General features: G+C 72.0%; 52 protein-coding genes and 1 pseudogene (1 of these 53 cut by a window edge). 21 read left to right on the top strand and 32 right to left on the bottom strand.

Features of this window, described 5'->3' with window-relative positions; all coding sequences use genetic code 11:
- Positions 1–1,112, top strand: the 3' portion of a protein-coding gene (locus ACFXKZ_RS29355; protein WP_380004072.1) for an esterase/lipase family protein. The gene continues 292 nt to the left of window position 1, outside the view; only the last 1,112 of its 1,404 coding nucleotides appear in the window; its start codon lies off the left edge, out of view; it ends in the stop codon at positions 1,110–1,112.
- A 29-nt stretch (positions 1,113–1,141) separates the two neighbouring features.
- On the opposite strand, the gene ACFXKZ_RS29350 is transcribed toward ACFXKZ_RS29355, so the two are convergent.
- Positions 1,142–2,464, bottom strand: a complete 1,323-nt coding sequence (locus ACFXKZ_RS29350; RefSeq protein WP_380004071.1) for an MFS transporter — start codon at positions 2,462–2,464, stop codon at positions 1,142–1,144.
- A 98-nt stretch (positions 2,465–2,562) separates the two neighbouring features.
- Between ACFXKZ_RS29350 and ACFXKZ_RS29345 the strand changes: the two genes are divergently transcribed.
- Complete coding sequence (locus ACFXKZ_RS29345) at positions 2,563–3,540, top strand: DUF5937 family protein (protein ID WP_380004070.1); 978 nt, start codon at positions 2,563–2,565, stop codon at positions 3,538–3,540.
- A gap of 66 nt (positions 3,541–3,606) precedes the next feature.
- Here the strand turns inward: ACFXKZ_RS29345 and ACFXKZ_RS29340 are convergent, their stop codons facing one another.
- Both ACFXKZ_RS29340 and ACFXKZ_RS29335 read right to left on the bottom strand, forming a co-directional pair.
- Positions 3,607–4,491, bottom strand: a complete 885-nt coding sequence (locus ACFXKZ_RS29340; RefSeq protein WP_380004404.1) for a helix-turn-helix transcriptional regulator — start codon at positions 4,489–4,491, stop codon at positions 3,607–3,609.
- A 36-nt stretch (positions 4,492–4,527) separates the two neighbouring features.
- Positions 4,528–5,334 (bottom strand): SDR family oxidoreductase, encoded by an 807-nt coding sequence (locus tag ACFXKZ_RS29335; RefSeq protein WP_380004069.1) that lies wholly within the window; start codon positions 5,332–5,334, stop codon positions 4,528–4,530.
- A gap of 247 nt (positions 5,335–5,581) precedes the next feature.
- On the opposite strand from ACFXKZ_RS29335, the gene ACFXKZ_RS29330 reads away from it, so the two are divergent.
- Positions 5,582–6,616: a WD40/YVTN/BNR-like repeat-containing protein gene (locus tag ACFXKZ_RS29330; RefSeq protein ID WP_380004068.1), complete on the top strand. Its 1,035-nt coding sequence runs from the start codon at positions 5,582–5,584 to the stop codon at positions 6,614–6,616.
- 276 nt (positions 6,617–6,892) lie between these two features.
- Positions 6,893–8,125, top strand: a complete 1,233-nt coding sequence (locus ACFXKZ_RS29325; protein WP_380004067.1) for a hypothetical protein — start codon at positions 6,893–6,895, stop codon at positions 8,123–8,125.
- A gap of 88 nt (positions 8,126–8,213) precedes the next feature.
- On the opposite strand, the gene ACFXKZ_RS29320 is transcribed toward ACFXKZ_RS29325, so the two are convergent.
- Entirely contained in the window at positions 8,214–8,816 is a 603-nt protein-coding gene (locus ACFXKZ_RS29320; RefSeq protein WP_380004065.1) for a TetR/AcrR family transcriptional regulator, read from the bottom strand.
- Positions 8,817–8,922: 106 nt separating this feature from the next.
- Between ACFXKZ_RS29320 and ACFXKZ_RS29315 the strand changes: the two genes are divergently transcribed.
- The gene (locus ACFXKZ_RS29315; protein ID WP_380004064.1) at positions 8,923–9,762 is read left to right on the top strand and encodes an alpha/beta fold hydrolase; all 840 of its coding nucleotides are present in this window, start codon (positions 8,923–8,925) and stop codon (positions 9,760–9,762) included.
- Positions 9,763–9,791: 29 nt separating this feature from the next.
- Here the strand turns inward: ACFXKZ_RS29315 and ACFXKZ_RS29310 are convergent, their stop codons facing one another.
- Positions 9,792–10,343 (bottom strand): carboxymuconolactone decarboxylase family protein, encoded by a 552-nt coding sequence (locus ACFXKZ_RS29310; RefSeq protein ID WP_380004063.1) that lies wholly within the window; start codon positions 10,341–10,343, stop codon positions 9,792–9,794.
- A gap of 169 nt (positions 10,344–10,512) precedes the next feature.
- Here ACFXKZ_RS29310 and ACFXKZ_RS29305 point away from each other — a divergent pair, with 169 nt between their 5' ends.
- Positions 10,513–10,809 carry a winged helix-turn-helix transcriptional regulator gene (locus ACFXKZ_RS29305; protein WP_380004402.1) on the top strand — a complete coding sequence of 99 codons (297 nt, stop codon included), beginning with the start codon at positions 10,513–10,515 and terminating at the stop codon, positions 10,807–10,809.
- Positions 10,810–10,815: 6 nt separating this feature from the next.
- On the opposite strand, the gene ACFXKZ_RS29300 is transcribed toward ACFXKZ_RS29305, so the two are convergent.
- The 3 genes from ACFXKZ_RS29300 to ACFXKZ_RS29290 form a co-directional block, all read right to left on the bottom strand.
- Complete coding sequence (locus tag ACFXKZ_RS29300) at positions 10,816–11,712, bottom strand: hypothetical protein (protein WP_380004061.1); 897 nt, start codon at positions 11,710–11,712, stop codon at positions 10,816–10,818.
- 119 nt (positions 11,713–11,831) lie between these two features.
- On the bottom strand, positions 11,832–12,479 hold the full coding sequence (locus tag ACFXKZ_RS29295; protein WP_380004400.1) for a LuxR C-terminal-related transcriptional regulator: 648 nt from the start codon (positions 12,477–12,479) through the stop codon (positions 11,832–11,834).
- Between the two features lie 62 nt (positions 12,480–12,541).
- Entirely contained in the window at positions 12,542–13,888 is a 1,347-nt protein-coding gene (locus tag ACFXKZ_RS29290) for a sensor domain-containing protein (RefSeq protein WP_380004060.1), read from the bottom strand.
- A gap of 171 nt (positions 13,889–14,059) precedes the next feature.
- Here ACFXKZ_RS29290 and ACFXKZ_RS29285 point away from each other — a divergent pair, with 171 nt between their 5' ends.
- The 3 genes from ACFXKZ_RS29285 to ACFXKZ_RS29275 all read left to right on the top strand — a co-directional run bounded on the left by ACFXKZ_RS29285 (position 14,060) and on the right by ACFXKZ_RS29275 (position 16,375).
- Positions 14,060–14,431, top strand: a complete 372-nt coding sequence (locus ACFXKZ_RS29285) for a hypothetical protein (protein ID WP_380004059.1) — start codon at positions 14,060–14,062, stop codon at positions 14,429–14,431.
- Positions 14,428–16,044, top strand: coding sequence for a tetratricopeptide repeat protein (locus tag ACFXKZ_RS29280; protein WP_380004058.1), 1,617 nt, complete (start codon positions 14,428–14,430; stop codon positions 16,042–16,044). The genes ACFXKZ_RS29285 and ACFXKZ_RS29280 overlap by 4 nt, the downstream gene beginning before the upstream one ends.
- A gap of 106 nt (positions 16,045–16,150) precedes the next feature.
- The gene (locus ACFXKZ_RS29275; RefSeq protein WP_380004057.1) at positions 16,151–16,375 is read left to right on the top strand and encodes a hypothetical protein; all 225 of its coding nucleotides are present in this window, start codon (positions 16,151–16,153) and stop codon (positions 16,373–16,375) included.
- A gap of 7 nt (positions 16,376–16,382) precedes the next feature.
- Here the strand turns inward: ACFXKZ_RS29275 and ACFXKZ_RS29270 are convergent, their stop codons facing one another.
- The 5 genes and pseudogenes from ACFXKZ_RS29270 to ACFXKZ_RS29250 all read right to left on the bottom strand — a co-directional run bounded on the left by ACFXKZ_RS29270 (position 16,383) and on the right by ACFXKZ_RS29250 (position 19,483).
- Positions 16,383–16,982, bottom strand: a complete 600-nt coding sequence (locus ACFXKZ_RS29270) for an ATP-binding protein (RefSeq protein ID WP_380004056.1) — start codon at positions 16,980–16,982, stop codon at positions 16,383–16,385.
- A gap of 123 nt (positions 16,983–17,105) precedes the next feature.
- Positions 17,106–17,765 (bottom strand): hypothetical protein, encoded by a 660-nt coding sequence (locus ACFXKZ_RS29265; protein WP_380004419.1) that lies wholly within the window; start codon positions 17,763–17,765, stop codon positions 17,106–17,108.
- A gap of 430 nt (positions 17,766–18,195) precedes the next feature.
- A pseudogene (locus ACFXKZ_RS29260) lies at positions 18,196–18,273 on the bottom strand (hypothetical protein); the annotation flags it as partial.
- Positions 18,274–18,417: 144 nt separating this feature from the next.
- Entirely contained in the window at positions 18,418–18,912 is a 495-nt protein-coding gene (locus ACFXKZ_RS29255) for a metallophosphoesterase family protein (protein ID WP_380004055.1), read from the bottom strand.
- Positions 18,913–18,967: 55 nt separating this feature from the next.
- Complete coding sequence (locus tag ACFXKZ_RS29250; RefSeq protein WP_380004054.1) at positions 18,968–19,483, bottom strand: winged helix-turn-helix transcriptional regulator; 516 nt, start codon at positions 19,481–19,483, stop codon at positions 18,968–18,970.
- Between the two features lie 158 nt (positions 19,484–19,641).
- Here ACFXKZ_RS29250 and ACFXKZ_RS29245 point away from each other — a divergent pair, with 158 nt between their 5' ends.
- Positions 19,642–21,054 (top strand): MFS transporter, encoded by a 1,413-nt coding sequence (locus ACFXKZ_RS29245; protein ID WP_380004053.1) that lies wholly within the window; start codon positions 19,642–19,644, stop codon positions 21,052–21,054.
- Positions 21,055–21,068: 14 nt separating this feature from the next.
- Positions 21,069–21,668 carry a GNAT family N-acetyltransferase gene (locus ACFXKZ_RS29240; protein WP_380004052.1) on the top strand — a complete coding sequence of 200 codons (600 nt, stop codon included), beginning with the start codon at positions 21,069–21,071 and terminating at the stop codon, positions 21,666–21,668.
- Here ACFXKZ_RS29240 and ACFXKZ_RS29235 read toward each other — a convergent pair.
- The 10 genes from ACFXKZ_RS29235 to ACFXKZ_RS29190 form a co-directional block, all read right to left on the bottom strand.
- On the bottom strand, positions 21,638–21,922 hold the full coding sequence (locus ACFXKZ_RS29235; protein ID WP_380004051.1) for a hypothetical protein: 285 nt from the start codon (positions 21,920–21,922) through the stop codon (positions 21,638–21,640). The two genes, ACFXKZ_RS29240 and ACFXKZ_RS29235, sit on opposite strands and share 31 nt — an antisense overlap.
- A 216-nt stretch (positions 21,923–22,138) precedes the next feature.
- On the bottom strand, positions 22,139–23,197 hold the full coding sequence (locus ACFXKZ_RS29230) for an SIS domain-containing protein (RefSeq protein ID WP_380004050.1): 1,059 nt from the start codon (positions 23,195–23,197) through the stop codon (positions 22,139–22,141).
- A gap of 155 nt (positions 23,198–23,352) precedes the next feature.
- The gene (locus ACFXKZ_RS29225) at positions 23,353–24,306 is read right to left on the bottom strand and encodes an ROK family protein (protein WP_380004049.1); all 954 of its coding nucleotides are present in this window, start codon (positions 24,304–24,306) and stop codon (positions 23,353–23,355) included.
- A complete protein-coding gene (locus ACFXKZ_RS29220; RefSeq protein ID WP_380004048.1) occupies positions 24,303–25,511 on the bottom strand; it encodes an alanine racemase in 1,209 nt (402 codons plus the stop codon). Before ACFXKZ_RS29220 ends, ACFXKZ_RS29225 begins: the two co-directional genes overlap by 4 nt.
- A 59-nt stretch (positions 25,512–25,570) precedes the next feature.
- Positions 25,571–27,106, bottom strand: a complete 1,536-nt coding sequence (locus ACFXKZ_RS29215; RefSeq protein WP_380004047.1) for an APC family permease — start codon at positions 27,104–27,106, stop codon at positions 25,571–25,573.
- Between the two features lie 90 nt (positions 27,107–27,196).
- A complete protein-coding gene (locus ACFXKZ_RS29210) occupies positions 27,197–28,420 on the bottom strand; it encodes an ROK family transcriptional regulator (RefSeq protein ID WP_380004398.1) in 1,224 nt (407 codons plus the stop codon).
- A gap of 155 nt (positions 28,421–28,575) precedes the next feature.
- Positions 28,576–28,875, bottom strand: coding sequence for a hypothetical protein (locus ACFXKZ_RS29205; protein WP_380004046.1), 300 nt, complete (start codon positions 28,873–28,875; stop codon positions 28,576–28,578).
- Between the two features lie 50 nt (positions 28,876–28,925).
- Positions 28,926–29,975: a hypothetical protein gene (locus ACFXKZ_RS29200; RefSeq protein WP_380004045.1), complete on the bottom strand. Its 1,050-nt coding sequence runs from the start codon at positions 29,973–29,975 to the stop codon at positions 28,926–28,928.
- Between the two features lie 830 nt (positions 29,976–30,805).
- Complete coding sequence (locus ACFXKZ_RS29195) at positions 30,806–31,330, bottom strand: SRPBCC family protein (protein ID WP_380004044.1); 525 nt, start codon at positions 31,328–31,330, stop codon at positions 30,806–30,808.
- A gap of 727 nt (positions 31,331–32,057) precedes the next feature.
- Entirely contained in the window at positions 32,058–32,555 is a 498-nt protein-coding gene (locus ACFXKZ_RS29190; protein ID WP_380004043.1) for a MarR family winged helix-turn-helix transcriptional regulator, read from the bottom strand.
- A gap of 125 nt (positions 32,556–32,680) precedes the next feature.
- Here ACFXKZ_RS29190 and ACFXKZ_RS29185 point away from each other — a divergent pair, with 125 nt between their 5' ends.
- Positions 32,681–33,322, top strand: coding sequence for an NAD(P)-dependent oxidoreductase (locus tag ACFXKZ_RS29185; protein ID WP_380004042.1), 642 nt, complete (start codon positions 32,681–32,683; stop codon positions 33,320–33,322).
- Between the two features lie 118 nt (positions 33,323–33,440).
- On the opposite strand, the gene ACFXKZ_RS29180 is transcribed toward ACFXKZ_RS29185, so the two are convergent.
- From ACFXKZ_RS29180 to ACFXKZ_RS29170, 3 genes are all read right to left on the bottom strand, one after another.
- Positions 33,441–34,034, bottom strand: a complete 594-nt coding sequence (locus ACFXKZ_RS29180) for a cysteine hydrolase family protein (protein ID WP_380004396.1) — start codon at positions 34,032–34,034, stop codon at positions 33,441–33,443.
- A 2-nt stretch (positions 34,035–34,036) separates the two neighbouring features.
- Positions 34,037–35,386 (bottom strand): MFS transporter, encoded by a 1,350-nt coding sequence (locus tag ACFXKZ_RS29175; RefSeq protein WP_380004041.1) that lies wholly within the window; start codon positions 35,384–35,386, stop codon positions 34,037–34,039.
- A gap of 201 nt (positions 35,387–35,587) precedes the next feature.
- The gene (locus ACFXKZ_RS29170; protein WP_380004040.1) at positions 35,588–36,496 is read right to left on the bottom strand and encodes an NADP-dependent oxidoreductase; all 909 of its coding nucleotides are present in this window, start codon (positions 36,494–36,496) and stop codon (positions 35,588–35,590) included.
- 352 nt (positions 36,497–36,848) lie between these two features.
- On the opposite strand from ACFXKZ_RS29170, the gene ACFXKZ_RS29165 reads away from it, so the two are divergent.
- The 3 genes from ACFXKZ_RS29165 to ACFXKZ_RS29155 all read left to right on the top strand — a co-directional run bounded on the left by ACFXKZ_RS29165 (position 36,849) and on the right by ACFXKZ_RS29155 (position 39,882).
- Complete coding sequence (locus ACFXKZ_RS29165) at positions 36,849–38,012, top strand: acyl-CoA dehydrogenase family protein (RefSeq protein ID WP_380004039.1); 1,164 nt, start codon at positions 36,849–36,851, stop codon at positions 38,010–38,012.
- Between the two features lie 117 nt (positions 38,013–38,129).
- Positions 38,130–38,819, top strand: a complete 690-nt coding sequence (locus ACFXKZ_RS29160) for a haloacid dehalogenase-like hydrolase (RefSeq protein ID WP_380004038.1) — start codon at positions 38,130–38,132, stop codon at positions 38,817–38,819.
- 85 nt (positions 38,820–38,904) lie between these two features.
- Positions 38,905–39,882, top strand: a complete 978-nt coding sequence (locus ACFXKZ_RS29155) for an ADP-ribosylglycohydrolase family protein (protein ID WP_380004037.1) — start codon at positions 38,905–38,907, stop codon at positions 39,880–39,882.
- Between the two features lie 34 nt (positions 39,883–39,916).
- Here the strand turns inward: ACFXKZ_RS29155 and ACFXKZ_RS29150 are convergent, their stop codons facing one another.
- Entirely contained in the window at positions 39,917–40,576 is a 660-nt protein-coding gene (locus tag ACFXKZ_RS29150; protein ID WP_380004036.1) for an ABATE domain-containing protein, read from the bottom strand.
- A gap of 86 nt (positions 40,577–40,662) precedes the next feature.
- Here ACFXKZ_RS29150 and ACFXKZ_RS29145 point away from each other — a divergent pair, with 86 nt between their 5' ends.
- Positions 40,663–41,430 carry an MBL fold metallo-hydrolase gene (locus tag ACFXKZ_RS29145; RefSeq protein ID WP_380004035.1) on the top strand — a complete coding sequence of 256 codons (768 nt, stop codon included), beginning with the start codon at positions 40,663–40,665 and terminating at the stop codon, positions 41,428–41,430.
- A 149-nt stretch (positions 41,431–41,579) separates the two neighbouring features.
- Here the strand turns inward: ACFXKZ_RS29145 and ACFXKZ_RS29140 are convergent, their stop codons facing one another.
- Positions 41,580–42,230, bottom strand: a complete 651-nt coding sequence (locus tag ACFXKZ_RS29140; RefSeq protein ID WP_380004034.1) for a hypothetical protein — start codon at positions 42,228–42,230, stop codon at positions 41,580–41,582.
- A gap of 227 nt (positions 42,231–42,457) precedes the next feature.
- Between ACFXKZ_RS29140 and ACFXKZ_RS29135 the strand changes: the two genes are divergently transcribed.
- Positions 42,458–43,528 carry a DUF4328 domain-containing protein gene (locus tag ACFXKZ_RS29135; protein WP_380004033.1) on the top strand — a complete coding sequence of 357 codons (1,071 nt, stop codon included), beginning with the start codon at positions 42,458–42,460 and terminating at the stop codon, positions 43,526–43,528.
- Between the two features lie 86 nt (positions 43,529–43,614).
- On the opposite strand, the gene ACFXKZ_RS29130 is transcribed toward ACFXKZ_RS29135, so the two are convergent.
- Positions 43,615–44,142 carry a MarR family winged helix-turn-helix transcriptional regulator gene (locus tag ACFXKZ_RS29130; RefSeq protein ID WP_380004032.1) on the bottom strand — a complete coding sequence of 176 codons (528 nt, stop codon included), beginning with the start codon at positions 44,140–44,142 and terminating at the stop codon, positions 43,615–43,617.
- Positions 44,143–44,217: 75 nt separating this feature from the next.
- Here ACFXKZ_RS29130 and ACFXKZ_RS29125 point away from each other — a divergent pair, with 75 nt between their 5' ends.
- Both ACFXKZ_RS29125 and dnaN read left to right on the top strand, forming a co-directional pair.
- Positions 44,218–45,552 (top strand): amidohydrolase family protein, encoded by a 1,335-nt coding sequence (locus ACFXKZ_RS29125; RefSeq protein WP_380004031.1) that lies wholly within the window; start codon positions 44,218–44,220, stop codon positions 45,550–45,552.
- Positions 45,553–46,074: 522 nt separating this feature from the next.
- Complete coding sequence (dnaN, locus tag ACFXKZ_RS29120; protein ID WP_380004030.1) at positions 46,075–47,283, top strand: DNA polymerase III subunit beta; 1,209 nt, start codon at positions 46,075–46,077, stop codon at positions 47,281–47,283.
- Between the two features lie 280 nt (positions 47,284–47,563).
- Here the strand turns inward: dnaN and ACFXKZ_RS29115 are convergent, their stop codons facing one another.
- Positions 47,564–48,298: an HAD family hydrolase gene (locus tag ACFXKZ_RS29115; protein WP_380004029.1), complete on the bottom strand. Its 735-nt coding sequence runs from the start codon at positions 48,296–48,298 to the stop codon at positions 47,564–47,566.
- A gap of 1,204 nt (positions 48,299–49,502) precedes the next feature.
- Here ACFXKZ_RS29115 and ACFXKZ_RS29110 point away from each other — a divergent pair.
- On the top strand, positions 49,503–49,970 hold the full coding sequence (locus tag ACFXKZ_RS29110) for a hypothetical protein (RefSeq protein ID WP_020554288.1): 468 nt from the start codon (positions 49,503–49,505) through the stop codon (positions 49,968–49,970).
- A 328-nt stretch (positions 49,971–50,298) separates the two neighbouring features.
- The gene (locus ACFXKZ_RS29105) at positions 50,299–52,188 is read left to right on the top strand and encodes a hypothetical protein (RefSeq protein ID WP_380004028.1); all 1,890 of its coding nucleotides are present in this window, start codon (positions 50,299–50,301) and stop codon (positions 52,186–52,188) included.
- Positions 52,189–52,461: 273 nt separating this feature from the next.
- On the opposite strand, the gene ACFXKZ_RS29100 is transcribed toward ACFXKZ_RS29105, so the two are convergent.
- Both ACFXKZ_RS29100 and ACFXKZ_RS29095 read right to left on the bottom strand, forming a co-directional pair.
- Complete coding sequence (locus tag ACFXKZ_RS29100) at positions 52,462–53,835, bottom strand: hypothetical protein (protein WP_380004027.1); 1,374 nt, start codon at positions 53,833–53,835, stop codon at positions 52,462–52,464.
- The gene (locus ACFXKZ_RS29095; protein ID WP_078980120.1) at positions 53,835–54,662 is read right to left on the bottom strand and encodes a ParA family protein; all 828 of its coding nucleotides are present in this window, start codon (positions 54,660–54,662) and stop codon (positions 53,835–53,837) included. The genes ACFXKZ_RS29100 and ACFXKZ_RS29095 overlap by 1 nt, the downstream gene beginning before the upstream one ends.
- Positions 54,663–55,406 lie beyond the last annotated feature (744 nt).

The following is a 55,406-nucleotide window of genomic DNA, read 5'->3' as shown; positions in this document are numbered from 1 at the left end:
CGGTGCACGAATTCCCGTACGACTGGCGCCTGCCCGTCGACTACAACGCCGGTCTGTTGGCGATCGCCGCGTACGAACACCTGCGCCGCTGGCGCCGCCACCCGCTGGGCGGCAGGGACGCGCGTCTGGTGCTCGTGGCCCACTCGACAGGCGGCCTGGTCGCCCGCTACTTCACCGAAGTACTGGGCGACGCCGCCGAGTTGCGCGCGCTGGTCACGCTGGGTACCCCGTTCCTGGGCGCGGCGAAGGCGCTGCACGTGCTCGGCGGCGCGCCCGCCGACCCCGGGAGCCGGTCCGCCTCACGGCCGTCCGCGGCGCAGTTGCCCGAGGCTCGGCTGCGCCGATTCGCGGCGACCGCGCCCGGGCTGTACGACCTGCTGCCGTCGTACCGCTGCCTGGACGAGGGGTCCGCGGTCCGGCGGCCGACCGCCGCCGACGTCGCGGCGGTCGGCGGCGACGAGCGCCTGGCCGAGGACGCCTTGGCCCGGCGCGAACGCCTGCTCGGCACCGGGTCCTGGGACACGCTGTGGCCGGTGGTCGGCGTCGAGCAGCCGACCGTACAGTCCCTGGTGATCCGCGACGGGGTGGTCCGGCCGCGCTTCGTGACCTGCGCGAGCGACGGAGACGGCGGGATCGTGCGGGCCGACCGGCGCGGCGACGACACGGTGTGCCGCCGAGTGGCGGCGCCGGCCGCGCTCAAACCGTTCGCCGTGGTCCAGACGCACGGCGCGCTGGCCCGCTCCCGCGAGGCGATCGGGTACGTATGCGCGGTCCTGCGCCAGGAGGACCCCGCGCCCGAACGCGCCGGGGACGTCGTCCCGTTGACCCTGGACGTAGCGGACTCGGTGGCGGCCGGCCGCACCCTCGACATCGTCCTGGACGGGGTCGCCGACCCGACGGCGATCGGCGTCCGCGTGGTCGACGTGGCCACCGGCGTCGCGCTGCCCCGGGCCCTGCCGGTGGCCCGCGACGGCCGGGTGACGATCCGCCAGATCCTGCCCGTGGAGGGCCTGTTCCGGGTGCTGGCCAGGACGGGCGAGCAGGCCCCGGTCAGCCGACTCGTCCTCGCCACCGACCCCAGCGCCGCCTTCGACCCGACCGACCCGGAGTAGGCACGAGGGCGCCTCGACGGCGCGACCCGTCAGTCCCGCGAAGTCTGCCCGGCCCGCACCGGAGCCTCGGCGGCGTCGCGCGGAAGCGGCGACTCTTCGGCGGCGACCACCACCGCCGGCCCCTCCGGGAGCGTGCGCAGCGCGCGGATCGGCGAGCAGAACACCGGCAGGAAGGCCAGCGCCATGCACACACCGCCGACCCACATCGCCGCGTGCGCCCCCGCGAACTCGCCGATCAGTGCCGCCGCCACCGCCCCGATCGCCACCGCTCCGGTGAGCAGGCAGCGGAAGGTGGCATTCATCCGGCCGAGCAGCGCGTCGGGGGTCAGCCGCTGCCGCAGACTCACCCCGAGCACGTTGTCCACGCCCATCCGGGCCGTGCACAGGAACCATCCGACGCCCGCGACCACCAGCCACGGCCCACGATCGAGCAGGGGGATCACCAGCGCGGCCGGCGCCAGGCACAGGCCGGCCATACCCATCGTGCGGCCGTAGCCGAACCGGTGCGAGATCGGCCGGGCGGACCGCGCGCCGATCAGGACGCCCACCCCGCCGATCGCCAGGAACAACCCCAACGCACCGGAGGGGAGGTCGAGTTCGCGGACGAAGACCACCGGGAGCAGCACGGTGACCAGTTGGGAGCCGAAGTTGGTCAACGCCGCCGTGCACATCAGCGCGCGCAGTTCCCGACCGCGCCACACGTGCCGCAGCCCCTCGCCGATCTCGTCGCGCAACCGGCGGGCGGGGCCGGCGCCGGCGGCCGGGGCGCCGTCGGTCCGGATCCGGGCCAGCCCCAGGCCGGACGCGAGGTAGCCGACGACGGTGGACACCACCGCGAACGGCGCCGCGACCGCCTGCACCAGGAGGCCGCCCGCGCCGCGCCCGGCGATATTGGCGGTGGCCATCAGGCTGACGATGGCGGCATTGGCCGGCACCAGCGCCTCGCGGCCGACCAGGTGCGGGACGAAGCTCTGCGAGCCGACGTCGAAGAAGACCGTCGCGCACCCGTTGAGCAGGACCACCGCGTACAGCTGGGGCAGGGTCAGTACGTCCAGCCACCAGGCGAGTGGGATCGAGCCGATCAGCGCGGCGCGGACCAGGTCGGCGACCATCATCACCCGGCGCCGCCGCATGCGGTCCACCCAGGCGCCGGCGGGCAGGCCGATCAGCAGGAACGCCACCGTGCCGAGCGCGGCCAATGCGCCGACCTGGCCGGGGCTCGCGTCCAGGGCCTCGACGGCGATCAGCGGGATGGCGACGTAGCCGATGTTGGTGCCCAGTTCGCTGAGCGCCGCCGCGGTGAACAGCGTGCGGAAGTCGGCGATCCGCCAGGGGGAGTGCGCGTGGCTCATGCCGGGAGCCTGCCTGGCTCCCCCGTCGACACCGCAATGATTTAGCAGAGGCTGAATCCTGGGCCGCGCCCCTGGCGGGCGCGGGTAGCCTGAACCGGGTGATCGAGATCGAGTTCAGCCCGGAGGACGTGGCCCGCACCCGCTTCGCGATCTCCCCGCTGTGGGAGGTCGTGGCGAGCGTACGCGTCCTCAAGGGCGCCGACGAACAGGGCATCCACCGGGTCTGGACCGAGCAGGTGCGCGACCGGTTGGCCGCCGCGAAGGTGGACCTGACCCCGCTCACCGACCTGATCCCGGTACCGACCCTGGCGCTCGCGTGTTTCCTGGCCCCGCCGCCGACCACCCCGCTGACCTCGCTGGAAGTCGAACTGGCGGCGCTGCGCGCGACGCCCCCGGAACTGCTGCGCACGCCCTCGGCGATCACACCGGAACGCGTGGCCGAGATCCGCGCCGACCCCGATCGTGAGTTGGCCCGGCTCGCGGAGACCATCCAGGCGTACTGGGATGTGGCGCTCGCGCCGTACTGGCCGCGCATCCTCGCCTTCCTGGAGGGCGACATCCTCTTCCGGGCCGGCCGACTCGTCGAGGGCGGCGCGCGCGGCCTGTTCAACGACCTGGACCCGCAGGTCGCCTGGGACGCGGGCACGCTCCAGGTGCAGACCCGGTTCTGTCGCGATCGACGCACGCTCGGCGGCCGGGGGCTGCTGCTCGTGCCGTCGGCGTTCGTGTGGCCGCGCGTGTTCTCCGTGTTGGACGGGCACTGGCAGCCCACGCTGCGCTATCCGCCGCGCGGCATCGGCACCCTGTGGTCGGCCGCGCCGGCACCCACGGCCGTGCCCGACGCGCTCGCCGGCGTACTGGGCCGCTCCCGCGCCACGCTGGTGGCCGAACTCACCACGCCGGCCTCGACCACGGACCTGGCCCGGCGTACCGGCCTGACCCCGGGCGGCGTCTCACAACACCTGTCCGCGCTGCGTGCGGCGGGCCTGGTCGGCGCCCATCGAGCCGGCCGCGTGGTGCTGTACGCCCGCACCCGGGCGGCGGAGACACTGCTGGCGGCGGCCGGCTCGGGGTAGGGCCGTCCGATGAAGCGATCCTCGTCGTCCACGAGGGCGGCGTGGTGCATGTCCTGCCGATGTGGACTATCCGTCGTGTGCTTCGAGTGCGGTCGCCGGTGTCTGCCGGGGGGCCGCCCACGACGCCAGGAGCGCCAGATTGTCGGCGGTCGGTGTGCCCGCGGGTGCGGTGTAGACGTTGAGGTGCAGGCCGGGTTCGGCGGGCAGTTCCAGGGACTCGACGTCCAGGTCGAGCCGGCCCACGATCGGATGGCGCACCCGCTTGCGTCCGGACCGGTGCAGCCGCACGTCCTGGGATGCCCACCGCTGCCGAAACAGCTCGCTGCGCGTCGACAGTTCGCCGACCAGGGCGATCAGTTTCCCGTCGTGCGGATTGCGGCCGGCTTCCATGCGCAGCTTCGCGGCCACGACATCGGCGATGTGGTCGTAGTCGACGAAGAAATCCTTGGCCGCCTCGGGGTGCAGATACACGAACCGCGCCGTATTGGCGGGCCGTCGCGGGTCGGCCGGCATCGGTGAATACAGTGCGCGAGCGAGTGGATTCATGGCGAGTACGTCGAAATTTCCGTTGCCGATCCAGGCCGGCGCGGCGGAGATCGCGTCGAGCACCTGGTGCAGTGTCGAGCGCACCGTCGCGGCAGGCCCGCGCCGGCGTGGGCCGCCGGGCGCCCCGGATCGGCGCGCGAGGTGGAACAGGTGGTCGCGCTCGGCCTCGTCGAGTTGCAGGGCGCAGGCCAACGCGTCGAGCACACCATCGGAGACACCGGCGAGGCCGCCACGCTCCATGCGCACGTAGTAGTCGACCGATACCCCTGCCAGCAGCGCCACCTCCTCGCGACGCAGACCCTTGACCCGACGATTGCCGCCGTAGGCGGGCAGGCCCGCCTGCTCGGGCGCGATGCGCGCGCGACGCGAGCTGAGAAACTCCCGGATATCGGTGCGTGGATCCATCGTGGCCATCCCCTCACCGTAAGCCCCTCCCGCCGCCTAAGGGGTACCGGACGCGGTCGTCGCGACGCCGCCGTCCACCGGGATGACGGCGCCCGTGAGGTAGGACCCGGCCCGGCCGGCGAGAAACACGGCGATACCCGCCATGTCGTCGTCGCGACCGATCCGGCGCAGAGGGGTCGCCGCCGCGATCGTGTCGCCGATGGCATCGAGCGTGGACGCCATCATCCGCGACGGGAACACTCCCGGTGCCACCGCGTTCACCGTGACGTGCTGTGGGCCCAGTTCCCTGGCGAGCACTCTGGTGAGTTGATGCAGTGCCGCTTTGCTGCCGGCGTACGAGTAGTTGGGCGCCTGGGCGACGTGGATGGCGGCGATACTGCCGATGTTGATGATCCGCGCGGGATCATCGGCGGTGGCCGCCCTGCGAAGAGCGGGGAGCAGCGCCTGCACCAGCCGGAACGGCGCCTTGAGGTTGAGGTCGATCACCGCGTCCCAGCCCTCGTCCGGGAATGTCGCCAGTGGCTCGCGCCACATCGCTCCCGCGTTGTTGACAAGAATGTCCAGGCATTCCGAGTCGGCCATGACAAGGTCGGCAAGGCGCTGACACTCGTCGCGCCTGGACAGGTCGGCGGGAATTGCTCGAACGTCGCCGAATTCGGACAGGAGATGTTGTGCCTCCGCGCACGCGTCCGCCTTGCGTGAGCTGATGACGACGCGGGCGCCCGCCTGGAGAAGGCCGCGCGCGATCATCATCCCGATGCCCTTGGTACCGCCCGTGACGAGAGCGTACTTCCCACTCAGATCGAAAAGTTCTCGATGAGTGGTGAATCGGTTGTCCGCCATTGGTCTCCGTCCATTCCGTCGTGGAAAAATGCGCCGACGCGATCGCGCATCGGGGGCACCCGAATCGAACTGTCGGGGGCAAACCCGCAGTGCGTACCCATGGAGTGTTGTCGGCGCTTTCGACTCGACCAGGCTGACAGGCGTTCGGGACGTCTGGGAGATCCTGATGACACAGGTACCGTGAGAGCCCCCCTTGCCGGTGGTTCGCGGAGCCACGGGTCGAGACCGAGTCGGAGGAAGCGCTGCGATGCACGAGCCGGGGGACGCCGCCGTGGTGGTGGAAGGCGGAAGTTCGGGCGAGGGGTCGCACCGGCCCTCGGAGGAGGCGTCGCGCGAGTTCGTCGAGGACATCGTCGTCGTCCACGAGGGCGGCGGCGTGGTGCACTTCCTGTTGATCACGTACGCCCCCGGCGATTCGGGCAATGCCGCGGGGTACGTCTTCCGGCGCCCCGTCGGCAGCGACGAGCCGGCCGCGAACATCCTGGCGACCAACGACACGCTCCGCGAACTGTGGTGCTCGCCGCAGGGGCATGTGTGGGCGACGAGCAGCACCGGTCTGGTCTGGACGAGCGCACCCGTTGCCTGGACGGACACCATGCCGCCGGACCTGGAGTTCGATGCGCCCGAAGGCGGGGTGACCTGGCGCCACACCGCGCTGCCCGCGCAGGCGCACAACGACGGTCGGCCGAACCCCGCGGCCGTGTGGGGGACTTCGGACGACGATGTCCACATCGCCACCTTCGGCGGCGTGCTCTACCACTGGAACGGCGCCGACTGGTCGCAGTTCCACTCCGGGATCGGCGCACCGATCGGCGCCGTCCGCGGTCGCGCGGCGAACGACGTCTACGCCGCCGGCCACAACGGCACCCTGCTGCACTTCGACGGCACCGCTTGGACGCGGATCGCCGATCCGGACGGCCCCGACACGACCGACCTGCTTACGGGCATCGCCTTCGACGCCGGCGGCGACGTGTACGTCACCGGCAGATCGCGCGGCGGGCGCATACTCCGCGGATCCGCGCGACGCGGCTTCACGGTGGCCGCACGCGACCGGGTCGCCGCCCTCGGCGCGGCGTTCGTCGAGGGACGGTTGTTCTGTGCCGCGGGGAAGGGCGGCGTGGTGGAACTGACCGCCCAGGGCCCGAAGACGCTGCGCGACGACATCGCCGCCTGGTCGATCGCCGAGGGCGAGGGCCGCGTCTACGTGACGGAGACACCGGGAGAGGCCGCGTACTCCGAACTCGACCTCGCCACCGGGCAATGGCACCGCCGCTACTACTGACCACCGTCCCGTGCGGCACGAGCATGTCGGGACCGCCGGGCAGGTGGGACGCACCGGCGTTCGACGCCGTGCCCGCCGGGGTCGGCGTACCACGCCCGGTCCGGGTCGGGCGTACTCCTCCTCGGTGGTTCGCTCGCAACATTGGCCGGCGGTTCACTCAGTGGATCCGACGCTGTCCGGACCTTCCCCGGCCGTGTCACGCTCGGAACTGCTCGCGGTGCGTGCCGAACCACATACGCACCGCGAGCAAGGCATCCGAAAGCGAAAGGAACTCCCGTGAGATTTCCATCGTTTCGCCGTGACGCGACCGCCTCGCGGCGTAGCGCGTGCACGTTACCCCGCCTGGCGGGCCTGGCGGTCGCCGTCGGGTTGATCGCCGGGTTCCAGCCGGCCGTGGCGGCGTCGGCCGCGACCTCGGCCGATCCCGTCACCGTCGCGGTTCCCGCCGGCCCGAACTCGGCGGCGACCACCAAGGCCGCCGCGGCCCTGGGTGTACCGGGCGGCGGGGTCGCCCTCGCGAAGCAGGCGGACAACGTCCTCACCGCCGTGTTCATCGACACCGACGGCGCCCTCAACGTCGCGTGGGAGGTGAACAACGGCGCCTGGAACGCACCCGTCAGGATCAGCGACACGGTGGGCGTACCAGGTGGCGGGGTCGCCCTGTCGAGGCAAAACGCCGGCAAGTTCACCGCCGCGTTCATCGACAAGTGGGGCAGGCTGAACGTGGCCTGGCTCGAGAACGGCAAACCCTGGAGCGCACCCCAGCCCATCAGCGACCCGATCGCCAAGCCGGGCGGATCCGTCGCCCTGGCCCAGCACTTCGACCGCGAACTGACCGCCGCCTTCGTCGACACCCAAGGCGCGCTCCGCATCTCCACGGCCGTGGGCAACGACTGGTGGACCTACCCGACCGCGATCAGCGGCTCGGTCGGCGTCTCGGGTTCCCCGGTCGCGCTGGCCCGCTTCGGCAACTCGATGTACGCCGGGATCATCGACACCTCCGGAAGGCTCGACATCGCCTTCCAGTCGTACTTCGGTGCGGCGTGGACCTCGCCGTTCGGGGTCGGCAACCCGGTGACCGTCCCGGGCGGGGGCGTGGCCCTCGCGCAGCAGAACGACAACACGTTGACGGCCTCGATCCCCGGGTACGGATCGACCTGGGTGGCGTGGATCAACAACGGTGGCCGCTGGAACGGGCCCGTCGACATCGGCGGGTGGGGCGCCGCGCCCGGCGCCGGAGTCGCGATGTCCAAGCAGACCGGTGACATCCTGGTCTCGGTCGCCGTCGACCGATGGGGTGTCTTCACCGTCGCCTGGGTCGTGGACGGGGCCGCCTGGCACTCGCCCGTCCAGGTCGGTGGCGTCCTGGCCCCGAACGGCGCCCGCGTCGCGGTGGCCAAACAGGACAACACCATCCTCACCGCGGCGTTCCTCGGCAACGACGGCAAGCTGAACGTCTCCTGGGTCGAGGACACCGGCGGTTGGCGAGGACCCGTACCGATCAACTGACCATCGACCTCGCACCGTGACGCGAACCGTCATACGACAGCCGAGCCCCCGACGACGCAACGCCTGTCGTCGGGGGCTCGGTGCCTGCCTACCCCCGGTCGGGCCAGCTTCGCATCGCCAGTTCCGCGACCCGTTCCAGTCTTTCGCGGGGGACGCCGTCGACGGCCTGGGTGGACATGCCCTGGACGACGGCCGCGTAGTAGGTGGCGAGGTCGTCCGGGTCGGTGTCGGCGGGCAGACGGCCGGCCGCCACGTCGGCGGCGATCCTGCGGCGGAACGCCGCCTTGGACGCCTCGCGCAGCGCGCGTAGTTCGGCCTTGACCTCCTCGGCCGCCGCGGTGCAGTTCACCGCCGCCGTGATCACCATGCAGCCGGGCGGGTGGCCGGGCTCGGTGTAGGCCTCGGCCAGCGCGTACAACATGCGCTCCATCCCCCGGCGGGCGTCCGGCTCGGCGTCGAGCACCCGGCCGGCGACCGCGCCGTAGGTGACGCCGTAGCGCTGGATCGCCTCGCTGAACAGGGTGCGCTTGTCGCCGAAGGCCGCGTACAGGCTGGGCGGCTTGATGCCCATCGCGGTGGTCAGCCCGGACACCGAGGTCGCCTCGTAGCCGTGCTGCCAGAACTCGATGACCGCGCGATCCAGCGCGGCTTCGCGGTCGAAGCCACGCGGACGGCCTTGGGTACCGGACATGCGGACCATTCTATAGCGCTCGCTATGGAAGGGGGAATCTCTGCTACGGTGAGATCTGTAGCGATCGCTACGAAACTCGTTCGCGCATCTTCTCCGGGGAGCTTTCATGTCCATCGCCACCGCCGGCACCACCACCACGGCTCGCGCCGCCGCCCTGCCCGTGCCGACCTACGCCCGTACCGTGCGGGGCTCGGGCCCCGGCCTGCTGCTCGCACACGGCGCCGGTGGCGGTGTGGCCGCCAACTACGGGCCGATCCTGGACGGGCTCGCGGCCGAACATCGCGTGGTCGGCGTCGACTTCCCCGGCTCGGGCGAGACGCCGCGCTCGACCGGGCCGCTCGACCTGGACGAACTCGCCGACCAGCTGGTCGCCGCCGGTGTCGCCGAGGGCCTGGAGACCTTCGCGGTGTCCGGCTACTCGCTCGGCGGCGCGGTCGCCGTCCGGGCCGCGACCCGGCACCCCGAGCGGGTCACCTCGCTGATCCTGACCTCGGCCTTCGCGCACGCCGACGCCCGCCTCCGGTTGGCCGCGCGGGTCTGGCGCGGGCTGTACGAGTCGGGCGACCGGGCCACGTTCGCCGCCTTCCTGACCCCGTTCGCGCTCGGCCCGGCCGCCCTCGACACGCTCTCCCCCGAGGACTTGGCGGGCGTACTGCGGATGACGGCGGACACCCCACCGCTCGGGACGCCCGAGCACACCGAACTGGTCGAGCGTGTCGACGTGCGCGCCGACCTGGCCACCATCGAGGTCCCGACGCTGGTGGTGTCCACCACCGGCGACCGCCTCGTCGAGCCGAACCATCACCGCGCCGTCGCGGCCGGCCTGCGCAACGTCCGCGTGGTCGAACTCGACTCGGGCCACCTGCCGTTCGCGGAGCGTCCGGCGCAGTGGCTGGCGGCGATCGTCGGCTTCCTGGGCAACGTCGAGGGCGACGAGGCTCGATAGCGGGCGGCGGCTTCGGGTTCCGGACGCTTTCACGCCTCCGGGAACGGCGCGGCCCACTCCTCGTCCGGCAGCCGCAGCGCGTTGGCCACATAGGCGATCGTGCGGTACCAGCCGGCCAGGACCAGCACCTCCACGATCTGCCGATCCTCGAACCGGGCCCGGAGTTCGGCCCAGGTGCCGTCGGTGAGGTCGGCACCGTCGTGCAACTCGTCGACCACGCGCACCAGGATCGCCTGGCGCGGTGTCCAGGCCGCCTCGTCGTCGACGACGGTGGCCCGGAGCTGACGCGAAGTCAGGCCGACCCGCTCCGCGAACACCTCGGCGTGCACGCCCCATTCGTACGAACAGCCGGCCCGGGCGCACACCCGCTGCACCACGGTCTCCCGCTCGACGGCGGGCAACGTACCGTGCCCGAGCAGCCCCGAACCGAGCACCCGCATCCGCGAGGCCAGGTCGGGGTGATGCTCCAGAACCCGGAACAGGGCGAGGGGTTCACGGTCTCCGGCGGCGCCCATCCAGCGAGCCAGGGACGCTTCGGTCTCGGGGGCGTAGGGCGGGGACAACGGCGTGATCCGCGACATGGGCGTGCTCCTTTATCGGCCGGGACGGCCGCTCTGGTGCTTCGCTTTCGAAAGCACTATGCTGCTTTCGAAAGCGAAGCGCAAGGAGGCGGCCGTGGACCGGCACGACGAGGCGGGCATCCCACGTCCCGGAAGCCCGGTACGCGGGTCGACCACGGGCCGGGCTCCGATGGCCGCGCTCGACCTGCTCGGCCGGCGCTGGATCCTGCGCCTGATCTGGGAGTTGAGCCGGGAACCGGCCGGTTTCCGCGCCCTGCAACGCCGGTGCGACGACATGTCCTCCAGCGTGCTCAACAACCGCCTGCGCGAATTGGTGGAGGCCCGGATCGCCGCCCAGGACCCGGCCGGCCGCTACACCCTCACCGCCACCGGCACCCGACTCGTCACCGCCCTGGACCCGCTGCTGGAGTGGTCGACGGAGTGGGCGAGCGAACTGGACAAGGACAAAGACAGGGACAAGGACTGACGCGCATCACCACCCGCCCTCGAAGAAGGCCGCGAGCGCCGGCTTCGGGTCGGCCGTGGTGCCCACGTTCGCCATCACCACCACGAGCACGACCAGCACCGACGCCACCGCGAGCACCCCGAACCACCCCAGCAGGCGCCGGGTGCGCCGATCGGCGGCCTCGGTCGCGGCGAACCGCCGCCACACCACCACGGCGAGCCCGATCAGCACGACCGCCACGAGCCCGGCCACCACGGCCAGCGCCGCGTGGTAGCGGGCGAAGTCGTCGATCATCAGGTCGAGGGCGGGTGGGGTGCGCTCGCCCTTGCCCGAGGCGGCGTCCAGCGCTTCTCGCACCTGACGGAGTGTGTCGCCCGTTTCGCCCTCGGCCGCGCCGCTCGGCAGCAGCGTCAACAGCGACGAGAACGGCGCCACCGCACCCTGGATGTTGGCCATCACCGTCGCCAACGCGCCCGCCCCGAGCATCGTGACGAACACGCCCGCCGACACGAGGCCGGCCCGGCGTCCCGTACCGAGATCGCGTGCCCGCAGGAACGCCCGCCACACGAGCATGCCGAGCGCGACGACCACGACCAACAGGATCGCGGCGATCACCGCCTTGACGACGTGGAATCGGAACCAGTAGTCGACCGCTCGGTCCATGCCCGGGGTGAAGTCCCGCCGACCGGCGCGCCAGTATTCGACGAACGCCGTGCGAAAGGACGCGGCGAGGTTGTCCTGATCGACGGAGCCGTCGCCGGCGATGTGCTCGGCCAGGAGGGGCGGGACGACGAACAGGGCGGCGATCAGGGCCACTACGGCGCCGACGAGGAGGGCGAGCGGGCGCGCGGGGATGCCCGCGAATCGCGACGGGACCGCGGGACGCTGCCGCCGCCGGCCCGGGAGGTGAGGCGTTGCTGTCATGCCGACCACGCTTCCGCAGCGGCGCCGCGCGGTCACCGGAGCAGGCCGGACACCCGGGAGTAGGGCAGGCCACACCCCCGGGACGAATCGGGCGCGGCGGTCGAGGCGTCGCCCCGGACTCAGCCCTTGAGATACGTGAGTACGGCGAGCACCCGGCGATGGCGGGCGTCGTCGTCGGCCGGCAGGCCGAGTTTGGCGAAGATGTTGCCGATGTGCTTCTCCACCGCGCTGGCGGAGATCACCAGCCGCCGGGCGAGCGCCGTGTTCGAGCAGCCTTCGGCCATCAGCGCCAGGATCTCGCGTTCGCGGGCGGTCAGCGCGCTCACGCCGCCGTCCCGCCTACGCGCGGCCAGCAGTTGGGCGACGACCTGCGGATCGAGCACCGTGGCGCCGTGCGCGACCCGGTCCAGCGCGTCGAGGAATTCCTCGACCCTGGCCACCCGGTCCTTGAGGAGGTAGCCGACCGAACCCGAACCGTCCGCGAGCAGGTCGCCCGCGTAGGACGCCTCCACGTACTGACTGAGCATCAGCATCGGTGCGCCGGGCACGTACGAGCGGGCGCTGATCGCCGCGCGCAGGCCCTCGTCGGTGTGCGTCGGTGGCATCCGTACGTCGACGATCGACACGTCCGGTCGGTGTTCGAGCACCGCCGCGACCAGGGCGGGCCCGTCGCCGACCGCGGCCACCACCCGGTGACCGTCCTCGACGAGCAGGCGGACCAGGCCCTCGCGCAGCAGTACCGAGTCGTCGGCCACCACGATCCGCAGCGGGCGGCGCTCGGCACGGTCCGGCGCCTGGTCCGACGCCTGGCCCGGCGCCGTGTCCGGGGTCAGTCGCATGGCAGTACGGCGGTGATCGTCGTCGGGCCGCCGGCCGGGCTGTCCACCCGCAACCGCCCGCCGACGGCGAGCAACCGCTCCGCCAGGCCGCGCAGTCCGTGTCCCTTGGCCAGGGCCGCGCCGCCGATGCCGTCGTCGGTCACCCACACGGTCAAGTCGCCCCCGTCGTGCCGTAGTCCGAGTACGCACCGGTGTGCATGGCTGTGTTTGGCCACGTTGGTCAGGGCCTCGGCCACGACGAAATACGCGGCCGTCTCGACACCGGCGTCGAGTCGCCGGTGCGGCGCCACGATGTCCAGGTCGGCCGGGACCGTGGACAGCGCGGCCAAGGCGGCGAGCGCGTCGGGCAGGCCGCGGTCGACCAGGATCGGCGGGGCGATGCCGCGCGAGAGGGCGCGCAGCTCGTCCAGCGCCTCCTGGGCGTGGGCCATCGCGTCGGCGAGGGCCGCGCGGGCGGTCTCCGGCCTGCGGTCGAGATGGTGCTCGGCCCGGCCCAGTTCCATGGCCAGGCGGACCAAGCGCTGCTGCGGGCCGTCGTGAATGTCCCGTTCGAGCCGGCGCAGCGCGCTCGCCTCGGCCGTGACGGCGGCGACGGTCTGTGCGCGGGCGGTGTCGCGTTCCTGTTCGAGGCCGCGGATGCGGCGGTGCAGTGCGGAGGCGTCGGAGAGCAGCGCCTGACCCAGGCCGGTCTGGGCGGTGGTGAAGGCGCGGGTGACCAGCGGCAGGGTGCACAGGAGCAGCAGGCCGACCGTGGTCCCGAAGGCGACCCGATCGACCGGCGAGAGCAAACCGAGGCTCACGGTGACGTGCGATTGCTCGCCGCCGGCGTTCAGGGACAACGGCCGCAGCGGCTCGGACGCCGCGTACTCGTAGCGCAGCGCACAGGTGACACAGGCCACCCCGACGAACCACCACAGCGCGGTCACCAGCGCCGTGACCAGGGTGACCGGGAACAGCACCACGGCATGGGCGGCATCAAGCCACGGCCCGGGGCCGGCACTGGGCCCGGCGCCGGCGCCGGACGGGCTCGCCGCCGGCTCGGCACGCGCGACCCCGGCGCCGACGGCCCGCACCTTGGCGATCCGCCACCGCTCCAGATCGGCACACCACCGCGCGGGCGCGAGCGCACGAGCCACAAGCGGCGCGCCACCGGGCAGCACCAGCCCGAGCGCCGCGAAGAACACCCCGCCCAGCACCGCGACCACTCCAACGGCGGCGAACACCGGCGCGGTCAACAGGTACACCGACTGCACAAACGTGCGCCGCCCCACCCGCGAAAGCGCCCCGACGCCCGGCCACGATCGACCCCGGACAACGGCGGAGAGCGATTTGGTCATGCCCCAAAGCTAATGCAGCGCCGCGCCGATCCTTCGGGGTTCATGCGGGATGGCAGCGATGCAGAGACCGGCCTCGGTGCCTGTTCATCGCCCGTCTCGCCGTCCTCACTCGGTCGCGATCGTGTCGTCGTTGCCGGGACTTGATCATGCCTGTGGCCCGATCATGGGGTCATGACGGGTTGGCGAAAGGCGTGTCTGGTGGTCCTGGCGGTCGTCGGTGTGGCGGCGGCGGTGGGGCTGGTCGTGTTGGTGGTGGTCGCCGATCTCGACACGGCGGCCGCGGCGGGCAGCGTGGTGGGGGCGGTGGCGGGTGCCGCGTCGACCTGGGTGGCGGTGGCGGCGTTGCTGGACTCCGGGTCGACGACGGTCCATGCGGACGGGGGGTCGAACGCGGCGGGCCGGGACATGCACAACCCCACCGCCCGTGACACCGGGGCGGGCTCCGGACCGCCTCCGGCTCCGGGGCCGGGGGTGTCCGCGTCGAACGGGTCGAACGCGGCGGGCCGGGACATGAACGATCCGAGCGCGCACCGCGGCCCGTGACATGGTGGCGCCGCCGCAAGCGGCCCTCCGGAACCGACACTCCCACCGCGACGCCGGGCGTCTCGGCGACGGCGGGGTCCAACGCGGCCGGGCGCGACCTGGTCAACCCGGTGGCGATCCACGCCGAGTACGCGCTGCCCCCACAGGCGTATGCGCCGATCCCCGAAGACGCCGCCCTCCCGGGGGTGTCGAACACTCCCCGCACCGTGCTGTTCGTCGGCCGCACCGGCGAACTCGACGCGCTGGAGACGGCGTTCACCCGGACCGGTGAGGTCGTCGTGCACGCGGTGCACGGGCTGGGCGGGGTCGGCAAGTCCGCGCTCGCCGCCCACTGGGCCGCGACCCGGGACGAGCAGGTGCGATGGTGGATCACCGCCGACGACACGACCAAAGTCGACGCGGGACTGGCCGCGCTCGCGCGGGCCCTGCACCCCGGACTGGGCACGCTGCCCGCCGAGTTGCAGACCCAACGCGCCCTCGCGTGGCTGGCCGGCCACGACGACTGGCTGCTCGTCCTGGACAACGTCGAGGACCCCACCCACATCGAACCGCTGCTCGACCGCGTCGCCGCACGGGGCCGGATCCTGATCACCACCCGCCGCGCGACCGGCTGGCACCACCACGCCACCACCATCCGCCTGGACGTCCTCGAACCGGACGACGCCCTCGCCCTGTTCACCCGCATCCTCACCCACCAGGGACCACGCGAGAGCGCCGGCGCCGACGCGGTCTGCGCGGAACTCGGACACCTGGCGCTGGCCGTGGAACAAGCCGCCGCGTACTGCGCCGAAACCGGCACCGGCCCACGCGCCTACCTAGACATGCTCGCCGCCTGGCCCGCCGAGATGTTCGCCGCCACCACCGCGGGCGGCGACTCCGAACGCACCATCGCAAGGATCTGGCACCTGACCCTCGACCGCCTGACCGACACACCCCTCGCCGGAGAACTGCTACGAATCCTGGCCTGGTACGCCCCCGACAACCTCCCCCGCGCCCTCCTCGACACCCTCGCCGCGCCGCCCCGACTCACCGCCGCGATCGGCCGGCTCGCCGCCTACAGCATGATCACCGACAACCGGGACGGCACCCTGTCCGTCCACCGCCTCGTCCAGACCCACGCCCGCACCCCCGACCCCGACGACCCCCTCCGCCGACCCGACGACATCGCACGCGCCCGCGACCGTGCCGCCGAACTCCTCGCCGCCGCCTGGCCCGGTGACGTCGAACACCCCGCGAACTGGCCCACCTGCCGGGCCCTCCTCCCCCACACCGACGCCCTCACCCACCACCACACCCCCGAGCACGACACCACCCACACCGCCCGCGCCCTCGACCGCGCCGCCGGCTACCGACTGGGACAAGGCGCACTCGCCCCCGCCATCCACGGCTCCCAACGCGCCCTGACCGCCCGCGAGCGGGTGTCGGGCGCCGAGCAACCCGACACACTCGCCTCCCGCAACAACCTCGCTGGGGCATACGAATTGGCGGGGGATCTGGGGCGGGCGATCCCGTTGTACGAACGCACCCTGACCGAAAGCGAACGGACGCTCGGCCCCGATCATCCGTTGTCGGGACTGGTGCGGGCCAAACTTGAACGCGCTCGGTCCACATAGCTGCTGCGAACCCGGGGTCGAAGACGACGGCACAACTCCCCGGACCACCAAATTGGTCATATCGGGTTATATGACGTACTACGGCAGATTCGGGAGAACAGGGCCGATGAAGGCGTGCGCGTCCTGGGCCACCCGCGGCGAGGCCGACCACGCCAGTGCGCCGCCGGCCATGATGAACCTCGCCGACGTGCAGGACGCGGATCTCATCGCGGATGTGATCGAGCGCTCGTCCGAGCCCGAGGTCTCGGCTGCGGCGTCGATGGCGGCGCAGCGGCCGTTCGAACTCGCCGAGGTGCCCGATCGCGGCGCGCAGAGTACGGCGCCACGCTGATCCGGGTTCAGCCCAGCACCGCACTGGTGCCGCGCCGCGCCCAGGCCCCGGATGCCGCCCGTTCCAGGTAGACCAGTGCCGTCACCGTCGTATGGGCCGGCCCGAATCCGTGCTCCGCGCATTCGCGGTCCATCCAGTCGTCACACCGAAACCGGGCCCGCTTCTCCAGCGAACAAAACGCCACCTCCCACGCGGACGACAGCCGATCCACCAGCAACAACCCCCGCTCGGCGCCGGCATCGGTCCCGGGCGAGCGAGGGCACAGCGCGGTCCGCGCGCCGGCGGGGTGGTTGATGGAGTCGTACTCCCGCCCGATCCGCCCCAGATCCGACACCCGCACGACCACCACACTCGGCCGCGCGTCGTCCCCGACGCTCTCCACGAGGAACACCTCCACCGCGAACTCGGCCGACCCCGAGTGCCGCACGGCGTTGGTGGCCAGTTCGGTGACGATGAGCCGGATGTCGTACGAGATCGCCTCCGGCACCTCGGCCTTCACCAACGCCCGCCCCACGACGCGGCGGGCCTCACCGACGCTGCGCTCGGTGGCGGGGTAGGCCCGGCGCGACTGGGCGGTGAGCAGACGTGTGGGGACAACGGTCGTCATGGTCCGGCTCCCGAGCTTCGGCGATCAGTGCTCGTGACGGTAGAAAACCGACATGCCCGGAACCAGACATGCTGCGCGCCGGTTTCGGTGGGGCCGGCGCCGAGCCACCGCGTTACGCGGTAGTCATCCGGTTACACCGAGGTGATCGGCCAATTCACGCATGTCGGTGGTCAGGGTGCGCTTGTGCTTTTTCAGGATCAGTCGGACCACGTCTCGGGCCAGGCTCTGGTGACGAACCCATTCCGGCGCGGCCTGCAGGACGGTCCGCATCTCGGTCATCGCCTCGCCGTACTCGCCGACGTGCGCCTGCGCCAGGGCAATATCCAGGCGGTGTCGGTTCTGCGTGTTCGGGCTCGGAGGCGGACCGGTGATCGGCTTCGGGGTGTGCTCGACGCCCCAGAGCAGTCCGCGGTGGTCGCCGACGACCGCGAAGTCCTCAAGGGTTTTCAGGTGGGCCGTGACCGGGCCGAACGATCCCCAGTGCACGCTGCGGTCGGTGTGCTCGACGCCGACGGCGGTCGCCGCAGTGCCGGCCATGCGGCGGGCCTCCCGGGCGACATCGGGGTTGTTGTTGCGCACGGCCGCCGCGGCGACTCGCTGGAGCAGTTCGCCCCACACCGCGATCTCGCCCGCAGTGGCCCTCGACAGGCGCGGCTCGATGCCGTCGGCCGTCTCCGCCGCCAGGTGTTCGCACTCGTCGAAGCGACCCTGGCGCAGCAGCAGCCAGCACAGACCCCCCCACACCGGTGGCCGCGAGGTGTGCCCGACCCATGGCCCGGGCATCGCGGATGCTCTCCGAGAACGCGTGGTAGGCGAGGTCGTATTGGCGAACCTGGGTAAGGTACTTCCCGGCCGCGTGCAGCGCCGCCACCCGCACCTCGCCGACGCCCTCGGGGCCCTCGGCGGAGGGCACCGCCCGCAGGATCGCGGGGAGTTCGTCCGCCATCGACTCGTACCGGTCGGCCTGATACAGCTCGTGGGCCCGATCGATCCGGGCCCGAGTGGCGGCAAGGCGCTGCGGGGTGAGTTCGGCGGAGTCGGCGCGGTCGACCAGGCCGACCGGTGGCGTGAGCGCTTGGCGCAGCGCGATCAGCTGGATGCGGGAGCCCACTTCGTCGCGCACGGGTTTGGGCACCGACGGCGCGAAGAGCGCCGACGTGGGCAGATCCAGCGCTCGCGCGAGCACGTGCAGCGTGGCGATCCGAACGTCGCCGCCCTGTTCGACCTTGGCGACCGTCGACACGCCCAGGCCCGCCGCCTCCGCCGGTTGCTCCTGGCTGAGCCCGGCCACCCGTCGATACCGCCGGACGTTGTCCCCGAGTCCGCTCACCGCGTACCTCTCACCCTGGGAGGTGGCACTCACCCATGCCGACCCAAGCTAGCGCGGCAACGGCCCGTTCGGGATCGGGAAAGCGCGGCGGCCACCCGGTGGGCGTCAGTCGAGGTTGTGGAGCACGACGTCGCTGATTCGGCCCGCCTCGGCCGTGAGGGTCATGTATGTGTGATGCGGTTGGCGGCGGCGGTCGGTCGGCGAGCCCGGATTGAGCAGGCGCAGACCCGTGTCCGTGACCGTGTCCCACGGGATGTGGCTGTGTCCGAACACGAGGACGTCCGTGTCGGGATACCGCGCCGCGCACCGGCGTTCGCGGCCCTCGGCCGGGCCCGTCTCGTGGACGACGGCAAGGCGGACGCCGGCGAGTTCGACCCGGGCCACCTCCGGTAGCCGCGCCCGCAGGTCCGCGCCGTCGTTGTTGCCGTAGACCCCGACCACCCGATGCGAGGACGCCTCGAACAGGTCGAGCACATCGGCGTCGACCCAATCCCCCGCGTGGATCACCACATCGGCGACCGCCGCCTCGATCAGCACCTGCTCCGGAACGGCCTTGGCACGACGGGCGACATGGGTGTCGGACACCAGCAGAACGCGCATGCCCACCACGGTACGACTCCGACGCCGCGTCCGGGACGAACCGACCCTCGTCCGGTCAGGAAGCCGCTTCCGGTCGAGGGGCCGGCTTCGGGGCCCGCCAGGCGGGATTCCTGCGGATGCCGACCTGTTCCAGTTCGAGCGTGTCGCCGGTTTCGGTACGGAGTTCGACGTGGACCGGCACGCCCGTTTCGTGGTCGACGTAGTGCAGCGGCGCCGTGCCGTCCTGGAGGTGCCGGTCGCCCCACTGCATCAGGGCCACGATCACCGGGAACAGTTCGCGGCCCATGTCGGTGAGCACGTATTCGTCGCGCGTACGACCGCCGTCCTCCCGATACGGGCGCTTGGCGAGCAGGCCGGCCTCGGTCAGGCGCCGCAACTGCTGGGCAGCGGCGCGGTCGGTGATCCCGATGCGGTCGGCGAAGCCGCTGAACCGGGTCGTGCCGTAGCAGGCCTCGCGCAGGATCAGCAGCGCGGAGCGGGTTCCGACCACCTCCAGCGCCTTGACCAGCGAGCAGTGATCGGTCTTCCACGCGCCGAGATCGGCGAGCGCACCCTCCATGACAACCGGCATGAGCCCATCGTACCCACCCCGACTATCACCTTGTATAGCCAGACTCGGGCTACCTATACTCCAGGAAAGCCAGCCCTCGCCGCGCACTCCCGAGCGGACGGCGCAGCGCTGCGCTGCCCTCGACCGGACCATCCGACCCGCATCACAGGGGGATCCCCATGGCCTCCCAGGCCACGCAAGCCGCGCCGGACGCCGACAAACAGCGGCAAGTCCCCGGTGGACCAACGGCCATCACGTTCGTCGTGTGTTCCGCGGCGTTCATGGCGATGCTCGACGTGTTCGTGGTCAATGTCGCCTTCACCGACATCGGCGCCGAATTCGGTGCACCTCTCGCGGACCTGAGCTGGGTCCTCAACGCCTACGCCATCGTCTACGCGGCGCTGCTGATCCCGGCCGGCCGGCTCGCCGACCGGTACGGCCGCAAACCGGCATTCCTCGCCGGACTGGCCCTGTTCACCGTGGCGAGCGCCGCCTGTTCCGCCGCCCCCCAGTTGTGGTGGCTGGTGTTCTTCCGCGGGCTCCAGGCGGTCGGCGCGGCGGTACTGACCCCGGCGAGCCTCGGGCTCCTGCTCACCGCGCTGCCGCCGGACCGCCGGGCCAAGGCGGTCGGAATCTGGGCCACCACCAGCTCGTTCGCGGCGGCGGTCGGTCCCGTCGTCGGCGGCGGCCTGGTGGAGCTGTCCTGGCGGTGGGTGTTCCTGATCAACATCCCCGTCGGCGTGGCGGCGTTCGTGGCAGCCCGCCGGGTGCTCCCCGACCTGCGCGAGACCTCGGCCGTACGCATGCCGGACCCGCTCGGCACGGCCGCGCTGATCGTCGCCTTCGGCGCGCTGTCCCTGGGCCTGGTCAAGGGCCAGGGCTGGGCGTGGACCGGCGCGGCGACCATCGGTACCTTCGCCGTCGCGGCCGTCGGTATCGCGATCTTCGTCGGGCGGATCCTCACCCACCCGGAACCGGCCGTGGATCCGGCCCTGTTCCGCACCTCGACGTTCGTGTGGGCCAACATCACGGTGTTGACGTTCTGTACGGCCTTCGGCGCGGTCTTCCCGTCCGTGGTGTTGTGGCTGGAGGGTCCCGGCGGCTACTCGACCCTGGTCACCGGCCTGGCCATCGCGCCGGGCCCGCTGATGGTGCCGCTGTTCGCGGTCGTCGGCCGACGGCTGGCCGCCCGGGTGCCGATCGGCGTGCTGGTGGCGGCGGGCAACGTGCTGTTCGCCTGCGGCGCCCTGTTGTTGGCCGCCGGCGCGTCCGCCGATCCCCGGTACGTGACGCAGATCCTGCCGGGATGGCTGGTCATCGGCGTCGGTATCGGCCTGGCCATGCCCCTCATGCTCTCCCGCGCCACCGCCCGGCTGCCCGGCGACCAGGCCGCCACCGGCAGTGCCGTGGTCAACGCCGGCCGCCAACTCGGGTACGTGCTCGGCGTCGCCATCCTGGTCGCCGTCCTCGGCACGACCGGCACCGCACCCGATCCGACCGACGCCTTCCGACACGCCTGGTGGTTCATCGCCGCCACCGCCGCCGGCTCCGCCGTCACCGCCCTCGGCATCACCGGCCGCACCCGGAGCTGATCACCGTGACCGTCATGACCCCCGTAGTCCCCGTACCCCTCGCCGACACCGTGCACCTGCGCCCGTGGCGCTCGGACGATGTCGACGAACTCGGGCGAGCCGGCGCGCACTTCTCGCGGAACGCACTCGCCGCGCGATTCGGCGCCGCGAGTACCACGATCCCCGACTGGTATCGGGCCCACATCATCCAGGCCCGGGCACACGGCAGGTGGAATGCGTGTGTGGCCCACAGCGGGGGCCGCATCGTGGGCTGGGCGGAGTACGGACTCGACGACGAGCCCGGTCACGCCGACATCGCCGCCCTGGTCGGCGACCGGTACCAGGGGCACGGCCTCGGCACCCGGTTGGTCGGGCAGGTCGCGTCCCTGGCCAAGGCGGCCGGGGTACGCGTCCTGCACGCCCAGATCCGGGTCGACAACCGGGGCGCGCGCAAGGCGCTGTACGCGGCGTTTCCGAACCTGCGCTACACGGAACTGCAGGACGGCCAGTGGCACTTCGCCGTGGACCTGGCGCACGTCGTGGATCTGGCGCACGCCGTCGACCTGTTGCACGCCTCGAACCGGCCGGGCCCGATCAGCCCCGCTCAGCGACCGCCCTCCTCGCCCCGCACCTGATGCGGGCCGACCGCCCCCGCGACGGCCGACCCGGTCGGTGGCTTGATCCCGTTGGTGGTGCCGGTCGTCGGCCGTCCCGTGCCGGGTGGCTTGACGCCGTTGGTGCGCCCGGTCGGTGTACTGCCGTGCGCCGACCGGGTGTTGCCCTCGGGCCGGTCGCCGTGGCGTCGGGGCGGCTCCGTCGATTCGTTGGGCTCCCCCGAATCCCGGAAGTCCGTGGCCGATCGCCCCAGTTCCCCGTTGTCCCCGTTCATGTTCGTTCGCTCTCCTCGATTCCCGCGAACCGTGCGATCGCTCGGGCCCTGTCTTCCGAGCGACCGCCCCCCGATCCGGTTGATTCCTGGCCTCGCGGGTGTTGTCGGAAATAGCCGAGTGACAACACACCACATAGTCAGATACGTACCGGGGCCTCGAACGGTTCGGCGTTCGCGGGACGAGATTTGCGCGGACGGGATGTGCGATCCGACGCGTCAGGTCGTCGGCGTCACCTTCGCCAGACCCGCCGGAGCATCCGGATTCGCCCCTCGGCGCAGGGCGAACGTGCGGGCCAGATTCTGCAGATGCACGGTGGTGGCGATGGCCCGGGCGGCTTCCGTACGCAGGCCGCCGAGTTCGGGGGCCACCGTCGCGTGCGGGATGCCGTCGGCGACCAGGCGCTCGCGCAGTTGGGCGATGTCGGACGCGGTGGGGCCGCCCAGATCGATCAGCAGGACCGGAACGCGGGCGCCCAGTGCGGCGATCGGGCCGTGCAGCAGGTCGGCGACCGAGATGCCCTCGGCGAATACGCCGGAGGTCTCGCGGATCTTGAGCGCCCCCTCCAACGCCACCGCGCCGCCGAGGCCCCGGCCGGCCACGACCAGGCGGTCGTGGTGCGCCCAGTCGGCGGCCAGCCTCTCGCACGCGCCGGCGTCGGCCAGCACCCGGCGTACCGCGTCGGGGAGTTCGGCCAGGTCGGCGAGATCGGCGACGGTCGGCGGCAGCGGGCCGAGGGCGAGCGCGATGCCGACCACGGCCAGGAGTTGGGCGGTGACGGTCTTGGTCGCCGGGACCGCGATCTCGGTGCCGGCGTCGGTGGCGACCAGGACGTCGGCCTCGGCGGCGAGCAGGCTGTCCGCCTCGTTGGTGATCGCCACGACCCTGGCGCCCTGTTCGCGCGCAGCCCGGACCGCCGTGACGATCTCGGGGGTGCGGCCCGACTGGCTCAGCGCGGTGACCAGGTAGCCGGAGTAGTCGGTGCGCGCGCCGTAGCGGGTCACCAGGCTCGGCGCGGCCAGGCCCGCCGGGCGACCGGACGCCGGCTCGTACAGGTAGCGGCCGAACACGGCGGCGTTGTCCGAGGATCCGCGCGCGATCAGCGTCGACCCGAGCAGCGGTGTGGGCAGCGCGGCCCGAACGGCCTCGCCGAGTTCGGGCAGGCGGGCGACCAACCGGCCCAGCACGTCGGGCTGTTCGGCCATCTCGGCGGCCATCACGGCCCCGGGGACGGTGGGGTGGTCGGTGGTCGGCGTGCCGGGGGTTGCGGGGGTCATGGCGTTGGTCCCTTCGGTCGGCTTCGCTTCGGTCGGCTGTGCTTGGGTCGGCCTTGCTTCGGTCGGCTTCGCTTGGGTCGGCCTTGCTTCGGTCGGCTTCGCTTGGGTCCGCGCTGGGTCGATCGGTTCGGGAAGGGCGGTTCGGGGGGTCGGGCTCATCGCGTGACCAGCGCCCACTTCGGGCGTTCGCCGCGGGCGATGTCCCAGGCCAGGGCGGCGGCGCCACGCAGCGCGCCGTCGTGGATGTGCCGCGCCGCGACGATCACCTCGTCCGGGGCGGCGGCGCCGGGCGCGTACTTGGCGACGAAGCCGCGCAGTACGTCGAGGACCCGGTCGGCCGCGGCCATCAACCCGCCGCCGAGGGCGATCCGGGTCGGGTCCAGGGCCAGGTACAGGTTGAGCACATGGCCCGCGAGCACGTCGAGCGCCTGGTCGGCGACCGCGCGCAGCCGGGGATCGGCGGAGGTCAGGATCGCCGCCGCGTCGGGGGCCGGGCCGGTGCCGCCGAGCGCGTACAGGGCCTGCGTGCGGGCCAGCAACGAACCGCCGCCGATCAGCGATTCCAGGTCCGGCTCGTCCGGGCGGCCGGGCGCCAACGCGTAGCCGATCTCGCCGGCCACGCCCCGCGCGCCGCCCACGACCCGGCCGCCGACGGTGAGCGCGGCGGCCACGCCCGTACCCAGATTGACGAACAACCCCGGATCGGCGTCGACGAGCGCACCGGAGCGCACCTCGGCCAGCCCCGCCGCCTTGACGTCGTTGGCCACCACCACCGGCAGCGCCCCGAACGCCTCCCGGGCCCGGCCCAGGACGTCCACCCGCTCGATGCCGGGCAGGTTCGGCGACAACTCCACCCCGGCCGCGGTCACCGTCCCCGGACACACCAGGCCCACGGCCACCACCTCGTGCCGCCCGCCCCGAGTCGCCGCCGCGACCTGATCCCGGGCCGCCCCGAGCAGCCGATCGAACGCGCGCCCCATGTCCTCACCGGGAACGCGCGTGGGCACCCGCCGTCCGGCCGACATCACCCCGGCGGCATCGATCGTGGCCATCGCGGTCTTGGTGCCGCCGATGTCCAGCGCGACTATCGCACGCGCACCACGTGTCACGACGCGTCCTCCACGACCCGCGCCTCCGCGTCGTACCTGCTCCCCCACACCGGCGCACCCCCGGCCGTGTGCAGCCCGGCGACCGCCTGGGTGCGCCCTCGCGTGACGAACGCCTGCGGCCGGAAGCACATCACCACCGTGTCGCCCGGATGGATGTCCAGACGCCGGGCGTCGCGCAGCACCGTGTAGTAGTGGATCGCCCCATCGGGGGCGGTATCCACGCGCGCCACCCGTTCGGTCGCGGTCGCCGCGTCCCGGCCGACCAGGGCGGTGAGTCGGAAGTCGCCGAGGACCTTGTCGATGTAGTGCCCGGCGGCGAACGCGTACGCGTCGTCCCCGTCCACGTGCGAGACCTCGGTCACGTACACGATCGCCGGCTGCTCGGGGGCGTCCTCGGAGAACACGTGCAGCGGCGTGGTCCCGTGGATCGCGTTGCCCGGCTCGACGTGCGTGGCCCCGGCGTCGGCGGCGATGGCCAGCGAGCGGGCCGAGGTGGTGCCGGGTGCGTTGACCTGGCGGATGTCGAACCCGGCGGCGCGCAGGCGGTCGGCGGCCGTGACCAGCGTGGTCAGGTTCGGGGTGGCGGCGATCCGCCGGTTGTCCGGGTCGGCGAGCAGGGCCGGGAACGTGGTGACGCCGTGTACCGCGACGCCCTCGATGGCATGCACCGCCCGTGCGGCGGCCTCCACGTCGGCGGCCGGGAAGCCGCCGCCGTGGCCGAAGTAGAACCGGTCCCCCTCGCCGTGCACCCGCAGCAGCACCGACACGGGCGGGCCGCCCCGACGCAGCGCCGCCGCACCGATGCGGCGCGCGGCGTCGAGCGAGAACACGGTGACCACCTCGGGGTCGGCGCCGACCACGAAGTCCTCGCTGCCCCGGTGCGGTTGCACGAGGTGCCCGATGTGGCCGACCGGGAGTCCGTGACGCACCGCCGCCGAGACGCAGGCGGTGTCCACCGCGACGACGGGACCGAGGCCGGCCTCGATCGCGGTGCGGGTCACGTCGGGGTTGCGCCCGTACTGCTTGGCCATCACGTAGGTGGACAACCCACGCGCCCGGGCCGCGTCGGCGATGGCGGCGGCGTTGCGGGCCACCGTGTCCAGGTCCACCACGTAGGTGTTGGCGAGCAGTTCGCCGGCCTGATGGGCCGTCACGACGGCGTCGATCAGGGGGCGGTTGTGGGCGAGCAGTCGGTCCAGGAACATCGGGTCTCCTTGGCGCGGGCGGGCGCGGGCGGGATGCGGGCAGCTGAGCGGTGTACGGATCAGGTCCGGCCGGTCGACACCGGCACCACCCCCGTCGACGCGGTCCGGGACGACCCGGTCGAGGCGTCGGTCGCGCTCGACGTGTCGTCACCCGGTTCGTCCTCGAACACCCGTCCCATCGCGGCCAATACCTCCGGTCGCGAGCGGTGTGCCCACACCAGATACGCGGCGCCGAGCACCATCCAGCCGACGATCACGTACGGCACGAGGTTGTTCGGATGATCCGGCACCGGCCACAGCTGGCCGTAGATCGGCAACAGCATCAGCAGCACCGTCGCGCCCGGCAGGATCCCGTGCCGCAACAGAGCGAACTCGCCCCGGTGTTCGCGCAGGTAGAACCGGATCACCGCGATGCTCATCAGGATGTAGATGATCACCATGCCGAGTCCGAGAATGGTGCCGGCGAACCCGTACACGCCCAGCGGACCGAGGTCGCCGCCGAAGCCGCTGCCCAGGGCCAGCGCGAACACGAGGGAGAAGCCCAAGTACGCGGTGATCGCCGACTGCGGCACGTGGCGCTCGTTGGTGCGGCCGAGGAAGCGCGGCAACACCCCCTCGCGGCCCATCGAGAACAACACCCGCACGGCCGCGTTCGAGCCGGAGACGACGTTGGCGAACTGGCTGACGATCACGGTCAGCGCGAGGATCCAGGTGACGCCCCAGTAGCGGTCGACCAGCGTGGTCAGCGGCGCGGCGTCGCCGGCCAGGTCCGAGCCGTGCGCGGAGCCGAAGCCGATCGAGGTCGAGTAGGCCATCAGTACGTAGAAGGTGCCGATCACCGCGACGGCCGTGAACAGCGCGAGCGGGATGCTGCGCTTGGCGCCGCGCGCCTCCTCGCCGAGGGTGGCAACCGACTCGAAGCCGATGAACATCAGGATGCCCCAGAGCATGCCGGTACCCAGGCCGCTGAACCCGTCGATGGAGTCGGCCGGGTTGAACGGCGCCACCGACAGGCCCGAGTCGCCGCCGTCGCCGAGGATCACCCCGGCCAGGCCGAGCAGTACGCCGACCTCCAGGACCAGGAAGATCAGCGCGGTCTTGGCCGAACTGGACACCCCGAGCGAGTTGACGCCCCACACCACGGCGGCGAACGCCAACGACATCACCTGCCACGGCACGTGGATGTCGAACTGGCTGTCCAGGAAGTCGTGGCTGTACCCGCCGAGCGCGGCGAACAACATCGGCCCGACCATGCCGTAGGTGAGCAGCAGCAGCCACCCGGACAGGAAGCCGCCGGACTTGCCGAACCCGTGGCTGTTGTAGGTGTAGGCGAACCCGGCCGCCGGGAGCTTGCGGGCGAACGCGGCGATGGTGTTGGCCACCAGGAGGCTGGCGACCATGGCCAGCACGATGGCGAGCGGCAGCGCGTACCCGGCGCCGGCCGCGGCGGGCGGCGTGTTGAACGCGACGCTGGTGGCGGGGCCCATGAAGGCCATACACATGGCGACGGCGCCGAACACCGACAGCGTGTTGCGGCGGAGCGACCCGCCTTTCGGGTTCGGGCTCGCGGGCGGCGAGGGCAGTGCGGTGGACATGGGTGGTACTCCAGGCGGTTCGGTGGGGCGGGACGGGCCCCGGAGGTGCGGGGAGGGTGGGGACGCGCGCCTGTGGGGTGGGGGTCGGGCTCAGTGCGCCCGTGGCGTCAGCAATGCCGCGAAGTCGAGGTCGGCTCGGACCGCCGCCGCCGCGTCGGGCGCGACATCGAAGCGCACGCGCAATGCGGTCAGGCCGCGCGACACCGCGCCCAACGCGCCTGCCAGGTCGGCCAGTTCGGAATGCACCAGCTCGGGGCAGGCGGGCAATCGTCGGCGTACCCGCTCGCGTAGCCGGGTGGTCATCGCGGCGTCGATGGAGGCGGAGACCCGGCCGCCGAGGACGACCAGTTCGGGCTCGTATGCGATGGTGACCGCGGTCAGCGCGATGCCGAGGGCGCGCTCGAAGCGTTCGACCACGGCTCGGGCGGCCGGCGCGGTATCGGTGAAGACGTCGGCGGCGGTGGCCACGTCGAGGCCGGCCTCGCGGGCGGCACGCATCAGGCCCTCGGCGCCGACCAGTTCCTCCACGGTGTGGTCGTCGGAGTCGACGGGTAGGAAGCCGAACTCGCCGACCAGGCCGGTCGGTCCGCCCCGGATGTGCCGATCCACGGCCACACCCGCGCCGAAGCCCGCACCGACCGTGAACATCACGGCAGTGTCGGCGGTGCGCGCGGCGCCGTGCCGGAGTTCGCCCTCCAGGGCGAGGTCGGCGTCGTTGCCGAACGCGACGGTGCCCTCCAGGGCGCGGCGCAGCCGGCGGGTGAACAGGTCGCCCTCGATCTGCGGGAGGTTGGTCGCGCCGCGTACCTCCAGCCCATCGGCCGCGACCGCTCCGGGCAGACCTATCACGCCCGCGCGCAGCACATCGGGCGCGGCGCCGGGCCGGGTGGTGTCGGCCCCGGCGGCGGGCCCGGCGGTGGCGTACAGCGCGCGGACCCGCTCGGCGAGCCAGTCCGCGAGGTGATCGGCGGCGAGGTGTCGGGGCGTGGGCTCCTCGTGGTAGCGCGGCGAGCGGCCGAGCAGGTCGGTGGCCAGGAACCGGCAGGTGGTTCCGCCGAGGTCGACGCCGACCGCGACACCGCGTTCCGCGGCGACCTCGATCACCACGCCCTGGCGACCCCGCCGGCCGGTCTGGAGCACGGCGCCCTCACGGACGAGGCCCTCGTCCAGCAGCCCTTCGACCACCCGGGACACGGTGGCGGCGCTGAGCCCGGTCTGCTGGGTGAGGCCCGCGCGACTGTGCTGCCCACCGGCCAGCAGCACCGCGAGCAGGCTGGAACGGTTGGCCCATCGGGCATCCGCCGTCTCCGCCATGTTCACCTCTCAGAGTGAAAATATTTCAGAGTGAGAGAAAATTAAGCCCGGAGAAGGGAGGTGTCAAGGGTCCATCAAGACGGCCCCAAATCAGGACAACAGTGAGCATGCACCCGACAACTCCCCGCACCCACCGCGGACCGCGGGGGCGCGCGTCAGCCGGGTCCGTCCGCGGATGCGGTGAGTCGGCTCGGGCGCCGGGCCTCCGCCGTGATCCCAGCATCGATCTCCGCCGCCGTCCGGGGGCCGGCACCGCCGAACGCGTAAAAGGCGAGACCGAGTTCTCCGAGCGCCACGGGGAGCAGTTCGTGCACGTCACGAACCGCCTCGGCGCGCGTACAGGCAGCCGGGATCCGCAGGCCGGGGCTGTCGAGCCCCGCGACGAGCGCGACACAGGCCGCGTCGACGACGTCGATCCCGAGATCTCGCCGCGCTCCGGAGCGCCACGCGCCCATGCTTCGCTCGACGGGGCGCCCCCGTCGAGCCGATTGCGTCGACACGGAACCTACGGCTGGAAGGTGTACCCCCGGCTCTGGCCCCACCGCACCGCCGCGGCGGCGATGGCGTGGCTGAAGCGGTAGTCGTCGGTCAGGGTCTTCAGGGTCTCGGTCACGCCGTCGGTCAGGACGTCGCCGGCCTGCCACCTGGCCAGCAGTTCACAGGCGGCGGTCAGGGTGCGGGCGTCCCAGGATCCGGAGCGCGAGTGCACCATCAGCGACTCGCCGACCAGGTGCGGATCCTCGAAGGTCGAGAGCAGGAACGGGGACGCGGCCGGCACCGCCCCGCGCCGGAAGACGGCGGGCAGCGGGGTCCCCTGCGGGAGCCAGTACACGGTGCCGATGATCTCCCAGCGGCCGTGCCGACCCCGGCAGGCCGGGAGGTCGCCGGCCACCCACGAATCGTGTGCGCCGGTATCGAGCACGGTCGTCCCGTCCGCGCCCCGGACCGTGCCGTCGACCACGGGCCATGCCTCCCAGTACCGCGCCACCGAACTGCGCGTGTCGTCGATCGCCCCGTCGTCGCGGTTCACCCGCTCGGTGCGGTCGATGCGCTGGACGATGTACCCGGTCGCGCCCACGGGCGGCACCCAGCGGAAGCTGCGATCGAAGGCGCCGAACTCGTTCGAGGTGTCCACGGAGTTCACCGTCCCGAGAGCGAAGGCCGGCTCGTCCTCATCGTCATCGTCGTCGGCGGGCAGGAGCTTCGTGTGGGCCTCGGCTTCGAGTCGTTCGCGCTCGGCGGCAGTCATCGACAGACCACCGGCGCCGACGCCGGTGGTCGTGGGTGCAGGTGCCGGGGGCGTCCCGGGCTTGGCCGACTCCTTGCCCTTCTTCTCCTTCTCCTCACGCGTCGTGCTCTCGCGCAGGGCGACCACGCGGCCGGATACGTCCCGCAGTTCGGCGTTCCCGCACGCCAGGCAGTAGCTGCTGCACCTCTCGTGCACGAAGACGTCCCGACAGGTCGGGCATTCGAACACCGAGCGATACTCCTCGTCGGAGTCCTCGACGAAGCGGCGCTCGCAGGAGTAACAGGTGCTGGAAGCGGTGAGTGGCATCGCCGATCCTTCCGCGCGTCCCCGAGCAGCCGAACGGATGCTCCTGGCCGGAACCTACTCGCGCCGACCCTCCCGGAGGGTCGGATTTGCCCGATTGCCCCAAGAAGTTTCGGGGACGTGGCGAATAGCCGGGTGGTTGGGCAACCCGCTTACGCAGCAGGGGAGTTGCCCGCCCCCGAGGCACCGAGCGGGCAGCCGAAGCATGTCTTCGGTCGGCCTTGCCGAGCGCACCTCGGGTCGAGCCGCCACTGCGGCCCTTGGGCCGGCCTTCGCGAACGGGACGCCGATCGCACGGCGCGGGCGGGCCTTCGGGCGGATCACGGGAGGGGCCTGCGGTCGGTTGCGCGCGTCCTCGCCGGCGGGCGGACTGCGGGAGCGGGTCTTTGGTTGCGTTCTGCGCGTTGGACTCTCGGCGCGTTGCGGGCTCGGGCCTGGGGCGGGCTGCGCGTGTGGGGCTTCGGTCGGGCCACGTGGGCAGAGATTTGGTTGGACTTCGCGGGTGGGGCGCCGGTCGGATGCGGGCCTGCGGGGGGCTGCGGGAGTGGGTTTTTTGGATGCGTTTTGCGGGTGGGTCTTCCCGTGTGTTGCGGGGCTGGGCTTCGGGCGGGGTGCGTGTGTGGGATTCGGTGGGCTTTCGTGATGGGGCTTCGGGCGGCCTCTGGGGGCACGCGCTCGATTGGGTTCGGCGGGTGGGGTCGGTTGCGCTTTGTGGGCGGGGCGGCCGGGCCCCGGCCGGTCGGCCGGGCACGAGCGCGCCCCGAGCGGTGGGTGGTGGGCCGGGGTTCGCTCGGGGCGGGTGGCGGCGGGCGCGGGGTCGGGCGGCTGCGGCGTCAGCCTTGTTGCCGGCCCGTCTCGAGGTAGATCCGCAGGTGGTCGAGGCCGCGTTCGAGGATGTCGCCGACGGCGAGGTCGGTGTCCGCGCCGGCTGCCCGGTGTCGGGTCAGGGCGTCCACCGACAACGCCTCGCCGCCTTTCTTGCCGCCGAACTGGGCCGAGTCGTGGACGCGCTCGCCCTCGACCGCGCCCGGGTCGAGCGGATCCCGGCCGTCCTCGACCATGACGGTGACGATGCTGTCGATGTCGCTGGGGCCGTCCTGGACGATGACGATGCCGGTGTACGGCGTACCGCGCACGGCCCACTCGATACGGGTGCCGGGGCCGTCCCGGTCCAAGTCGACCTCGGCCGCGACGGATTGCGCGGCCTCACCGGCGGTCACCACGACCGCGTGGGCCGAGGTGGTCCGGACGGCGGTCACCGGCGGGAAGTATTCGGGGAGCCTGTCGGTATCCGACAAGACCATGTACGCCTGGTCGGTGGAGGCTGCGACCTGCACGGAACGCGTGTGAAGAACCATGCGCGTACTGCTATCCGTTCGACGGGCGTTCCATTCGCGATCACGGCGGCGCGGGCGCCGGGAGGCAGGGGCTCGGGCGGCGACACAACCGGACGCGGCCGCCGCGATCCGGCTCGGCATCCGGGGTTGGGCAGACGTCCCGCCGAGACGCGTCGCCCGGGCGTTCGACCTCGGGCCATCGCCGGGCCTTCCGCGCACCCCACGCCTCCCGCGTCTTCGCCAGGCTTTCCTGACTTCCGCCTCTGCGCCGAGGCTTCCGCACTTCGCCGGGCGTTCCATGCTTGTCGCGCCTTGCGACCCTCCGCGCCTTCCGACGCTGCCGCCTCTGGGCCCCGCCTTTCGCGCTTCGCCGCGCCTTCCGCGCTTCGCCGGGCGTTCCATGCTTGTCGCGCCTTGCGACCCTCCGCGCCTTCCGACGTTGCCGTCTCTGCGCCGCGGCTTTCGCGCTCGCCGGGCCTGCCGCGCTTGCGCGCCTTTGCCGTGTCTTGCAAGCCATCCGTGTCTTCGCGCCTCCAGCGTTTCCGCCTCTTTGCCGGGCCTTCCGGGCATTCCGCGCCTTCGCCGGGCCTTCCGCACTTCGCCGGGCGTTCGGCCCGACGTTCGGCCCGGTTTCAGGCCCCACTCTCAGACCGGTTCAGGCGTGACCCGGGCCCGGTTCGGGCTCCGCCTTCGGACCGGCGTTCAACCGCGCCTACACCCCGGCGCGCCCGCGCCGCCCGGGCCGCCCTCACCCCCTCGCGTCGCCGAGGGATTCCAGCAGCGCCCGTAGGCCGTCCGCGACGGCGGAGCGTTGTTTGGGGGTGAGCGCGGCGAGCAGGCGTTGTTCGGTTTCGATGTGTGCCGGCAGCACCTCGTCGATCAGTTCCCGGCCCGCGTCCGTGAGGGCGACCAATACGCTGCGGCCGTCCGACTCGTCGGCGCTGCGGGACACCAGGCCGCGCGCCTCCAGGCGGTCCAGCCGCTGGGTGATGGCGCCCGAGGTGACCATGGATGAGCGCATCAGCTCGGTGGGGCTCAGTCGATGCGGCGGCGGGTTGCGGCGCAGGGTCGCCAGTACGTCGAACGACGAGGCGTCGAGCCCGTGTTCGGCGAAGGTCCGGGTCAGCTCGATGCCGACCAGACGCGCGGCGCGGGACAGTCGGGCGAGCACCGCCATCGGTGACGCGTCCAGATCGGGGCGCTGCGTACCCCATTGCTCCAGCACAAGGTCGACGTGATCTGCCACGGCGTCAGGCTAGCCGAATCCGCCCGCCGAAGCGGCTCGCGACGCCCTCGCATTTACCTTAGCGCTGAGGTACATTTCCCTTAGCGTTAAGGAATCGATCGCACCTCGGAAAGGCACACCCCACCATGCGCATCACCGTATTCGGAGCAGCCGGCAGCGTAGGCAGCCGCGTCGTCTCCGAAGCCCTGTTCCGGGGCCACGAGGTCACCGCCGTGGTCCGCGACCGGGCCCGCTTCCCCGACCTGGATCCCCGCGCCGAAGCCCGGATCGGGGACGCCGCCCGCGCCGACGACGTCGCCGCCCTCGGCGCCGACCAGGACCTGGTGATCAGCGCCACCCGCCCACCCCACGGCAGCGAACGGGAACTGGCCGCCACCGCCGAGGCGCTGCTGTCCGGCCTGGCCGGCACCGACGTACGGCTGTTGACCGTCGGCGGCGCGGGCAGCCTGCGCGTCCCGGGCGCAAGCGACACCATGGCGGTCGACGACCCGCGATTCGTCCCCACCGCGTGGCGCGGCATCGCCCTGGCCTGCAACGCCCAGTTCGACGTCTTCCGCACCGACTCCGCGGTGAACTGGACCTACCTCAGCCCGCCGGCCCACCTGCAACCGGGCACCCGTACCGGAACCTTCCGCGTCGGCGGCGACGAACTCCTGGTCGACGACGACGGCGTCTCCGCGATCTCGATGGAGGACCTGGCCGTGGCCCTGGTCGACGAGGCGGAGAACCCGCGCCACCACCGCGCACGTTTCACGGTGGCGTACTGACATGGGCGGCGGAACGATACGCCGGCGCCGGCGCAGCGACACGGGAACCGCGCCCGCCCCGGTCGGGAGGATCGCCGCGGCGCGACCCTCCCGACCGCGGATCGGGTCGACCGCCGGCTCAGCCGGCCCGCAGCAGGGCACGCAACTCGGCGGTGTCGATGACGTCGGCCCGGGTCGGGAACACATGGTCGAGCAGGGCGCGATGGACCTCGGGATCCGGGTCGGCGACGCCGTCGGAGAGCACGTACAGCCGATAGTCGCGGTCGGCCGCGTCGACGACGGTGGACAACACGGCGCCGCCGGTACTGACACCGGCCACGACCAGGGTGTCGATACCGCGCTCGCGTAGGCGCCGATCCAGGTCGGTGGTGGACATCGCGCCGTAGCGCACCTTGCGAACCTCGATGTCGCCGTCGCGCGGAGCCAACCGGTGGTGGATGGCGACGGCGGGGTCCTCGTGGTGCATGAGCCGGTATCGGGCCACCGGCGCGAAGGACTTGTTCGCGGCGGGAATCGTGTCCCAGTCGGCCGCGGTGAAGCCGACCCGGACATGGGCGACGATACCGCCGGCGGCCCGCACGTCGGAGATGATCCCTTCCATACGAGCGAGGAGCGCGGCGCGATGCCCGTACTCCTCCCCGTCGGGCAACGCGGCGAGGATGGCGGGCTGGTAGTCCAGCACGAGCAGGGCGGTCTGTACGGGGTCGAGCATGGTCACGCGGGGGTCTTCCCTTCCGACGATGCGTGGTCGCTGTGCGCCCGATCGGGCGCCGAGCCTGTCGGCGCCTGGTCGGAGGCTTCGTGGGGTGCCGGATCGCCGGCTTCAGGGCGCGCCGGTTCGATCGCTTCGCCGCCCGGCGGCTCCCCGCGCCCCGGGAGCAGCAGCGGGGTCGCCAGAAGCAATATCCCGGCGACGGCGATCGCGGTGCGGGTACCTGCGGCGGCGGCCAGTACGCCCGCCGACGCGGTCAGCACGGCGATGGAGGCGGTACTGCTGACCGACCACGCGGTCAGCGTGCGGGCGACCCGGTCGGAATCGGTGTGGTTCAGCCGATAGGTGGCCTGTACGGGATTGAACACACCGCAACAAGCCACCAATCCGAACTGCAGAACGATCACGAGCACCATCCCGGAAGCCCCGGGCCGCACGAACGCCAGCCCCACCGGCCAGCACGCGCGCAACACCCCGGACACGAGCAACACCTCACGCCGCCCGAACCGCGCCACGAGTCGCCGCGCCAACCGGGCACCGACCAGCCCACCCACACATGGAGCGGCGAACATCAGCCCGTACTGCCACGGTTCGAACCCGAGGGGACCCAACAGGAGTACGGCGAGCAGCGGCTCACCGGCCATGATCAACCCGTTGACCACGACCGTATTGAAGAACAGCGGCCGCAATACCGGATGACCGAGGATGTAGCGCCACCCGTCGAGCAGATCACCGGCCCGCAACCGGGGCGCACCGCTCCGCTCGGGAGGCGTCTCCGTACCGCCGATGGCACGAATCCCCAGCGCCGACAACAGATAGCTGACCGCGTCGGCCAGCACGGTCGTCACGGGACCGAAGTACCCGATCGCGGCCCCACCGAGCGGCGGCCCGACCGTGATCGCGGTCCAACTCGTGGACTCGAACCGGCTGTTCGCAACGAGCAGGTCTGCCGGCGGCAGCAGCGACTTCAGATACGCCCCGCTCGCCGCCTTGAACGCGATATCGGCGGCGGCCACGACCACCGAAACCACGAGAAGTTGTACAAAACTCAGCCGCCCGAACGCGAACGCAGCCGGAACGCTCGTCAGCGCCGCGAACCGAACCAGGTCCATCGCCACCATGACCGACCGCTTGCGGCGAAACTCCACCCAGGGCCCGAGCGGCACCGCGATCACCGCCCCCACCACCCGCCCGGCAGCCGCCAACACCGCCACCTGAGCCGGCCCCGAGTGCAACACGAGCACCGCAATCAGCGGAAACGCCCCGAATCCGAACGCCGTCCCATACGCACTTACGGCATAGGCCCCCCAGAGCCACCCGAACCCGCGCCCCAAATCCCGCCCACCCACCATCCGCGCCCACCCCTCACCACCCGAACTCCCGAGCACCAACTCCAGACATCAAAGCGACCAACGATCCCCGACTTCAAACAACAACCCAGCACCCACCCCACAACCAAAGGTTGTACGCCGAGCCCCACCTACCTGCCCACCACACCCACCACCGACCGGCCCACACGCGGAGCAACGTCCGGCATCCGACCAGGGGCGGCGTCAAAAGACCACGGTGACCTTGCCTTCCAGGCCACCCCGGAGGAACCGCTCATGGGCGGCCCGGACTTCTTGGAGCCCGAAGCAGGAGGAGTGGACACGCACACGCAACGATCCGCTGTCGACGAGCTCGGCCAACTCGTTCAGTCCTTCGCCGTCCTCGCGCACCTGGTTGACCGTGGTCCGGACACCGCGCGCGGACAGGTCCGGGACCGGGCCCGCTTGGGTGGCGATCGACGCATACCGGCCGCCGTCGGCCACCGCCTGCGTGACGAACGCCCCGAAAGTATCGAAGACGGCGTCATAGCGGCGATCCGCAAGAGCATGCGGATCGGTGGTGACGAGCTCGGCACCGTGATCGCGAGCGAAAGCAATGTGCGCGTCCCGGGAGACCAGCGCATCGACCTCGACGCCACGGGCGTGCGCGATCTGCAGTGCCAACCCGCCCACCGCACCGGCGGCACCGGCGATGAGCAGCCGCTCGCCGGCCTTGACGTCAAGCCGGCTCAGCGTCTGCCAGGCCGTCAACCCCGGAAGCGGCAAGGCGGCCGCCTCCACCAGACTGATCGAACGCGGCGCCGCGGCCACCACGCGGGCGGGAAGCACCACGAGGTCGGCCCAAGTCCCGCGACCGGAGTCGAGTTGATGCGACATGGCGATCACCCGCTCACCGGCACGCAGCCCGCTGTCGCCGCCGTCGACCACGATCCCGGCCAGGTCCCAGCCCAGCGTCAGAGGGAACGGCGGGATGCCCTCGCCGATGGCGCCTTCCCGCGTCTTGTCGTCCACGGGATTGATACTGGTCGCCACCGCCCGGATCAGGACCTCGCCGGGCCCCGGCTGGGGCTCGGGAGCCTCGACGATACCGAGGACATCAGGGGGACCGAAACGATCGATCTGTATGGCGCGCACGAAAGGGCCTTTCACACCGGGGATGCCGACAGCAGGGCCCAACGCCCTTGTCAATCCAGGGATTCCCGTCGTCGAAGCGCCCCGCCCGACGGCCACGCACGTGCCGGCCGCGACTCGGGTTCCGACCGCGGCTCGGGTTCCGGGTGCGACCGGGTCCATCCGCCGCGGGCCCACCACGACCCGCCGGACAGGCCATAGCATGCGCCGGGGACGGCGCGGCCGACCCCGGCGGCTTGCGCGTTCGGCGGGGCGTGCTCGGCTCTCGGTGGGTATCACCCGGGCGGCGAGGGAGTGTCGGTGGCTGTGTGGCTCCTTCGGCCGGCCGACACGTCGAGCAACCGGGAGCGCCGTCATGGATTTTGAATTCGACGAGGATCAGCGGCTTTTTCGGGAGACCTTGCGGGAGTTCGTGGAGCGGGAGATCATGCCCGTCGCGATCGAGTGGGAGCATTCCGGGCGGTATCCGGGCGAGATCGTGGCCGGGATGCGTCGGCTCGGGTTGTTCGGGATCACTGTGCCGGAGGAGTTCGGCGGACTCGATCTGGACAAGGTTTCCTACGCGCTCGTCTTCGAGGAGATCTCGCGGGGCTGGATGGGCGTCGCCGGGATCCTTGGCACACACTCGCTCGCCTGTGCGATGATCGCCCGCGACGGAACGGCCGGGCAGCGGGCCCACTTTCTCCCCCGGATGGCCGACGGCGAGTGGCGCAGCGGGATCGCGCTCACCGAACCGGACGCCGGCTCCGATCTCCAGGGCATCCGGACCACCGCCCGCCGCAACGGCGACGCCTATGTGGTCACCGGCGCCAAGACCTGGATCACCAACGCCCGGCACGCCGCCGTACTCCCCGTCCTGGTGAAGACCGACCCCGCCGCCGTGCCGCCGCACGAGGGCATGAGCGTGCTGCTCGTCGAGACCGACCGGCCCGGCTTCGAGGTGGTCCGGGATCTGCCCAAGCTCGGCTATCGGGGTACCGAGACCTGCGAGTTGCGGTTGGACGGGGTCCGCGTACCCGCCGACAACCTCCTCGGCGGCGTCGAGGGCCGAGGACTCCGGCAGGCCCTGCGCGCGCTGGAGATCGGGCGGATCAACATCGCCGCACGGTCGGTCGGCATCGCGCAGGCGGCCTACGATGCCGCGCTGGCGTACAGCCGACAGCGGCATGCATTCGGGCAGGCGATCTCGGACTTCCAGGCGATCCGGCTCAAGCTCGCCGACATGGCCACCGACCTCCAAGCCGCGCGCCTGCTCGTCTACTGGGCGGCCGTCCGCGCCGACTCCGGCAATCGGGTGGATCTGGAGACCGGCATGGCCAAGACGTTCGCCTCCGAGGTCGCGATCAAGAACTCCCTGGAGGCCATGCGCGTACACGGCGGCTACGGCTACTCCACCGAGTTCGTGGTCGAACGTCTGTACCGAGACGCCGTCCTGATGAGCATCGGCGAGGGCACGAACGACATCCTGCGCACGCTCGTGGCCGGCCGACTCGTCGACGGCAAGGGCCGCATCGGCTGACCGCCGCCCGCCGCCCGCCGCCCGCCGTACGCTCCACGCCACCGGCCACGCCCGGCAGCCCCGCCCCGCCACCCCCGCCACGCCGCCACGGCCACCCCCGCCCAAGGAGCGCACCCCGTGCCCCACCCCCCGCCAACCCCCCGCCCCATCGCCGTCTTCGACCTCGACGGCACCCTCGTCCGAGGCGACTCCTTCACCCACTTCACCCGCGCCCTGCTGCGCCGCTCCCCCTGGCGCGCCGTCGCCGCGACCCTGTGCGTACCGATACTCGCCCCCCTGTACGCCCTCCACCCCACCCGCCGCCGCGCCTTCGCCCTGCTCCTGCGACTCGCCACCATCGGCCTACCCCCGCACCGATTCGCCGCCCTCGCAACGGAGTTCGCCACCGAGCGCACATCCGACGGCAACCGAATCCCGCACACCCTCGACCGCGCCCGAGCCCACCTCGCCGCCGGCGACCGCGTCGTGATCGCGACGTCCTGCGCCGAACCCCTCGCCGCCGCCATCTGCCGCGAACTCGGCCTGGCCCCGGTGGACGTGGTCGCCTCCCGGCTCACCGCGAGCCGAACCGGCATGCGACCGCTGCCGGCGTGCCGGGGCGTCCGCAAGGTCGAGCGGATCCGCGCGGCCGGCATCACCGGCCCGATCACCCACGCCTACACGGACAGTTCCGTCGACCTCCCCCTGCTGACCGCCGCCGCCCACCGCTATCTGATCGACCCCTCCCCCACCCACCTCAGCCGGATCCACACCCACCTCGGCGCCACCTACGTGGTGTTGCGCTCCACCGAACCGTCCGCGCCGTAGCGCGAATCGCAACGCCCCCCGACCGCCCGGCGCCATCGCACACACCCTCGAATCCGGCCCCCGCGTCGACCCCTACGCTGCCCGTATGGACATCACGCAGCGCGCCGCAGGGGCCGTCGTCGGCTCGGCGGTCGGGGACGCGCTGGGAGCGCCCTTCGAGTTCGGCCGTCCGGGCGACTTCGGCACCCGATTTCCCGAGGCGCCGCCCGGGAGTTCCCGGGCCGAGGCGCGCTACGCGAACGAGATGTGCGGTGGTGGCGGCTGGGATGCGGGCGAGGCCACGGACGACACCCAGATGGCCGTGCACGTGGCGTACTCCCTCCTGGAGCGCGGCGAATCGGACCTGCCCGACATCTTCGACCGCTTCCGCCGCTGGGCCCGCGCCGAACCGAAGGACATCGGTCTGCAGACCGAGGACGTACTCACCAACGGCCTGCCCTGGGACCTCGCCGCCGGCGTGCACTTCCAGACCACCGGACGCGCGGCCGGCAACGGCTCGCTGATGCGCGCCACCACCTCCGCCGTCTGGTTCGCGGCCGACGGCCGTACCGCCACCATGGCCGCCGCCCGCCGCATCGCCGCGCTGACCCACGGCGACCGCGCCGCGTGGGAGGGCACCGCGATCTTCCACGAGTTGTTGCGGGTGGCCCTGAACGGCGACGACCCGGTGGCCGCGCTGCCCGCGACCCTCGACGAGGTACACCCCGACCATCGCGACCGCTACGCCGTCGTGCTGTCCCCGACCTGGCACCCCGCCGATGCCACCGAGTTCAACGGCGCGGTCTGGCCCTGTCTCGGCTCGGCGGTCTGGGCGCTGCGGAGGACGACGTCGTACGAATACGCCCTGCGCGCCGCCATCGACCTCGGCGGCGACACCGACACGGTCGGCGCGGTCACCGGCGCGCTCGCCGGAGCCGTATACGGCCTCGCGGCCATCCCGACCCGCTGGACCGACCGGCTGCACGTACCGATCCCGGGCTCGGCCGGCGAAGTCCTGCGCCGGGCCGACCTGTTACGCCTGTCCCACGACCTGCTGAACCGTACGCCGCGCGCGGCTCGCTGACGCGGCCCACGACCACCCCCGGTCCCACCCGCCGTCAGTCCGCCTTCCCCTGGGTCCGGCGCGCATAGGCCCGCGCCGCCCGGACCCGATCGCCGCATCGTGTCGAGCACCACTGCCGGGACGCGTGCGTACGAACCAGGAAGCGGCGACATGGCGTGGCGCCGCACGGGGTGAGCCGCGCCGCGTCGGGCGCGGTCAGCAGGTCGGCGGCGTCGGCGGCCAGCACGGCGATCGCGTGGTTGACGATCTGGTCGATCGGGTGCGCCTGGGCGCGATACGGGCCGTGTACGTCGTCCCAGTGCAGCAGCGCGGCCGACGGCGCGCTGGTGAGCGCGTCGTTGACCGCGCGTACCGCGTCGGCCGGCGCCACCACCTCCTCGACCCGAGCCGACAGCAGCGCCCGCACCGCGTCGCGCAGCGCCCGCAGGCGTCCCGCGCACACGTCGTAGAGCACGGCCTCCGCCGGCGCCAGCTCGCGCGTGACCAGCCACTCCCTCGCCGACTCGGGCGTGCCGAGCAGATCCACGTCCCGGCCGCCGGGGAAGGCGAGATCGCTGTTCGCCAGGTCCAGGGACAGGTACCGCTCGGCACCCGGCGCGAGTGGGGGCCCCGAGGGCACGGGGCGGGCGGCGGCGAGGTCCGCGACAGGATCGGCGGCAGGCTCGGCGGACGCGGCCGGCGAGATCTCCTTCATGAGTCTCATGTTAAGCCTTGCCGTTCCCCGTGAGAATCGGCTAGCTTTTCTCACGGCAAACACAACCCTTATCCGTGAGGTGTGCAGTGACCGGTTTCGACGCGACCAACGAGCAGATCGCCATTCGGGTCTTCGGCGGCCCCTCCGCCCTGATCGAGTACGGCGGCCTCACGTTCCTCACCGACCCCGCCTTCGACGCCCCCGGCGAGTACCCCGTCGGCGACCGCGTCCTCACCAAGACCGCCCCGGCCTCGGTCGACCCGGCGGACCTGGGCCCGATCGACGTGGTCCTGCTCTCCCACGACCAACACCCGGACAACCTCGACCACTCCGGGCGCGCGCTCCTCGCCGACGTCCCGCTCGTACTGACCACCCCGAGCGGCGCGGACCGCCTCGGCGGCACCGCCCGCCCGCTGGCCCCGTGGACGACGATCGACGTCCCCCGCCCCGGCGGCGGCACCGTGACCGTCACGGCCACCCCCGCCCAGCACGGCCCGGACGGCTGCGAGCCGATCACCGGCGAGGTCGTCGGCTTCGTCCTGACCGCCGCCGACCTCCCGACCATCTACGTCAGCGGCGACAACGCGTCCCTGCCCGTGGTCGAGAAGATCGCGGCCCGGGTCGGCCCGGTCGACACGGCCGTACTCTTCGCCGGCGCCGCCCGCACCCCGCTGTTCGACGGCGCCCTGCTCACCCTGGACAGCGCCCAGGCCGCCGAGGCCGCCGCGATCCTCGGCGCGCGCCGCGTCGTCCCGGTCCACTTCGACAGCTGGGGCCACTTCACGGAGGGCCGCACCGCCCTCGTCGAGGCGTTCACCGCGGCCGGCCTGATCGACCGCCTGCAACTCGCCTGAACACCGGGCAAACCGGCCGGCACGGCAGCGCTGCCCGGTCCGGGTCCAGTACACCAAGTGGTCGGCCCCGAGGCCCGGTTCGCCATCCGGGTCTCGGCAGCCCGAGCGGCCAAGCAACTCTCGGGCGCCCCGACCCCCGCCGCCCCTCCCTACCTCACCCCACCGCCCAAACGCCCGACCCGCCCCGCGTTGCCCACCGCCGCGCGGGCCACGGCGTGCCCGATCCGCTCGGTCAAGGTGCTCCACGGCCGGCATTCGACGACGGGCAGCCCGTACCGCGCCGCCTCCTCCGCCAACCACCGCGAGTATCGAACGCCCACCTCCGCCCGCTCCGCCTGGACCCCGCCCTCCGGCTCCCGCTCGGCGTAGTTGGCGACGATCCGGGCGCCGTCGTCCTCGTGCAGGAACACCCCCCGCACGCTGCGCCCGGCCTCGACGCCCTCCCGCATGGACTGGGCCACGGCGGCCGGCGTGAGGTAGTCGCCCTCGACCACCGCCGGTACATCGACGGTGAGCCGATTGCGCACCACGCCGACGACGGCGGGTTCCAGCGCTCGGGCGGTGGCGACCTGGAGTTCCAGTACCCGATCGGCACCGAGCCCGTCGACATCGGCGATCGCGTCGAAGAGATGCAGCCCGGGATGCCCCTCGGCCGTCGTGATGTGCTGCACCGCACTCACCACGTCGTCGAACTCGACCACGAACGCCCCCGCCGACAACGCCAGTTCCGCCGCCGCCCGACTCTTGCCGACCCCGGAAGCCCCACCGACGAGCAGCACATCCCACCACGTCCCGATCACCCCCCGACCGTACCCCCAACCACCCATGTCGTTACGCACGCCCCACCCCGCCCCGCCGCGCGGCACCGCGCCGTGTGCTGTGCCGGTGTTGTCGCCACGCCCATCACCTCGCGTATTCGCGGGTCTCCCGATCGTGACATGGGAAGGTACTCACGGCATGATGCCCGTTACGCGGCGCGGTCGGCGCGGTCGGCCGTGATGCCGTCGCCCGCCGGCTCGTCCGGTCGGTGCCGAGGACCGTCGACGGGGGATTCGAACTCGTGTTGTGCTCAGCCTGCGGTGCCCAATCGACGTTGCCGGATCGCTGTACCAACTGTGGCCATCGCGAGTACGCCCCGGCCGGCGCCCCCACCGACGCCGCCCTGGACGCGCGTTTCGCCCACTTCGGGCCCGCCGGGACGCCGATGCGGGATCCGCGGTTTCGGCCCGCTCCGATCTTCCGGTCGCTGCGCGGGCCGGCCATCGCGCTCTACGTCCTGTTGGGCGTCACGGCCGTCGCCTGTCTGCTCGCCGCCATCGCGTTCTTCCACCGCGCGAGCCTGGTCGACCAGGTATTGCGCAGCAGGTGGTCCGCGCCCGATTCGGACGGGGCGAACCACTCCATCGCCGTGTGGTGGGGACTCGCGACCCTGGCCATGGTCGCGAGCGCGGTGGTCTTCGTGGTCTGGTTCCATCGCGCGCGGCGCAATGTCGACCTGTTCCCGCCGTCCGTGCAGCGCCTGTCCGGCGGCTGGGCAATCGGCGGCTGGTTCTGCCCGGTGGTCAACCTGTGGTTCCCGCCGCTGATCGCACACGACATCTGGAAGGCCAGCGATCCCCGCGCGCCGATGCGCGGCGGCGCCACTCCGGGGCGGCATGCGCTGCTCTGGGCCTGGTGGTTGACGTATCTCGCCGCGAACGTCCTCCTCGCCGTCGGCCTGACCGGCCGCAAGAGCGACGGCGGCGACGCGATGACCGGCAGCGACGCGTGGGTCGCCTACCACGAGTCCTACCGCACCGCGGACACCGCGGCGGGCTGGGCCTTCCTCTTGATGATCATCGCCGCCGGTACGGCCATCGCGGTCGTGGCTCGGATCACCGGGTTCCAGATCGAGCGCGAATACGCCTTCCTCGTGCCGCCGACGATGCACCCGGCGCACCCCATGCATCCGATGCACCCCCTGTACGCGGTCCAGCCGACCCACCCCGAAGTCGCCACATCCGGCCCGGTTCCCGGCTCGACGCAGCCCGTGGCGCCGCCGATCCCGCGCCAGCCGCCGCCCCCGCCGCGTCCGAAGGACCCACCGGCTCCGTTCTGAACGGGCAGACGCCGACTGCCTTGCGAGCGGCGCGTCGCCTTGCGGGCAGCGCCCACCCGCGGTTTTTGTGCGCGATGTTCGATTGGTCAGGCCCCGCGCCGCCGCCCCGCGGTCCGCGGTGCCTCGGTGGCCGCGGCGATCTCGCGCAGCGCGAGCGTCGCCGCCTCGATCGCCGCCGCCGGGGCGCCGCGCCAGACCTCGGCGTGCGCGGCGGCGTTCGCCCGGACCGCCTCCTCGGCGACCCGTACCCCGCGCGGCGTCAGGCTGATCAGCGTGCCCCGACCGTCGCCCTGATCCGGAAGGCGCTCGGCCAACCCCTCCGCGACCAGGTGATTCGTCACGTTGCTGGTGCCGCCGGAGGACAGCAGCAGCGCACGACTCAGCTCGGTCGGCTTGAGCCGATACGGCGCACCCGCGCGCCGCAGCGCGACCAGTACGCCGAACTGGGCCGGGGTCAGGCCGAATTCCGGTAGCTCACGGCGCGTGGCCTCGTCCAGGTCGGCCGCGAGCAGCATGATCCGCTTGCTCAACTCCGTCGTCGCATCCAGCACGTCGGGCAGTTCGGCCTGCCATGCGCTGATCAGCGCGCTCGCGCGGTCCTCGGATGCGGTCATCTTGACAGCGTATTACACACAGCTGATAGCTTTCTAAAAAGCTTTCCAGTGAACATGACTCGATGCGAGGCTCCCATGTCCGGCGCTCCCACCTCCCCCGCAACCGACCTCTCCCACACCTCCCCCGCCCCCGCCCGACTCCTCCTCCGCGGCGGCACCGTCGTCGACACCGACCCGCGCATCACCGCCCGCCCCGACACCGACGTCCTGATCGAGCACGGGGTGATCGCCGCCGTCGGCCCCGACCTGTCCGCCGATGGGGCCGAAGTCCTCGACGCGCGCGAGCGGATCGTGCTGCCGGGCTTCGTCGACACCCATCGCCACGTCTGGCAGTCCGTGCTGCGCGCGGTGGCCGTCGACAGCGACCTCGGCGACTACCTCGGCCTGGTCCTCGGCCGGCTCTCCCCCGCGATGCGCCCCGAGGACGTGTACGCCGGCAACCTGGTCGGCGCGCTCGAATGCCTGGACGGCGGCATCACCACCGTCCAGGACTTCTCCCACGTCCAGCACCGGGCCGAACATGGCGACGCGGCGGTGCGCGGACTGCGCGCGGCGGGCATCCGGGCGGTATTCGGGTACGGCTACCCGCCGTTCGACCCGGCCGCCCGCGACCCGCGGCAGGTCCGCGACCTGCGCGAACGCCTGTTCGCCGGAGACGGCCCCGACGACCTGGTCACCCTCGCGCTCGCCCCCGGCGGCCCCTCGTACACCCCGATCGAACTCGTCGAGGAGGACTGGCGGCTGGCCGCCGACCTCGACATCCCACTGGCCGTACACGTCGGCAGCGGCCCCGTCGCCCGCCGGCCCATCGAGGCGCTGCGCGAGCGCGGCCTGCTCAACGCGCGCACGCTCTACGTCCACGGCAACTCGCTGCCGGACGACGAACTCGCGATGATCGCCGACTCCGGCGGCGCGCTCTCGATCGCGCCGGCCATCGAGGCCCAGATGGGACACGGCGCGCCGATGATCAACCGGGCCCGCGCCCTGGGCCTGGTCACCGGGCTTGGCGTGGACGTGGTCACCAGCACCCCGGGCGACATGTTCTCGCTGCTTCGGGCGGCCCTGCTGACCAGCCAACTTGCCGACGGGGAGCGACTGTTCGCGGCCGACGTACTGCGCATGGCGACCATCGGCGGCGCCGCCGCGCTGGGTCTGGCCGACCGGATCGGATCACTGGCCGTCGGCAAGCAGGCGGACCTGATCCTGCTGCGCACGGACACCGTCAACATGGTCGGCGCCGCACACGACCCGGCGGGCGCGGTGGTGGCGTCGGCGCATCCGGGCAACGTCGACACGGTCCTGGTCGCGGGCCGCACGGTCAAGCGGGCGGGCCGGCTCACCCACCCCGCGCACATCGAGGCCGTCACCGCCGCACGGGCGGCCGCCGAACACGTGGCGGCCGCGATCTGACGACGCGGCGCAGCCTCGGCGCGCGGTCGCCACGCGCCGGGGAGCCCGTCGTCCCCGTCCGCCCATCGATACGACCCCGATTCCTTTCGAATGCCCCGCAGGTCTGCACCGCGTGGCGATCGGCCCGTCGCAGCCCACGACACTTCCCCCACACGGAACCTCCGGAGCGAAGCGCATCCGGGCATCACCCGAATCTGCGCGTTCCGCGAGCCGGGCCTGTTCGAACTGTTCGACCTGCCCCACACCTTGACCATCCCGCACCCGGCGGTCCGGGAGGCCGCCGCCGCCTGAGCAGCAACCCGAGGGGCGCACACTCCGCAGACCACCCGCCGACAGGCCCCATCCGAGTCCGCAAGGACCGGAGGGGCCTCCCCTACCTCAAATCACCGCGATCCGCCGAGATTCGCCGAGATCCGGGCGCGCTGTCCGAGCGCCCCGGTAGTGTCGCCCTTCCTGGAATCGAACAGATATTCGATCACCACGCGACCATCCTCCTCGTCGAGTTCTCGGAAAGGGCCCGTTGTGAAGGTTCGAATAACACGCGACCGCCTCGTCGAGGGCATCGCCTGGGCCGTTCGCGCCCTGCCCGCCCGGCCGGTCGTCCCCGCCCTCGCCGCGTTCCGACTCGAGGCGGACGGCGGCACACTCACGATCTCCGCGTACAACTACGAGGTCTCGACCGGGATCGAGGTCCCGGCCGAGGTCACCCGCCCCGGGAGGATCCTCGTCCCGGGGCGACTGCTCGCCGAGATCGCCCGATCCCTGCCTCGCGAGCACCCGGTGGACCTCACCGTCGACGCGAGAAGGGTGACCAGGTCGTCGTCGCCGTCCCCGGCGAGTCGGGCCCGACTGACCTGCGCCGGCGCCTACTTCGCGCTGCCCCTGACGGCCCCGACCGACTATCCGGCCACCCCGCTGCTCCCGGAGACCGTCGGGATGGTGGGCGCGTCCGCCTTCGCCGAGGCCGTCGCGCAGGTGACGATCGCGGCGTCCCGGGACGAGAGCGTGCCCGTACTCACCGCCGTCCGGCTCCACCTGACCCACGACTCGCTCGTCCTGGCCGCCACCGATCGATATCGCCTCGCGGTCCGCCGCATGCCCTGGCAGCCCATCACCGAGGACCCCGCCCGCACCGCCCTGGTCCCGGCCCGAGTCCTCGCCGAACTCGCCCGCAACCCGGACATCGGCGCGGACCTGCGCCTGGCCCTCGGCCCGGAGGCCGGCCGCCGCGGCCTGCTCGGGCTGATCACCGCCGGACGGCAGGCCACCACGCGGCTGCTCGACTACGAGTTCCCGCGCTACGACTGGCTGTTCGACAACGAGACCACCGCCGTGGCGACCATCGACACGGCGGCGCTGATCGAGGCGGTACGGCGGGTATCCCTCGTGGTCACCCGCAACGCGCCCATCCGCCTGACGTTCGAGCACGACGCCCTGCAGGTCGAGGCCGGCACCACCGACGAGGCCGAGGCAGGCGCAACGGTCCCGGTGCACCTGACGGGCGACCCCACCAGGTCCGCCTTCAACCCGTCCCACCTCTTGGACGGCCTGACCGCCCTCCGCACCCCAACCGCACAAATGCTCTTCAGTACACCGACCAAGCCCACCGTACTCACGGAGGCCCCACCACCGGCAAACGCCCAAGGCCCCAAGGAAGCATCGGCTCAAACCACCACAACCCAAGACGCCCAGGATTACCGCTACCTACTCATGCCAATGCGCAGCACCTGACCAACAAACACCCACACCCACTCCTCTATATAGGGACGCCCACGCGACCACCACTCCCACCGCCACCGGCCCACCCCACCCCAAGCCGGGTAGGTCCCCGCCAAGCAGCCGGCCCTCACCAGGCAGCGAACTCAACACCTCTTCCGCGCACGCATGTACGACCCACCACCGCCTCACCGGTTCGCCACAAAGCCCCGACCCGAGTCGAGTCCTCCCCGGGTAGCGAACTCAACGCCCCGTCCGCGCAGGCCCGCCCGCCCCATCACCGCCCCACCCGCCGTCACCCACCCGAGCCGCGACCCGAGCCCCCGCCCAGCAGTGCGCTCAGCACCTCCTCCGTGTCGGCGAGGTCGGTAAGGACGACATCGGCGCCCGCTGCCGTCAGCGCGGCCGCGCTCGTCAAGCCGGTCGCCACCGCCACCGACCGCGCGCCCGCCGCGCGGGCCGTGGCCACGTCGCGCAGGGTGTCGCCGACGATCACGGTGTCGGCGCCCACGTGCCGCCGGCCCAGGTGTTCCTCGGTCCGCGCGAACGCCCGGGCCGGCAGGTCGATTCGCTCATAGGCGTCCTCGCCGTACGCACCGACCCGAAAGTCCACGTGGTCGGCCAGCCCGAAGACGTTCATCTTCAATACGGCGAGCGCGTACAGGTTGCCGGTCAGCACCGACTGCCGCACATCGGGCATCGTGCCCAGCGCCGTCAGGGCCTCCAGCGCCCCCGCCAACACCCGCCCCTCCGCCGCCAACTCGGCTTCACGCTGCCGTAGTTCGGCGACGATCAGGTCCAGGAAAGCAGCCAACAGGCCATCCTCGGGCGACAACCCGTGCAGCCGCAGGACCTCACTCGCCGCAGCCATCTCGGTACGACCGTCGAATTGCCACGGTTGTTCCAGAGCCCGCCCGGCCACCTGCCGAAACGCGGCCGCGTATGCCCGCCGCGACACCTTCCCACCGTCGATCAGGGTGTGATCGATGTCCCACAACACCAGCCGGGGGCCGGATCCACCAGTCGCCATCAGCACTCCGATCCTCCCGACCACCCCACGCGGCCACTGCCCAGAGCATCGCATCCACCCACCCGGCACGGGCCCGCCAACCCGATCGCAGTCGGAAAACGCCCGGCAACGGGGCGGCCGAACACAACGAAGGAAGGCATCCGACCACAACCAACCGACTCTTCGGCCACGGCGACACAACCTCCCGGCACCGAAATCACCGCACACCCACCCACCGGGACGCCCGGGGCGTCGCCAAACCACACCCATCACTCGTCCCCCGCCCACCCCCGGAGGCCACGCCCCCTCCCGACCACACAACCGCCCACCCCACCCCCCAAGCCCCACAGCCAACGCCGAGCCACCCCACCGGAGGCCATCCCAACCGTCCCGTCGGTCCGGCGCGCCCCACCGCCCCCTCCCACCACCTCCTTCCCGCGCCGGCCTTCCTCCTTCTTCCCAATGACTACAAAAGCCGGCTTCCCCACCTTTTAAGATGATTTTCACTCCCGCCACAATGCCTCTCCCGAGCCCTCGGAAGCCCCTTCGGCGAGCCTTCACACCACCTCATCGAGCCATTCCCACAACACCCTCAAATAGCTCTTGACCTGCTACTTGCATGGCAAGCTGTCCGGCAATCCGCAGCGGGATCTGTGCGTGCTGCTGTGCGGCGAGATGTCCTTTGATATGTCCGGCACATTGCAGCCCAACGTGTTCGTCAATCCGCATCGCTGTATGGGCGGGTGTGCGGGCGGGTGTACGGCGCGAACGACGGACGCGCGGTGTCGTGGGCGGCCGGCCGGAGCAGTGGGCGGAACTGCGGGTCTCGCGCTGGAGCCGCCGATGGCTCCGGCGACGGCTCTCACGACGGCTCTCACGACGGCTCTCACGACGGGTCCCGCAGTGGGCGTCGCGGCGGAACGCACGATCGGTCGCACGGTCGCTCTCGCGATGGTCCGAACGGCGGAACCCACGCTCGATCGAGCAGTGGATCACGCGACAGAACACACACTCGACGCCTGGGTATTCATGCGTGACAGGAGATGGATGGGCGGGTGGATCTTCCAACATGCAGATCGAACACAACGGCAATGCCTGATTTTCTGGGCTTTTGCGCCATTGCTGTGCCGGCTTCACCGCAACGAGCGACACGCCGACTCTCCTGACAGGAAGTTATTTGCCGGAGATAGCGATAGGCTTCGGTCGTTGACACGAAAGGACGGTCATGGCCACTTCCCGGGAGCGTTGGACCGTGGCAAGGCTCGCGGCCATCGCGGGTCTGCCCAGCAAGGTGGGCTACGAGGCACGGGACCGAAACGTGCTGCACCCGACGGTGCTCTCGCCCAGCGATGTATTGCCCCTGCTCACCTTCGAGGCCCTGCGAAGGATCAGCTGGCCGGGTGAGAACTATGCGCGCAACACACCGCAACGCCTGCGCCTCTGGGAGCACCTGGCCATCGAACACTCACGCGTCGGCGACCTCGCCGACGTCGACCCGATGACCGGCCTCTACGTCCACCCCTCGGGGGCCGACCTGGCCGTTCGACCGAGTGAACACGCCGCACTCGCACTGCGGTTCGTCGAGGAAAACACGCCGTACCAGTACCTCACCCTCGGCGCGTGGGCCCAGCAGGCCCTGCGCGCCCTGGCGGCCGAACAGGAACAGGTCGGACGACGGCATGGTGCGGCCTGAGCGCCGGGCAACGCCGTCGGAAGTCCACAAAAGCAGAGCGAGTGGCCTAGGAGTCCAGCCCTAGTCCACTCGCTCGCAGCTCAGCGCCCCTAGGGGCGCCGTCGGAGAAAGGAGGCCTGCCGGCCGCTTACACAACCGAACAGTGAGACCCAGCCGTTCCGGTACTTCCACGCGCCGAACGGTCGGGTCGCCCATACCTCTTTCTCTTCACCAGCTTCAGGAGCAGATCATACCTGCGATCCCCGAGGCAGGCCCAGTGCTGTCTTCAGCCAGGTCCTTGCCCTCTTCAAGTGTGCCCGAATCCTCTGGATTCACGATGCAGGCTCGGGTGCGTGCCGCCTTGCGTGCGGCCCGAGTTCGGGTCAGCGGCGCCCGCGGCATCGACCCGACCATGCCGGACTCGGTCCGCCGTGCCTCGGTCAAGGTCCCGCTGCGCGTGGTGACCGGCGAGGCGTACAGCGACCTGGCCTTCGTCTTCGCCGCCAAGGTCGGCCACCTGGCCGCCGGCCCGAACCAGCCCGGCTGCATCGCCGACCTGACCACGATCGCCCGCTACCTGGGCCTGACCGTACGCTCGGTCACCCAGGCCGACGGCCGCATCGCGCTCAAGGCCCCGTCGTCCCTGTACGCCGCGCAGAAGCAGCTCACCGCCGGCGAGGAACTGACCGTGGTCCGCCGCACCAAGCCTTCCGGCACCGGGACCTCGGCCGTACGCCGCCTGCGTGCCCCGGAAAAGGGCGAGCCGTGGGTGATGGTGCCCGTCGCGCTTTTGGGCGCGGTGCCGCACCGGCATGCTCGGGCGTACGCCGTCATCAGCTACGCCCGCGCCCGCGGCCACCACCTGACCTACGCCGAACTCGCCGACGTGCTGCGCCACCAGTCGGGCCGGCGGATCGGCGAGCCGGTGAGTGTCCGCGCCGCCCGCGGCGTGGTGTCCGACCTGGAGCGATGGGGCTGGGTCGAGGTGGGCCGCCGGGAGGGGTGGCAGGGGCGGAACATGATGGTCCCGCTCCGGCCGTTCGAGCCCGGAAGCGACGACGAGTCGGCCGCCGAGGCCACCGAGACCGGTGTGGCGACCGCAGCGGACGAGGGGATGGACGAGACCGACTCGACGGGAGCGGTGGGGGAGACCTCGGCGGACTCGCGGTCGGACCGTCCGGTCGCCCTCGGGGCGGCCTTTCACGTGGGCGGCGGAACAGCGGCCTTCGCGACCCTCGGATCAACCGTCGACAAGGTTGTCGAAACACCCGCCGGGACACCGTCCGAGGCCGCCTCGCGAACCGACGTCCGAACCGTCGTCCGAACCTCGTTCGAGCCGCCGGAGAACGGCATTTCGGCAGCTCAAAACTCAGGTGCGGAGGGTCAATGGACGTCGGGTCCGCAGGGGGTTCGGACCTCCGTCACGTATAAGGAAGACACTCCGATTGACCTACAGATGAACGCGGCTTCCCGGGGGGGTTCCGCCCTCAGGGCGCTCCCGTTGGTAGACGTGCCCGGGCCCGCGAACAGCGCCCGAACCGGCTCCACGACACCCCCGGCAAACAAGGCGCCTGCGGCGGAACCCCGTCGATCGCGACACGTGACGGTTCCGAACCACCGGACCACCATCTCCCCGGCGGCTGCGCGGGCGTTCGCCGGAATCGGGCCGCTGGTGGACCGGATGAGCACCGGCCAGCGGGTCGTGGCGGCGGCGCTGGTGGATCGCGCCGTGGCCGAAGTCGGCGACGCGGACCGGGTCTTCGCCCGGCTGGCAGACCGCTGGCGGACCCAGGAAGGCCCCGTACGCAGCCCCATGGGCTGGCTGGGCGGCCGCGGGCTGGCCCGGCGTGGGTGCGCCGATCCGAACTGCGAGGACGGCCGCCTGTGGCTGCCCACGGCCGGTCCCGGGGCGGGCGTGGCGGGCGACCCGTTCGCCTGCCGCAACTGCGCCCGGCAGGACCAGGATCGAGGGGCCGCGGCGGACGAGCGGTTCGGCGCGGACCGGCGGGCGGCGAACCGGGCCCGGACGGGGCAGGAGCCGAGCGCGGCGATGGCGGCGACGGTCGGTACGGCGGCCCACCGGGTGGCTGCGCCGGCGCCGATCGGGAACTGCGACGACTGCGACCGGGCGGTCCGAGGCCTGCGGGCCGACGGGGTGTGTGCCGACTGCCGCGAGGATCGGGAGGCCGCCGCCGAGGCCGCCGAACGGGCCTCGGGAGCGCTCCAGGGGGCGTTCTGAGCGCCCGTGGAGCCGCCGGCGGGTTGATCGATGGCCGAGGGTCTGCGAGCCCGCAGGAAGGCCGCTCGGCGACTCGGCGACTGGTGGGCCCATCTGGAATCCCGGCGAACAGCACGAATTGGACGGGGTGTTCGGGGCCGGCGTGGCAGCAATATGCCGACGGCAACGCGCTGCCACGGCCCTCGACTCCGTCCCGACGCCCTGACCCCGTACGCGAAAACGCCGTCGGCGGGCGCGGGGGACCGGAAGTCCTCCACGCCCGCCGACGGCGGATTACTGCTGGGGCGAGAAGATCTCGGGGCGGCCGAGGGCGCCCTCGGCGTCGAGGCGTTCGAGGAACAGTTCGACGGCGGCCGAGAACAGGTACACGACCAGACCGCGCTTCTCCGTCGCCGTCAGCTCGGTGTCGAGATCGCGGGCGAGTTCGTACACGGCCGGGCTGACCCGGTAGCTGGAGGACTGACTGGGGTCGGTGATGCCGCCCCTGGCACGCAGGAACGAGCGGATCATCTCGATCTGCTCGTCGTTGTCCTCGGGAAGCTCCAGCAAGGCGGCGTTGAGGTAGTGCCCCAGCGCCAGACGTCGATTCTGTGACGAACGTTTGTCGGCGGTGAGCCGCTTACCCAGACGCGCCTTCACGTCGGGCAGGAGCCGAAATCCCCAGGTCTCCCAGCCCTTGGAGTTTATCCGCGCGTCGAGAAAGCTCTCCAGGAGCGCGGCATGCGCCGACTGCTCGTCGGCGGAGCCGGTGGCGACCGGAGCCGGCGCGGCAGGCGCGGGAGCGCTGCGCCGGGAAGCACGCGGAGCCGAGGCGGCCTTCGCGGGCGCGGACGCGGATGCCTTCGCCGGCTGGGCGGATGAGGCGGCCCGAGCCGGAGCGGCCGCTCGGGGCGCGGGCTCGGCGGCCCGGTCCGACGTGCGCTCCGCCTGCGCGGCCGGCTCCTGAGCCTGAGCCTGAGCCGAGGTCGAGGCCGGCTCCGACCGCGGCTCAGGCGCCGGCGCCTGGGCCGACTCCTCGCGGGCCACCTCGAGCCGCGCCAACTGCACGAGCAGGGGTTCCTCGTCGGGTTCGACTTCCCGCCGAGGCCGGGGAGTCGAGGCTTCGGCAGGCACGGACGAGACCGAAACCGAGGCCGCAGCCGTGGGTGCCGCCGCGCGCGCGAATTCCGGTTCCGGAGTCGACGCCTGCACCGATTCCGCAGCCGGCACCGGCTTCGGGTCCGGTACGTGCTCCACCACCGGAGCCGGCTCCGCGCCCGCCGGCGCGGCCTCGACGACGGGCGCGGCAGCGGCGTGTACCGGCTCGGGCTCGACCGCCGTCGCGGACTCGGGCGCCACGTCGGCCGCGACCGACGTCGCGGCAGGGGCCGCCGCTTCCTCGGGGGCCGGCTCCGGCTCGGGCTCGGCCGCCGGTGCCGGTACAGCGGCTGCGGCGGTCTTGAACGGCGGCCCCGAGGACGTGGTCCCGGAACCACCGCCACTGCCGCCACCCATCTGGGCCAGCAGCGCGGCCGTCGAGTCGGTGCCCGAGTTCAGGAAGCTGCCGTTCATGGCGTCCTGCAGCGCTGCCGCCAGGACGGACGACTGAACGGCGGGTGCCTTCCTCGCTTTTGCCTTGGACTTGGGCACGGGCTTCTCGTCGGTCATCAGGCGGCCTGCTTCACACGGTCGAACAGTTCGATGGCCAGCTCGGTGTAGGCAACGCTCGCGGCGATGTTCGGTTGCTCTATGCAGACGGGGCGCCCGATCTCGTACGCCTGCGAGATCCGGCTGTCCCGGCGGATCTGCGTCTGGAAGGGGTCGAGGCCGTAGTCGGCCAGCCGCTGCTCGACCTGGTCGTCCTCGCTGGTGCGCCGGGACGGGGCGTTGGCCTTGTTGATCACGGTGCCGAGGAAGCGCGGCTCACACTCGCCGAGGGTGCGCTCGGAGGTGGCGGCGGTCAGCCCCTTGATCACGGCGGCGCCTTGGACGGTCGCGTACAGCGGCTCGCACACCGCGACCACGAAGTCGGCGGCGGCGAGCGCGACGGCGGACAGGGCGCTCACGCTGGGCGGCGTGTCGATCAGGATGATCGTCGGGGTTCGGCGAATCGGCTCGAGGATGCGGCGGAGGATCCCGGTGGTGGAGAAGTCCATCCCGGCGATCTTGCGCTCGGCGTCGACCATCGTGCTCTGCACCGAGCCGAAGAGGCTGAGGCTGCCGGTGGTCTCGAACGACTTGAGCAGTTCGCTGCGGTCGAAGATCATCTCCGGCACGTCGGGCGTCATGCCGTTGAGCTGGGCGTAGAGCGCGAAACCGACCGAGCGCTGAGGCTGTGGCACCACCCCGAGGGCGACCCCGGCCTGCGCCTGCGGCTCGAGGTCGACCACCAGGGCGTGAAAGCCGTTGATGGCCAGAGCACTCGCGAGGTTCACCGTCGTCGTCGTCTTCCCGGGACCCCCCTTCTGGCTGGCCACCGCCACAACTGCACCCATCGCGCGTCCTCTCGGAGTAGAGCGGCCGAACGCCTGCGTGAGCCGGGGTCCCGCCCGGTGGCCTGTCAGAGCCGTCCACTGAACCTGACAGGGAAGACGACGTACCTCCGGGATAGCTGCTCGATACTTCCGCCGGAAGCCCGAAAGCGCAACGAACCAGGATCTAGCGGGCAGAACCTCCAAGGTGTCCTTGAGGGGTCCGACCTAAGTTTTGTCTGTCAGGTTAGCAGCGGAATCCCAAAATTCACTGTGACACTCGGAAAACCCACCCGTATGTCCCTGTTAACCCGTTTGGTCGGCCCGATCTACGCCCCCAACAGACTCTTTTGGCGCACCAATTCCCCGCAACCTCTCGTTCTCCGAACCACCTGTACGACATATCGAGACACCCCTTCCGGCTCCGGCGTCCCGGCTTCACCGCCTCGGGCTTCAGCACCCCCGGCCCCGAATCCCCGGCCCCTGCCCCCACCGCCTGGGCAGCCCACTCCACCCCACCAAGCCAACCAAGTCCCCAGGCCACGAACACCTCGTCCCGCCTTGCCGAGCGGTGCCCGCGGAGCCGTGCCCGCGAAGCCCGTTTCGCCTTGCCGAGCCGTGCCCGCCGAGCCCGTCGCGTTTGCCGAGCCGTGCCCCGTCTCGCTCTGCCCCGTCCCGCCTTGCCGAGCGGTGCCCGCGGAGCCGTGCCCGCGAAGCCCGTTTCGCCTTGCCGAGCCGTGCCCGCCGAGCCCGTCGCGTTTGCCGAGC

It is taken from the genome of Embleya sp. NPDC059237 (assembly GCF_042754105.1).
Taxonomy (GTDB): Bacteria; Actinomycetota; Actinomycetes; order Streptomycetales; family Streptomycetaceae; genus Embleya.
This window is presented reverse-complemented; position numbering and strand designations above follow the sequence as displayed.

What these genes read in the sequence shown, in the direction of transcription:
- ACFXKZ_RS29155 (WP_380004037.1), top strand. Translation starts at nt 38,905, where the DNA reads ATGGACATCACGCAGCGCGCCGCAGGGGCCGTCGTCGGCTCGGCGGTC.
- ACFXKZ_RS29200 (WP_380004045.1), bottom strand. Translation starts at nt 29,975, where the DNA reads ATGCCACTCACCGCTTCCAGCACCTGTTACTCCTGCGAGCGCCGCTTC.
- ACFXKZ_RS29240 (WP_380004052.1), top strand. Translation starts at nt 21,069, where the DNA reads ATGACCCCCGTAGTCCCCGTACCCCTCGCCGACACCGTGCACCTGCGC.
- ACFXKZ_RS29110 (WP_020554288.1), top strand. Translation starts at nt 49,503, where the DNA reads ATGGCCACTTCCCGGGAGCGTTGGACCGTGGCAAGGCTCGCGGCCATC.
- ACFXKZ_RS29210 (WP_380004398.1), bottom strand. Translation starts at nt 28,420, where the DNA reads ATGGCGGAGACGGCGGATGCCCGATGGGCCAACCGTTCCAGCCTGCTC.
- ACFXKZ_RS29180 (WP_380004396.1), bottom strand. Translation starts at nt 34,034, where the DNA reads ATGCTCGACCCCGTACAGACCGCCCTGCTCGTGCTGGACTACCAGCCC.
- ACFXKZ_RS29100 (WP_380004027.1), bottom strand. Translation starts at nt 53,835, where the DNA reads ATGACCGACGAGAAGCCCGTGCCCAAGTCCAAGGCAAAAGCGAGGAAG.
- ACFXKZ_RS29340 (WP_380004404.1), bottom strand. Translation starts at nt 4,491, where the DNA reads ATGGATCCACGCACCGATATCCGGGAGTTTCTCAGCTCGCGTCGCGCG.
- ACFXKZ_RS29175 (WP_380004041.1), bottom strand. Translation starts at nt 35,386, where the DNA reads ATGGTGGGTGGGCGGGATTTGGGGCGCGGGTTCGGGTGGCTCTGGGGG.
- ACFXKZ_RS29300 (WP_380004061.1), bottom strand. Translation starts at nt 11,712, where the DNA reads ATGACAGCAACGCCTCACCTCCCGGGCCGGCGGCGGCAGCGTCCCGCG.
- ACFXKZ_RS29215 (WP_380004047.1), bottom strand. Translation starts at nt 27,106, where the DNA reads ATGTCCACCGCACTGCCCTCGCCGCCCGCGAGCCCGAACCCGAAAGGC.
- ACFXKZ_RS29255 (WP_380004055.1), bottom strand. Translation starts at nt 18,912, where the DNA reads ATGCGCGTTCTGCTGGTGTCCGACACCCATGTCGCCCGTCGTGCCAAG.
- ACFXKZ_RS29275 (WP_380004057.1), top strand. Translation starts at nt 16,151, where the DNA reads ATGAAGGCGTGCGCGTCCTGGGCCACCCGCGGCGAGGCCGACCACGCC.
- ACFXKZ_RS29245 (WP_380004053.1), top strand. Translation starts at nt 19,642, where the DNA reads ATGGCCTCCCAGGCCACGCAAGCCGCGCCGGACGCCGACAAACAGCGG.
- ACFXKZ_RS29195 (WP_380004044.1), bottom strand. Translation starts at nt 31,330, where the DNA reads ATGGTTCTTCACACGCGTTCCGTGCAGGTCGCAGCCTCCACCGACCAG.
- ACFXKZ_RS29310 (WP_380004063.1), bottom strand. Translation starts at nt 10,343, where the DNA reads ATGTCGCGGATCACGCCGTTGTCCCCGCCCTACGCCCCCGAGACCGAA.
- ACFXKZ_RS29335 (WP_380004069.1), bottom strand. Translation starts at nt 5,334, where the DNA reads ATGGCGGACAACCGATTCACCACTCATCGAGAACTTTTCGATCTGAGT.
- ACFXKZ_RS29095 (WP_078980120.1), bottom strand. Translation starts at nt 54,662, where the DNA reads ATGGGTGCAGTTGTGGCGGTGGCCAGCCAGAAGGGGGGTCCCGGGAAG.
- ACFXKZ_RS29320 (WP_380004065.1), bottom strand. Translation starts at nt 8,816, where the DNA reads ATGTCCGGTACCCAAGGCCGTCCGCGTGGCTTCGACCGCGAAGCCGCG.
- ACFXKZ_RS29330 (WP_380004068.1), top strand. Translation starts at nt 5,582, where the DNA reads ATGCACGAGCCGGGGGACGCCGCCGTGGTGGTGGAAGGCGGAAGTTCG.
- ACFXKZ_RS29315 (WP_380004064.1), top strand. Translation starts at nt 8,923, where the DNA reads ATGTCCATCGCCACCGCCGGCACCACCACCACGGCTCGCGCCGCCGCC.
- ACFXKZ_RS29115 (WP_380004029.1), bottom strand. Translation starts at nt 48,298, where the DNA reads ATGGCGACTGGTGGATCCGGCCCCCGGCTGGTGTTGTGGGACATCGAT.
- ACFXKZ_RS29205 (WP_380004046.1), bottom strand. Translation starts at nt 28,875, where the DNA reads ATGGGCGCGTGGCGCTCCGGAGCGCGGCGAGATCTCGGGATCGACGTC.
- ACFXKZ_RS29185 (WP_380004042.1), top strand. Translation starts at nt 32,681, where the DNA reads ATGCGCATCACCGTATTCGGAGCAGCCGGCAGCGTAGGCAGCCGCGTC.
- ACFXKZ_RS29125 (WP_380004031.1), top strand. Translation starts at nt 44,218, where the DNA reads ATGTCCGGCGCTCCCACCTCCCCCGCAACCGACCTCTCCCACACCTCC.
- ACFXKZ_RS29305 (WP_380004402.1), top strand. Translation starts at nt 10,513, where the DNA reads ATGGCCGCGCTCGACCTGCTCGGCCGGCGCTGGATCCTGCGCCTGATC.
- ACFXKZ_RS29220 (WP_380004048.1), bottom strand. Translation starts at nt 25,511, where the DNA reads ATGTTCCTGGACCGACTGCTCGCCCACAACCGCCCCCTGATCGACGCC.
- ACFXKZ_RS29150 (WP_380004036.1), bottom strand. Translation starts at nt 40,576, where the DNA reads ATGAAGGAGATCTCGCCGGCCGCGTCCGCCGAGCCTGCCGCCGATCCT.
- ACFXKZ_RS29285 (WP_380004059.1), top strand. Translation starts at nt 14,060, where the DNA reads ATGACGGGTTGGCGAAAGGCGTGTCTGGTGGTCCTGGCGGTCGTCGGT.
- ACFXKZ_RS29130 (WP_380004032.1), bottom strand. Translation starts at nt 44,142, where the DNA reads ATGACCGCATCCGAGGACCGCGCGAGCGCGCTGATCAGCGCATGGCAG.
- ACFXKZ_RS29165 (WP_380004039.1), top strand. Translation starts at nt 36,849, where the DNA reads ATGGATTTTGAATTCGACGAGGATCAGCGGCTTTTTCGGGAGACCTTG.
- ACFXKZ_RS29350 (WP_380004071.1), bottom strand. Translation starts at nt 2,464, where the DNA reads ATGAGCCACGCGCACTCCCCCTGGCGGATCGCCGACTTCCGCACGCTG.
- ACFXKZ_RS29235 (WP_380004051.1), bottom strand. Translation starts at nt 21,922, where the DNA reads ATGAACGGGGACAACGGGGAACTGGGGCGATCGGCCACGGACTTCCGG.
- ACFXKZ_RS29290 (WP_380004060.1), bottom strand. Translation starts at nt 13,888, where the DNA reads ATGACCAAATCGCTCTCCGCCGTTGTCCGGGGTCGATCGTGGCCGGGC.
- ACFXKZ_RS29270 (WP_380004056.1), bottom strand. Translation starts at nt 16,982, where the DNA reads ATGACGACCGTTGTCCCCACACGTCTGCTCACCGCCCAGTCGCGCCGG.
- ACFXKZ_RS29230 (WP_380004050.1), bottom strand. Translation starts at nt 23,197, where the DNA reads ATGACCCCCGCAACCCCCGGCACGCCGACCACCGACCACCCCACCGTC.
- ACFXKZ_RS29250 (WP_380004054.1), bottom strand. Translation starts at nt 19,483, where the DNA reads ATGCCGGTTGTCATGGAGGGTGCGCTCGCCGATCTCGGCGCGTGGAAG.
- ACFXKZ_RS29265 (WP_380004419.1), bottom strand. Translation starts at nt 17,765, where the DNA reads ATGCCCGGGCCATGGGTCGGGCACACCTCGCGGCCACCGGTGTGGGGG.